At 62.9% G+C, this 57321-nt stretch carries 46 protein-coding genes and 2 tRNA genes; 19 read left to right on the plus strand and 29 right to left on the minus strand.

The window, feature by feature from the left end; genetic code table 11:
- The first annotated feature begins 21 nt into the window (after window positions 1–21).
- A complete protein-coding gene (locus AB5Y95_RS21140; RefSeq protein ID WP_368161995.1) occupies window positions 22–1647 on the plus strand; it encodes a methyl-accepting chemotaxis protein in 1626 nt (541 codons plus the stop codon).
- 97 nt (window positions 1648–1744) lie between these two features.
- On the opposite strand, the gene gshB is transcribed toward AB5Y95_RS21140, so the two are convergent.
- From gshB to metK, 5 genes are all read right to left on the minus strand, one after another.
- Window positions 1745–2698, minus strand: coding sequence for a glutathione synthase (gshB, locus tag AB5Y95_RS21145; protein WP_005303321.1), 954 nt, complete (start codon window positions 2696–2698; stop codon window positions 1745–1747).
- Window positions 2699–2744: 46 nt separating this feature from the next.
- Complete coding sequence (gene rsmE / locus AB5Y95_RS21150) at window positions 2745–3476, minus strand: 16S rRNA (uracil(1498)-N(3))-methyltransferase (protein ID WP_368161996.1); 732 nt, start codon at window positions 3474–3476, stop codon at window positions 2745–2747.
- Between the two features lie 130 nt (window positions 3477–3606).
- Entirely contained in the window at window positions 3607–4308 is a 702-nt protein-coding gene (locus tag AB5Y95_RS21155; protein ID WP_005303317.1) for an endonuclease, read from the minus strand.
- A 73-nt stretch (window positions 4309–4381) separates the two neighbouring features.
- Window positions 4382–4915, minus strand: a complete 534-nt coding sequence (locus AB5Y95_RS21160) for a SprT family zinc-dependent metalloprotease (protein WP_368161998.1) — start codon at window positions 4913–4915, stop codon at window positions 4382–4384.
- 69 nt (window positions 4916–4984) lie between these two features.
- Window positions 4985–6136, minus strand: a complete 1152-nt coding sequence (metK, locus tag AB5Y95_RS21165) for a methionine adenosyltransferase (protein WP_005303314.1) — start codon at window positions 6134–6136, stop codon at window positions 4985–4987.
- Window positions 6137–6478: 342 nt separating this feature from the next.
- Between metK and tkt the strand changes: the two genes are divergently transcribed.
- Together tkt and AB5Y95_RS21175 are read left to right on the plus strand one after the other, a co-directional pair.
- Window positions 6479–8470 (plus strand): transketolase, encoded by a 1992-nt coding sequence (gene tkt, locus AB5Y95_RS21170; protein ID WP_368162000.1) that lies wholly within the window; start codon window positions 6479–6481, stop codon window positions 8468–8470.
- A gap of 152 nt (window positions 8471–8622) precedes the next feature.
- Window positions 8623–9765, plus strand: a complete 1143-nt coding sequence (locus AB5Y95_RS21175; RefSeq protein WP_368162002.1) for a RelA/SpoT domain-containing protein — start codon at window positions 8623–8625, stop codon at window positions 9763–9765.
- A gap of 143 nt (window positions 9766–9908) precedes the next feature.
- On the opposite strand, the gene AB5Y95_RS21180 is transcribed toward AB5Y95_RS21175, so the two are convergent.
- The 3 genes from AB5Y95_RS21180 to AB5Y95_RS21190 all read right to left on the minus strand — a co-directional run bounded on the left by AB5Y95_RS21180 (window position 9909) and on the right by AB5Y95_RS21190 (window position 14922).
- Entirely contained in the window at window positions 9909–11174 is a 1266-nt protein-coding gene (locus AB5Y95_RS21180) for a RidA family protein (RefSeq protein ID WP_368162003.1), read from the minus strand.
- 1086 nt (window positions 11175–12260) lie between these two features.
- Complete coding sequence (locus tag AB5Y95_RS21185) at window positions 12261–13364, minus strand: anhydro-N-acetylmuramic acid kinase (protein ID WP_368162004.1); 1104 nt, start codon at window positions 13362–13364, stop codon at window positions 12261–12263.
- 247 nt (window positions 13365–13611) lie between these two features.
- Window positions 13612–14922 (minus strand): peptidoglycan DD-metalloendopeptidase family protein, encoded by a 1311-nt coding sequence (locus tag AB5Y95_RS21190; protein ID WP_368162005.1) that lies wholly within the window; start codon window positions 14920–14922, stop codon window positions 13612–13614.
- A gap of 114 nt (window positions 14923–15036) precedes the next feature.
- Between AB5Y95_RS21190 and tyrS the strand changes: the two genes are divergently transcribed.
- The gene (gene tyrS / locus AB5Y95_RS21195) at window positions 15037–16236 is read left to right on the plus strand and encodes a tyrosine--tRNA ligase (RefSeq protein WP_368162006.1); all 1200 of its coding nucleotides are present in this window, start codon (window positions 15037–15039) and stop codon (window positions 16234–16236) included.
- A 79-nt stretch (window positions 16237–16315) separates the two neighbouring features.
- Here tyrS and ygjK read toward each other — a convergent pair whose 3' ends face one another.
- From ygjK to AB5Y95_RS21215, 4 genes are all read right to left on the minus strand, one after another.
- A complete protein-coding gene (gene ygjK, locus AB5Y95_RS21200) occupies window positions 16316–18796 on the minus strand; it encodes an alpha-glucosidase (RefSeq protein WP_368162008.1) in 2481 nt (826 codons plus the stop codon).
- Between the two features lie 199 nt (window positions 18797–18995).
- The gene (locus tag AB5Y95_RS21205) at window positions 18996–19793 is read right to left on the minus strand and encodes a helix-turn-helix transcriptional regulator (RefSeq protein ID WP_026141200.1); all 798 of its coding nucleotides are present in this window, start codon (window positions 19791–19793) and stop codon (window positions 18996–18998) included.
- A gap of 11 nt (window positions 19794–19804) precedes the next feature.
- Window positions 19805–20341, minus strand: a complete 537-nt coding sequence (locus AB5Y95_RS21210; protein ID WP_017778449.1) for a YbhB/YbcL family Raf kinase inhibitor-like protein — start codon at window positions 20339–20341, stop codon at window positions 19805–19807.
- 214 nt (window positions 20342–20555) lie between these two features.
- Window positions 20556–21812 (minus strand): adenylosuccinate synthetase, encoded by a 1257-nt coding sequence (locus tag AB5Y95_RS21215; protein ID WP_005303296.1) that lies wholly within the window; start codon window positions 21810–21812, stop codon window positions 20556–20558.
- A 187-nt stretch (window positions 21813–21999) separates the two neighbouring features.
- Between AB5Y95_RS21215 and AB5Y95_RS21220 the strand changes: the two genes are divergently transcribed.
- Window positions 22000–22908: a LysR family transcriptional regulator gene (locus tag AB5Y95_RS21220; RefSeq protein WP_042049298.1), complete on the plus strand. Its 909-nt coding sequence runs from the start codon at window positions 22000–22002 to the stop codon at window positions 22906–22908.
- A 70-nt stretch (window positions 22909–22978) separates the two neighbouring features.
- On the opposite strand, the gene AB5Y95_RS21225 is transcribed toward AB5Y95_RS21220, so the two are convergent.
- Together AB5Y95_RS21225 and AB5Y95_RS21230 are read right to left on the minus strand one after the other, a co-directional pair.
- The gene (locus tag AB5Y95_RS21225; RefSeq protein WP_368162010.1) at window positions 22979–24361 is read right to left on the minus strand and encodes a TAXI family TRAP transporter solute-binding subunit; all 1383 of its coding nucleotides are present in this window, start codon (window positions 24359–24361) and stop codon (window positions 22979–22981) included.
- A gap of 221 nt (window positions 24362–24582) precedes the next feature.
- Complete coding sequence (locus AB5Y95_RS21230; RefSeq protein ID WP_005303292.1) at window positions 24583–25722, minus strand: MalY/PatB family protein; 1140 nt, start codon at window positions 25720–25722, stop codon at window positions 24583–24585.
- A 161-nt stretch (window positions 25723–25883) separates the two neighbouring features.
- Here AB5Y95_RS21230 and AB5Y95_RS21235 point away from each other — a divergent pair, with 161 nt between their 5' ends.
- Window positions 25884–27056, plus strand: a complete 1173-nt coding sequence (locus tag AB5Y95_RS21235) for an MFS transporter (RefSeq protein WP_010633254.1) — start codon at window positions 25884–25886, stop codon at window positions 27054–27056.
- 63 nt (window positions 27057–27119) lie between these two features.
- On the opposite strand, the gene AB5Y95_RS21240 is transcribed toward AB5Y95_RS21235, so the two are convergent.
- Together AB5Y95_RS21240 and AB5Y95_RS21245 are read right to left on the minus strand one after the other, a co-directional pair.
- Window positions 27120–28004 (minus strand): LysR family transcriptional regulator, encoded by an 885-nt coding sequence (locus tag AB5Y95_RS21240; RefSeq protein ID WP_368162012.1) that lies wholly within the window; start codon window positions 28002–28004, stop codon window positions 27120–27122.
- Between the two features lie 117 nt (window positions 28005–28121).
- Window positions 28122–28877: a YciK family oxidoreductase gene (locus tag AB5Y95_RS21245; protein ID WP_042007186.1), complete on the minus strand. Its 756-nt coding sequence runs from the start codon at window positions 28875–28877 to the stop codon at window positions 28122–28124.
- A gap of 233 nt (window positions 28878–29110) precedes the next feature.
- Here AB5Y95_RS21245 and sohB point away from each other — a divergent pair, with 233 nt between their 5' ends.
- Entirely contained in the window at window positions 29111–30118 is a 1008-nt protein-coding gene (gene sohB, locus AB5Y95_RS21250; protein WP_368162013.1) for a protease SohB, read from the plus strand.
- Between the two features lie 87 nt (window positions 30119–30205).
- On the opposite strand, the gene astB is transcribed toward sohB, so the two are convergent.
- On the minus strand, window positions 30206–31543 hold the full coding sequence (gene astB, locus AB5Y95_RS21255) for an N-succinylarginine dihydrolase (protein ID WP_368162015.1): 1338 nt from the start codon (window positions 31541–31543) through the stop codon (window positions 30206–30208).
- A gap of 361 nt (window positions 31544–31904) precedes the next feature.
- Here astB and topA point away from each other — a divergent pair, with 361 nt between their 5' ends.
- Window positions 31905–34526, plus strand: coding sequence for a type I DNA topoisomerase (gene topA, locus AB5Y95_RS21260; protein ID WP_368162017.1), 2622 nt, complete (start codon window positions 31905–31907; stop codon window positions 34524–34526).
- Between the two features lie 114 nt (window positions 34527–34640).
- Window positions 34641–34808, plus strand: coding sequence for a hypothetical protein (locus AB5Y95_RS21265; RefSeq protein WP_005303277.1), 168 nt, complete (start codon window positions 34641–34643; stop codon window positions 34806–34808).
- A gap of 15 nt (window positions 34809–34823) precedes the next feature.
- Here AB5Y95_RS21265 and AB5Y95_RS21270 read toward each other — a convergent pair whose 3' ends face one another.
- The 11 genes from AB5Y95_RS21270 to AB5Y95_RS21320 all read right to left on the minus strand — a co-directional run bounded on the left by AB5Y95_RS21270 (window position 34824) and on the right by AB5Y95_RS21320 (window position 51383).
- Complete coding sequence (locus AB5Y95_RS21270; RefSeq protein ID WP_054544345.1) at window positions 34824–35180, minus strand: MGMT family protein; 357 nt, start codon at window positions 35178–35180, stop codon at window positions 34824–34826.
- A gap of 67 nt (window positions 35181–35247) precedes the next feature.
- Window positions 35248–36801 (minus strand): methyl-accepting chemotaxis protein, encoded by a 1554-nt coding sequence (locus AB5Y95_RS21275; protein WP_368162018.1) that lies wholly within the window; start codon window positions 36799–36801, stop codon window positions 35248–35250.
- A gap of 215 nt (window positions 36802–37016) precedes the next feature.
- Entirely contained in the window at window positions 37017–38885 is a 1869-nt protein-coding gene (locus AB5Y95_RS21280) for a beta-N-acetylhexosaminidase (protein ID WP_368162019.1), read from the minus strand.
- Window positions 38886–38988: 103 nt separating this feature from the next.
- On the minus strand, window positions 38989–39861 hold the full coding sequence (locus AB5Y95_RS21285; protein ID WP_201877623.1) for a BadF/BadG/BcrA/BcrD ATPase family protein: 873 nt from the start codon (window positions 39859–39861) through the stop codon (window positions 38989–38991).
- A 104-nt stretch (window positions 39862–39965) separates the two neighbouring features.
- Window positions 39966–41681, minus strand: coding sequence for a glycoside hydrolase family 9 protein (locus AB5Y95_RS21290; RefSeq protein ID WP_368162020.1), 1716 nt, complete (start codon window positions 41679–41681; stop codon window positions 39966–39968).
- 114 nt (window positions 41682–41795) lie between these two features.
- Window positions 41796–42788, minus strand: coding sequence for an ABC transporter ATP-binding protein (locus tag AB5Y95_RS21295; RefSeq protein ID WP_010633266.1), 993 nt, complete (start codon window positions 42786–42788; stop codon window positions 41796–41798).
- An 11-nt stretch (window positions 42789–42799) separates the two neighbouring features.
- A complete protein-coding gene (locus tag AB5Y95_RS21300) occupies window positions 42800–43822 on the minus strand; it encodes an ABC transporter ATP-binding protein (RefSeq protein ID WP_011706885.1) in 1023 nt (340 codons plus the stop codon).
- Window positions 43819–44739 carry an ABC transporter permease gene (locus AB5Y95_RS21305; protein WP_368162023.1) on the minus strand — a complete coding sequence of 307 codons (921 nt, stop codon included), beginning with the start codon at window positions 44737–44739 and terminating at the stop codon, window positions 43819–43821. The genes AB5Y95_RS21300 and AB5Y95_RS21305 overlap by 4 nt, the downstream gene beginning before the upstream one ends.
- 1 nt (window position 44740) lies before the next feature.
- Window positions 44741–45724, minus strand: a complete 984-nt coding sequence (locus tag AB5Y95_RS21310; RefSeq protein ID WP_005303257.1) for an ABC transporter permease — start codon at window positions 45722–45724, stop codon at window positions 44741–44743.
- A gap of 119 nt (window positions 45725–45843) precedes the next feature.
- Window positions 45844–47529 (minus strand): ABC transporter substrate-binding protein, encoded by a 1686-nt coding sequence (locus AB5Y95_RS21315; RefSeq protein ID WP_368162024.1) that lies wholly within the window; start codon window positions 47527–47529, stop codon window positions 45844–45846.
- A 416-nt stretch (window positions 47530–47945) separates the two neighbouring features.
- Window positions 47946–51383: an ATP-binding protein gene (locus AB5Y95_RS21320; RefSeq protein ID WP_162518752.1), complete on the minus strand. Its 3438-nt coding sequence runs from the start codon at window positions 51381–51383 to the stop codon at window positions 47946–47948.
- Window positions 51384–51632: 249 nt separating this feature from the next.
- Here AB5Y95_RS21320 and AB5Y95_RS21325 point away from each other — a divergent pair.
- Both AB5Y95_RS21325 and AB5Y95_RS21330 read left to right on the plus strand, forming a co-directional pair.
- Window positions 51633–51708, plus strand: a tRNA-Gly gene (locus AB5Y95_RS21325).
- 55 nt (window positions 51709–51763) lie between these two features.
- Window positions 51764–51837, plus strand: a tRNA-Cys gene (locus AB5Y95_RS21330).
- Window positions 51838–51893: 56 nt separating this feature from the next.
- On the opposite strand, the gene AB5Y95_RS21335 is transcribed toward AB5Y95_RS21330, so the two are convergent.
- Complete coding sequence (locus AB5Y95_RS21335; RefSeq protein ID WP_124250740.1) at window positions 51894–52187, minus strand: hypothetical protein; 294 nt, start codon at window positions 52185–52187, stop codon at window positions 51894–51896.
- Between the two features lie 214 nt (window positions 52188–52401).
- On the opposite strand from AB5Y95_RS21335, the gene AB5Y95_RS21340 reads away from it, so the two are divergent.
- The 8 genes from AB5Y95_RS21340 (at window position 52402) to AB5Y95_RS21375 (ending at window position 57248) form a co-directional block, all read left to right on the plus strand.
- Window positions 52402–52602 carry a YbfA family protein gene (locus AB5Y95_RS21340; RefSeq protein WP_005303249.1) on the plus strand — a complete coding sequence of 67 codons (201 nt, stop codon included), beginning with the start codon at window positions 52402–52404 and terminating at the stop codon, window positions 52600–52602.
- A 219-nt stretch (window positions 52603–52821) separates the two neighbouring features.
- Window positions 52822–53154 (plus strand): DUF6506 family protein, encoded by a 333-nt coding sequence (locus tag AB5Y95_RS21345; RefSeq protein ID WP_010633271.1) that lies wholly within the window; start codon window positions 52822–52824, stop codon window positions 53152–53154.
- 18 nt (window positions 53155–53172) lie between these two features.
- Window positions 53173–53988 (plus strand): helix-turn-helix domain-containing protein, encoded by an 816-nt coding sequence (locus tag AB5Y95_RS21350; RefSeq protein WP_258120413.1) that lies wholly within the window; start codon window positions 53173–53175, stop codon window positions 53986–53988.
- A gap of 353 nt (window positions 53989–54341) precedes the next feature.
- Complete coding sequence (locus AB5Y95_RS21355; RefSeq protein WP_005303242.1) at window positions 54342–54605, plus strand: DUF2282 domain-containing protein; 264 nt, start codon at window positions 54342–54344, stop codon at window positions 54603–54605.
- A 63-nt stretch (window positions 54606–54668) separates the two neighbouring features.
- Window positions 54669–55517 carry a DUF692 domain-containing protein gene (locus AB5Y95_RS21360; RefSeq protein WP_258119579.1) on the plus strand — a complete coding sequence of 283 codons (849 nt, stop codon included), beginning with the start codon at window positions 54669–54671 and terminating at the stop codon, window positions 55515–55517.
- On the plus strand, window positions 55510–56265 hold the full coding sequence (locus AB5Y95_RS21365) for a DNA-binding domain-containing protein (RefSeq protein ID WP_258119576.1): 756 nt from the start codon (window positions 55510–55512) through the stop codon (window positions 56263–56265). Before AB5Y95_RS21360 ends, AB5Y95_RS21365 begins: the two co-directional genes overlap by 8 nt.
- A 5-nt stretch (window positions 56266–56270) precedes the next feature.
- Complete coding sequence (locus AB5Y95_RS21370; RefSeq protein ID WP_017778431.1) at window positions 56271–56714, plus strand: DoxX family protein; 444 nt, start codon at window positions 56271–56273, stop codon at window positions 56712–56714.
- 72 nt (window positions 56715–56786) lie between these two features.
- Window positions 56787–57248: a GNAT family N-acetyltransferase gene (locus AB5Y95_RS21375; protein ID WP_017778430.1), complete on the plus strand. Its 462-nt coding sequence runs from the start codon at window positions 56787–56789 to the stop codon at window positions 57246–57248.
- Window positions 57249–57321 lie beyond the last annotated feature (73 nt).

Here is a 57321-nt window from a genome sequence, read left to right on the forward strand (position 1 = left end):
TGTTTCAGTGGAGAGAAAGCCATGGAAGGTATTTCAATCAGGCAGAAGTTGATCCTGGGCTGTGTGGTTCCCCTGCTGGCGTTGTTGCTGCTGGTCATAGGAGCAACCCAGGCGATGTCCCGGCTGATGACCGGCATCAACGCCATGTATCAGGGTGAGGTGGTCCAGCTCAAGGAGCTCAAGCAGATCGCCGATCTCTATGCGGTCAAGGTGATCGATGCCGCCAACAAGGCCAACGTCGGGGGCTTCGAGCCGGCCCGCTCCAAGGCCGACATGAGCGCCGCCCAGCAGGAGATCGCTACCATTTGGCGCCAGTATCGCAGCCACGACATGAGTGACGAGGAGCGCAGACGGGCGGACAAGGTAGAGGCGCTGTTTGCCGCCGCCAACCGGGAGATAGAAAAGGTGATGGGGCTGCTGGAGGGCTCGCCGGGCGCACACAACCCGGCGCTCGCTGCCGCCATCATGCCGCTCTATCAGGTGATCGACCCGGTCAGCGACGCGGTGAGCGAGCAGGTGGCGTTCCAGCTGCAGGAGGCGGAGAAGAAGGTGATCGAGCTCAACCAGCTCAGGCAGCAGCTGACCCAGCTGTTTGTCGCGCTGTTTGTGGTGGTGGGGGGCTGCGTCCTGTTCATCGGGATCTGGGCCGGGCGCAGCGTCAGCCAGCCGCTGGCGGCCATGGGGCAGATCCTGCGCGGCATGCAGACGGATCTCGACTTGAGCCGGCTGGCTCCCGTGCTGCGCAAGGATGAGATGGGCAGTCTGGCGCACTCCCTCAACGAGGTGATCCGCCATTTCCGCGGCCTCATCGCCCAGATCAACGAGACTGCCGAGCAGCTTGCCAGGGCATCGGCCCAGCTGGCCCACATCGGGGTCGAGAGCCGCCAGCGGTTTGCCCAGCAGCAGGCGGAGACGGATCAGACCGCGACCGCCATGAACCAGATGAGCAGCACGGTAGCCGAGGTGGCCAACAGCTCCAACCAGGCGGCCGATGCGGCCCGTCATGCTGACGACAGCGCGCGGCACGGCCATCAGATAGTGGAGGATGCCATTGCGCGTATGTCACACCTCTCCTCCCAGATCCAGAACACGGCGGCCATGATCACCCAGCTGGCAGATGACAGCCGGGACATCGGCAGCGTGATGGACGCCATTCGCGGCATCGCCGAGCAGACCAACCTGCTGGCCCTCAACGCCGCCATCGAGGCGGCGCGGGCAGGGGATCAGGGGCGTGGCTTTGCGGTGGTGGCCGACGAGGTGCGCACCCTGGCCCAGCGTACCCAGCGCTCCACCGAAGAGATCGGCAAGACCATCGTCAAGTTGCAGCAGGGGGCCAATCAGGCGGCCAGCAGCATGGAGCAGGGGCTGGAGCAGGTGGAGGAGTCCAACCGTACCGTGCTGGCCTGTGGTCAGGCGCTCGGCGAGATCGTCAGCTCGGTCAACGTGATCAACGAGATGAATACCCAGATTGCCACTGCGGCGGAGGAGCAGAGCAAGGTGGCCGAGGAGATCACCCGCAACGTGGTCAACATCGCCCATATCGCGACCGAGTCGACCGGGGCGGCCACCCAGCTCAACCAGAACTGCCACGAGCTGGAGCAGCTGTCGGGGGATCTCAAGGAGAAGGTGGGGCAATTCCGCTGCTGAGGGGACTGACGCTGGATAGATGGATGGATAGAAAAGAGGCGGCCCAGGGGCCGCCTCTGTTGTTTATAGTCTGTCGTCACTGCTGGGCTGGGACGGCTTAAGCCTTGGCCAGCCGGCGCTCGATGGCATCCATCAACATGCCGGTGATGTGCACATCGAAGGCCGCTTCAATCTCGCGGATGCAGGTGGGGCTGGTGACGTTAATCTCGGTCAGCCGATCGCCGATGATGTCGAGGCCGACGAAGATGAGCCCCTTCTCTTTCAGCGTCGGGCCCACCGCGCGGGCGATGGCCCAGTCCGCCTCGCTCAGGGGACGCGCCTCGCCTCGGCCGCCGGCGGCCAGGTTGCCGCGGGTCTCCCCCTGGGCCGGGATGCGGGCCAGACAGTAGGGCACCGGCTCACCGTCCACCACCAGCACCCGCTTGTCGCCATCCTTGATGGCGGGCAGATAGGTTTGCGCCATGCAGTATTGGCTGCCGTGGGCGGTGAGGGTCTCGATGATGACGCCGACGTTGGCGTCATCTTCCTTCATGCGGAAGATGGAGGCGCCGCCCATGCCGTCCAGCGGCTTGAGGATCACGTCCTTGTGCTGGGCGTGGAAGGCGCGCAGCTTGTCGGCGCGGCGGGTCACCAGCGTGGTCGGGGTGTGCTCGGCAAACCAGGCGGTGTAGAGCTTCTCGTTGGCGTCGCGCAGGCTCTGGGGCTTGTTGACGATGAGGCAGCCCTCGTCCTCGGCCCGCTCCAGCATGTAGGTGGCGTAGATGAACTCGGTGTCGAAGGGGGGATCCTTGCGCATCAGGATCACGTCCAGGCTGGAGAGCGGCTGATCCACCACCTCGCCGAGGCTATACCAGTCGGCATAGTCATATTTGACGGTGAGCGGACGCATGGTGCCGAAGGCGCGACCGGCCTCCATATAGAGATCCTTCATCTCCAGATAGAACAGCTCGTAGCCGCGCTTTTGCGCCTCTTCGAGCATGGCGAAACTGGAGTCCTTCTTGATGTTGATGGCCGAGATGGGGTCCATCACGATGCCGAGTTTAATGGTCATCCGCTGTTCCTTCTGTAGAGGAGCCCGCCTTGGCAGGCTCCGGGAGTTAGGCCAGATCGCCGAAGCGACACTGCAGCGCAGTAATCGCGGTCAGGGCGGCGGTTTCGGTGCGCAGCACCCGCGGCCCCAGCAGCATCTCTTTGAAATCTTCCTGCACGGTACGGGCGATCTCATCGCTCGACAAGCCCCCTTCCGGGCCGATCAGCAGCCGCACGCCGTGCTCGGGAACCGGCAGGGTGTTGATGCTGTAAGGGGCGCGCGGGTGCAGGTTGAGCTTGAGCTCCTTGGTCTCTTCCGCCAGCCAGGCGTCCAGCTCCATCGGCATGCGCACCTCGGGCACGGTATTGCGGCCACACTGCTCGCAGGCGCTGATCACCACCTTCTGCCACTGTTCGCGTTTTTTCTCCAGCCGATCGGCCGGCAGCTTGACGCCGCAGCGCTCGGAGAAGAGCGGGGTGATGCAGGTGACGCCCAGCTCCACCGATTTCTGAATGGTGAAGTCCATCTTGTCGCCGCGGCTGATCACCTGACCCAGGTGGATGGCCAGCGGTGACTCGACCGAGCGCTGCTCGCAGCTGTCGATGGTCACCTCCACCGACTTCTTGCCGACGCTTGCGATGGTGGCGGGGTACTGGTTGCCGTCGCCGTTGAACAGCTCGAGCTGCTGACCCGGCTGCATGCGCAGCACCCGGCCGATGTGGTTGGCGCCGTCTTCCGACAGGGCGAGGGTCTGGCCCACCTGCAGGGCGGCCGGTTCATAGATACGTGGAATGCGCATGGCTGATAGTCAGTCTCTTGCTTGGAAACCCTTCAATATCCTACTGCACGGCGGTGAGCAAGGCTCACGCAGCAGAGGGTGAAGGGTTTCATGATAAGAGGGGGCGATCCCCCTCCCAGGTCAAATGGGGTTACTGGCACTGCTTTTCAATAAAGGGGTTGGTATTGCCCTGCAGCTTGCCGATGCGGCGATTGCGCTCGCACTCCCAGCCGTCGGCCGGGTACTGCCTGTCCCAGGCTTCGAACAGTTTACGCTGTTGCGCCGCCAGACGCAGCCCATACTGCTGGCTCATGTAGAGGTAGGCACGGGCAATCTGGCCCCGTACCGGCCCCTTGGGTGGCTGCACCCGGCGCTCCTTGAAATCCACCAGCATCCGGCACTGGCCGTACTGATCCGGGGTGCCGTTCCAGTCGGAGAAGCGGAAGTTGGCCCGATCGCCGTTCACCTCGCCAACGGCGGGGAAGAGGTTGTGCATATCCCCCTCCATCTGGTTGAACTCGTCGCTCTTGCCGCAGTTCTTGCGGCCCCCCTGCTGCCAACACTTGAGCTGGTGACCGAACTCCCAGGCCGGCACCACGTGTTCCCACTCGATGCGGGCGGCGCGCTTGGGCTGCTTGCGCGGCTCATAGCCGCAGCTGGCCAGATCCGGGCTCATTTTCTTGCCCTGATAGTCGATGTTGCAGCCGCAGTAGATGGTGGTGACAGCGGGCTGGCTCTGGTAGAGCTTGACCAGATCCTGCTTGGCTTCGCGAAAGGTCTGGGCATGCAGGGGCGCGCTGAGCAGCGGCAAACCGGCCAGCAGGGTCAGGGCGAGAGAAGAGAGGATACGCATGTGATTCCTTGCAAACGGGATGATTGACGAACGATGGCGGGCACCCTACCACAAGGGCGCGACACCAGCTGGCTTACTGCGACGTGACGAGCTGTTCCAGCGGCTGCCGGCAGCGACGGCAGTGATAGCGGGCCTCGCCGCGCACCACCTTGTTGTGGCGGCGAACCGACAGCTGATGCTGCTGGCAGAGGCAGCGATAGGGGATGGTCGGCTGCGCCAGTACCGCCAGATCGAAGCTGTGGGTGGTTCTGGGCTCAAGGCCGAACAGCTCCCGCATCACCGATTGCCACTGGCGGCCGTGAGGCAGCACCCGCGATTTGCCGCGTCCTTCACCCCACAGGGCATAAACCAGCAGGTGGGCCACCTCGTGGGGCACCACCTCGGCCAGAAACGCCTGCTGGTTGGCCTGATAGAGGGCCGGGTTGAAGCGCAGCTCCCAGGTTTGCAGCCGCGCCGATCCCGCCGCCCGACCGCGCATGTTGCAATGGACTTGTGGGCGGGGAAAGAGCCGGCCAAGGCGCGCTTCGGCCTGCACAAAACAGGCGTCGACGCGGGTGAGCAGCTGCTCGTGCAGGGCGGGATCGAGGCGGGTAGCTGTGGCGGACATCGGGTTCTCGGAAAATGGCGGACAAGCAAAAGGGGAGCCAGGCTCCCCTTTATACCACAAGCGCGACGCTTACAGGCCGGCGGCGGAACGCAGCAGTTCGGCCTTGTCGGTCTGCTCCCACGGGAACTCGTTGCGACCGAAGTGACCGTAGGCGGCGGTGGCCTGGTAGATCGGGCGCTTGAGATCCAGCATCTGGATCAGGCCGTACGGACGCAGTTCGAAGTGCTCGCGCACCAGCTTGACCAGCAGATCCTCGGCCACCTTGGCAGTGCCGAAGGTTTCGACGCTGATGGAGGTCGGCTCGGCCACGCCGATGGCGTAGGAGACCTGCACTTCACAGCGATCGGCCAGACCGGCGGCGACGATGTTCTTGGCCACGTAGCGGGCGGCGTAGGCAGCGGAGCGGTCAACCTTGGACGGATCCTTGCCGGAGAAGGCGCCACCACCGTGACGGGCCATGCCGCCGTAGGTGTCGACGATGATCTTGCGACCGGTCAGACCGCAGTCACCCATGGGGCCGCCGATGACGAAACGGCCGGTCGGGTTGATGAAGTATTTGGTGTCCTTGTTGATCCACTCGGCCGGCAGCACCGGCTTGATGATCTCTTCGCGCACCGCTTCAACCAGGTCTTTGTGGCTGATGGATTCGGCGTGCTGGGTAGAGAGCACCACGGCATCCACACCGATGATCTTGCCGGCGTCGTCGTAGGCGAAGGTCAGCTGGCTCTTGGCATCCGGACGCAGCCACGGCAGGGTGCCGTTCTTGCGCACTTCGGCCTGACGCTTCACCAGCAGGTGGGAGTAGGTGATGGGGGCCGGCATCAGCACGTCGGTTTCGTTGGTGGCGTAGCCGAACATCAGGCCCTGGTCGCCCGCGCCCTGCTCCAGCGGATCGCTGCGGTCAACGCCCTGGTTGATGTCCGGGGACTGCTTGCCGATGGCGTTCAGCACGGCGCAGGAGTCGGCGTCGAAGCCCATGTCGGAGTGGGTGTAGCCGATTTCGCGCACGGTGTCGCGTACGATCTGCTCGATGTCTACCCAAGCGGTGGTGGTTACTTCACCGGCCACCATGACCATGCCGGTCTTGACCAGGGTCTCGCAGGCGACGCGCGCCTTGGTGTCTTGCTTGAGGATGGCGTCCAGGACCGCATCGGAGATCTGATCCGCAATCTTGTCGGGATGGCCTTCGGAGACCGACTCGGAAGTAAACAGCTTTGCCATGATGGGATTCTCAGCTTGTCTGGGGTTATCGCCGCAGCAATAACCGGGTGATTATAGGATGATTGTAGAGGTATCTACATCTGGACGTCCATTTTAGTTAGCGACCCCCTCGATTGCCAGCACTATTTTGGTTTTGCCGCCCCCTGGCCGAACAAGATCCGTTCTTCACCCCATTTGGGGTAGATAGTGGTTACGACTCAATCGTTTGCCCCGTCAAGAAAAGCGATTGAGCTCCCAAAGCGGCTTTATTCGCCCAGATAATATTTGCACGCCGCGCCCCCTGCTGGGACAATGACGCGCCTTAATCTTGGCCATCAAATGAAGCAATCGCAGGAGATACAGATGCCTTCTCGTAAAGAGCTTGCCAATGCCATTCGCGCATTGAGTATGGATGCCGTTCAAAAAGCCAACTCCGGTCACCCGGGCGCCCCCATGGGAATGGCGGATATCGCCGAAGTATTGTGGCGCAGCCACCTGAAACATAACCCGAACAACCCCAAGTGGGCCGACCGCGACCGTTTCATCCTCTCCAACGGCCACGGCTCCATGCTGCTGTACTCCCTGCTGCACCTCTCCGGTTATGACCTCTCCATCGACGATCTGAAAAACTTCCGCCAGCTGCACTCTCGCACCCCGGGTCACCCGGAGTACGGTTACGCGCCGGGCGTTGAAACCACTACCGGTCCGCTGGGCCAGGGCATCACCAACGCCGTGGGCATGGCGATCGCCGAGAAGGCCATGGCCGAGCAGTTCAACCAGCCGGGTCACGACATCGTTGACCACTACACCTACGCCTTCATGGGCGACGGCTGCCTGATGGAAGGTATCTCCCACGAGGCTTGCTCCCTGGCCGGTACCCTGCAACTGGGCAAACTGATCGCGTTCTGGGATGACAACGGCATCTCCATCGACGGTCACGTGGAAGGCTGGTTCACCGACGACACCGTCAAGCGCTTCGAAGCCTACGGCTGGCACGTCATCTCGGCCGTTGACGGTCACAGCCCGGAAGCGATCAACGCTGCCATCGAAGCCGCCAAGGCCGAGACCGGCAAGCCGACCCTGATCTGCTGCCGCACCATCATCGGTTACGGTTCCCCGAACAAGTCCGGTTCTCACGACTGCCACGGCTCACCGCTGGGCAACGACGAGATCGCCGCCGCTCGTGCCTTCCTGAAGTGGGACCACGCACCGTTCGTTATCCCGGCCGACATCGCTGCCGAGTGGAACGGTCAGGAGAAGGGCGCCAAGCTGGAATCCGACTGGGCTGCCAAGTTCGCCGCCTATGAAGCCGCTCACCCGACGCTGGCTGCCGAGTTCAAGCGCCGCACCGCAGGCGAGCTGCCGGCCAACTGGGCTGCTGAATCCGCCAAGATCATCGAAACCCTGCAGGCCAACCCGGCCAAGATCGCAACCCGTAAAGCGTCCCAAAACGCACTGGAAGCGTTCGGCAAGCTGCTGCCGGAGTTCATGGGTGGCTCCGCTGACCTGGCTCCGTCCAACCTGACTATGTGGTCCGGTTCCAAGTCCCTGACCAACGACGATGCCTCCGGCAACTACATCCACTACGGTGTACGCGAGTTCGGCATGTCCGCCATCATGAACGGTATCGCCCTGCACGGTGGTTTCATCCCCTACGGCGCCACCTTCCTGATGTTCATGGAGTATGCCCGCAACGCCCTGCGCATGGCTGCCCTGATGAAGCAGCGTTCCATCTTCGTTTACACCCACGACTCCATCGGTCTGGGTGAAGATGGCCCGACTCATCAGCCGGTCGAGCAGATCGCCTCCCTGCGTCTGACCCCGAACATGAGCACCTGGCGCCCGTGTGACCAGGTTGAATCCGCCATCGCCTGGAAACACGCCATCGAGCGTACCGACGGCCCGACCTCTCTGATCTTCTCTCGTCAGAACCTGGCCCAGATGGACCGCACCGCCCAGCAGCTGGCCGACACCGCCAAGGGTGGCTACGTGCTGAAGGATTGCGCCGGTACGCCGGAGCTGATCCTGATCGCCACCGGTTCTGAAGTGGAACTGGCCGTGGCCGCCTATGAGCAGCTGACTGCCAAGGGCCGTGCCGTGCGCGTGGTCTCTCTGCCGTCTACCGACGTGTTCGACGCTCAATCTGCCGAGTACAAGGAGTCCGTGCTGCCGGCCTCCGTCACCAAGCGTGTGGCCATCGAAGCCGGCATCGCCGACTACTGGTACAAGTACGTGGGCTTTGGCGGCAAGATCATCGGCATGCGCTCCTTCGGTGAGTCCGCGCCGGCCGAGCTGCTGTTCAAGGAATTCGGCTTTACCGTGGAAAACGTGGTTGCGACCGCTGAGTCCCTGTAACAGCTGATTGCTTGGAACTGAATTGAAAAGCGCCTCCCTTGGGAGGCGCTTTTTTCTTGATGAATAAATATTTAAATGACATTATGGTTAGTCAAAAATTAAGTTCGATAATATTATTATTTATTTAAATTTTGTATAGGGATATGCATAAGATGGTCAACAAAGTATATGAAAACCAAAAAATCGCTCTGAGGTTTTCTAAAAAGGCTATCGATAAAGCAGCGAGAGATATCCGGCATAACTGCTCGATAGATGCAAGAAATGATGCTATTGAAAAGATCCAAAATTTTAGAGAGATACATTTATATCCTTTAATGCTTATTAAAAATCATCTAGCAAGGACTGCAAAGAAAATTGATGAAAAGATAATTATTGCTAGAAGATTAAAAAGACTCCCAACAATAATCGATAAACTTGAAAGGCCAAGTTTAGATGGTGAAAGCCAAAATGCAATTAAGTTGACGAGAATGCAAGATATAGGTGGGTGCCGTGCAATAGTAAAAAATATTGAACAGCTAGAAATACTAAAATCAAAGCTTGAGGCTAGTCGCTCAGTACACAAAATAATAAGTACATCTGATTATCTCACCCCAAAGGCCAGTGGATATAGTGGGGTACATTTAGTCTATAGCTGCTTTAATAATGTTGAGGAGGACAATAATTGGAAAAAAACGAAAATAGAGGTTCAGCTTAGGACTAATTTACAGCACGCATGGGCTACCAGCTTAGAGATAATTGATACATTAAAGCAGATAAATTTAAAGACCAGTCTATCTGGGCATACTTCATGGCGTAGTTTTTTTAGTATCGCAGGGAAATTAGTTGCGCATGATGAAGGTGCTGCATTATTAGAACCGCATATTGTTTTGTATTATGAAATAGAACTAGAGAAGCTAGAACGAGAACTTCGTGCACTAGGTAGCTTGACAAGTTTTGGTGTTGGTATTCAAGCAACAACAGAGCATTTAAAAAAATTGCCGAAGAAATATAAGTTAGGTATGTGCTTGGTTTCAATAAGCTTTGAGAGCCTCCTTAATCCTAAACTAGATCATGCAGGAAAAAAGAGAATAAACGTTGCAGTTGAGGCTTTTAAAAGTGAAGAATCCCAAGAAGCAATTCAGGCTCTAAATGAGCAAGAGGCTGACAATAACATAGCTATATCTGTTTTACTTTCAGCATCAGATGTTACGGCTTTGTATAAAGCATATCCAAACTATTTTGGTTCCACTTCTGATTTTGTGGATTTTATTCGTAAGCATATAAAAAAACATAGAGTCCGCACGAGAGTAATATAATTTATTGCAGCGTTCGTAGGTTCGATTAGCGCAGCGTAATCGGACGTTCGCGTTCTTTAAGACGATGCCATAAAAATAATGCCCCACATGTTACATAAAAAGAGACCAGCCATCAGCCGGTCTCTTTTTTATTTACCTCAACATTACACTTGCGGCGGGGTGCTTTCTGCGTTGGACATCACCGCATCAATCTGCACCAGGGCGCCGGTGGGCAGCTCGCTCACGCCAATCACGGTGCGGGCCGGCAGGTAGGCCGGGAAGTATTTGGTGTAGATGGCATCCACGTCCGCCAGATCCGCGATGTTCTTCAGCTGGATATTGACCTTGACGATATCGTCCATCACGTGGCCGATGCTCTCGACGATGGTCTTGATATGGCCGAGGCACTGGGCGGTCTGCTCTTTGATGCAACCGGTCAGGATCTTGCCGGTGGCCAGATCGAGCGGCAACTGGCCGGCGATATGGTTGTAGTGAGAGAAGGCGACAGTCTGGGTGTGCAGGGGGCTGCGCGGTGCCTTGTCGGTGTTGCGGGCGCGGATCACCAGATTGTGTCTGTCTTCCACCAGCTGTGGCGGGGTGCCGTCACCGTGGGAGATGACCGCATCCATCTGCACCCGGACGCCCAGCGGCAGGGCGGCGGCCACGATCACGCTGCGAGCCGGCAGGTAGGCGACGGCACGGGCAATGGCGGAGTCCGGGAAGAAGGTGGTGTAGACCTCGTTGACGGCGTCCAGATCGGCCAGGCTGGTCAGATAGACGGTGACCTTGACGATATCGTCAAACGGCACATCGATGCTCTCCAGCACGTGCTTGATGTTGCGCAGGCACTGCTCCGCCTGCTGCTGGATACCGCCGGCGACCAGCTGGCCCGACGCGGCATCGACCGGCAGCTGGGCACCGATATTGTTGTAGTGGGAGAAGGCGACGGTGTGGGTCGAGAGCGGATCCTGCGGCGCCTTGTCGCTGTTGCGAGAGAGCTTCAGCAGCGGGCAGGGGGCCTGCGGGAAGGTGCCTTCGCCGTTGGAGATGAGCGCGTCCATCTGCACGGCGGCGCCGAGCGGCAGACCGGCCACCGCCAGCACTGTGCGAGTCGGCAGCAGGTGGGGGAAGAACTCGCCATAGACGGCGTTGACCGCGTCGAGATCGGCAATCTCTTTGAGAAATACCGTGATCTTGACCACGTCATCCATCACATGATCGATGCTCTCGACGATGGCCTTGATATTGGTGAGGCACTGTCTGGCCTGCGCCTTGATATCCCCTGCGACCAGCGCGCCCGTTTTCGGGTCGACCGGCAGCTGGGCGGAGATATTGTTGTAGTGGGAGAACGCCACGCTCTGGGTGCTGGGGCTCAGATCCTGCGGTGCATTGGCGGTATTTCTGGCTGACTTGATGATGGTACCACTCATGGCGATACTCCTTTTTCAATCATTATTGGTGTAGGTACGGGTCACCCTCCCTCATCTTCTGATGGCCGCCTCGGCTCGCCAGCGAGCGGGCTCTCCTCTTTATTTCGGCAATAGCCGGCCATTCCCGCCAATTATGACGGGTGGCAAACATCGCCTCGCATATTGAGTCAAGGTCGCCTGTGCAGGCGATCGGATAACAGAGGTATGGATTGGGTTGGTTATCTCAGACGAGAGGATTCTATGAAGGGTATTCAGGGGATGCAAACCGGGATCGCATTTCTATGAGGTGGCTCAACGCTCTGAAATATAGCCAGAATGGCATTCAATGCACGATAAATGACGGGATAAATGGCTTCATATAGTGCGTTATGGTGGTGAAGGCCGAATGGCGTGGCTTCCCGCCATCATGCTCAGCGATCGATCCTGTGAATAAAGCGTTAATGATTGGCACTATTTCGCTGTTAATGCAAAAAACTATGCATGGCTATGCATTTCATTGTGTTGAAAGGGGCTGTCATATGCATGGAAAATATGCTAGCTGGGGGCGGTTATTGTGCCCATTCGTCGGCTCCTGACATATCATTCAGCGATCTTGCATGGTTGTCGGCTTATTTGCAGGCAAAGCTCGCCGCGGGCAGCCGTTATTTGCCAGATATTGGCTGCCGTTATTTTCCAGATGGCACCCGTCAGGTTTATGCAATGAAATTGCAGCGTGGGACAAGCGCCATCAGGGGCAAATATCAGGACGGATGTTCCAGCCCAGTCGATATCGAGCGAAGGGTGCAACAAGGGGGGTAGGCTGGTTCAGCGGGTGTGAACCTTGTGCCTGGAGCCCGGACAAGATAGCGCTGCCGCGTTGCCCTGTTCTGGCGGCAAAACCCGGTATCGCCTCATGGTCGGCGCGACTGGATCTGGTGTTTGAGAGGTCGGCCGCCTGGGTTGCAGGTGCCTTGTTCAGGCGGCGCCTTGGACCAGGTATGGCTCAGGTGGGATAGAGGGCACCCAGTATCGCGGGGCGGCTGGCACCGGCGTATGGGAGGGCAGGTTGCCCTCCTTGTTCAGGCGGCGCCTTGGGCTAGTCCTGGCTCAGGCGGGATAGAGAGCACCCAGCACGGCAGGGCGGCTGGCGCCGGTGACAGCCGGCAGGTTACCGGGTTGGCGGTGGATAAAGCGCTGTGCCAGCCAGGCAAACGCCGCGCCTTCCATCCAGTCGGGGGCGATCCCCAGCTCGGCCGTGTTGGCGATGCGCCAGCGGGGCAGCAGGCTGGCCAGCTCCGCCAGCAGCGGGGCGTTATGGGCGCCGCCGCCGCAGACATACAGCTCGGGTTGGCTCTGTGCATCAGCCAGTGCGGGCAGCTGGCGGGCGATGCTGTGGCAGGTGAGCGCCTGTAGGGTGCGCTGTACATCCGCCGGGGCATGGGCGTGGCCGGCCAGCTCGCCATCGAGCCAGTCGAGGGTAAACATCTCCCGTCCTGTGCTCTTGGGGTGAGGGGCGGCAAAGTAGGGGTGAGCCAGCAGCTGCTCCAGCAGTGCAGGGATAAGCTGGCCGCTGGCCGCCCACTGGCCGCCGGCATCGTAGCCTGCCCCCTGGGGGTGATGGCGGCGATACCAGCCGTCGAGCAGGGTGTTGGCCGGGCCGGTATCAAAGCCATAGACGCCGTCCGCCTGGCCCGGCAGCACCGAGATATTGGCGATGCCGCCGAGGTTGAGCACCACCCGCAATGCGCCGGGGTGGGCAAAGAAGGCCTGATGGAAGGCGGGCACCAGTGGCGCCCCCTGACCGCCGAGGGCCATGTCCATGGTGCGAAAATCGGCCACCACATCGATGCCGGTGAGCGCCGCCAGCAGGGCCGCGTTGCCGATCTGCAGGGTAAAGCCGAGCTGGGGGCGGTGGCGGATGGTCTGGCCGTGGCTGCCGATGGCGCGAATATCCTTGGGGGTCAGCCCTGCCTTGGCCAGCAGGGCGTGGGTGGCGGCGGCAAATTCGCGGGCGACCAGATTGTCGGCCACCCCCATGCGATCGATCTCGTTGTCGCCCGGGGTGCTGAGTGCGTGCAGCTCGTGGGCGGTGGGCCAGGGGTGGCTGACGGCCGCCTCGACCCGCAGTTGATCCCCCTCTATCAGCACCAGCACGGCGTCAATTCCATCCATGCTGGTACCGGACATCAAGCCTATATAGCGTTCAGTCATCAGGCTTCCTTACTTGCAGGTCGGGAAAAGTACGTGAGAGAGGAAGCGGCCTCGATCCCATGCCGAATTCTGGTACCGGACATCAAGCCTATATAGCGTTCAGTCATGGGGCTTCCTTACTTGCAGCGCGGGAAAAAGTACGTGAGAGAGGGAGCGGCCTCAATCCCATGCCAAATACCGGTACCGGACATCAAGCCGATATAACGCTCGCTCATGACTGCTCCTTGTGGCTCTCTGGCATGGTGGCTCAGTTGCCGCCGTTGGCCCGCTTGTTCTGGGCCAACTGCAGCTCCGGGCTGTCCAGCTTGGCCAGCTGGGGCATGGCTTGTGCCTTGAAGCTGGCCAGCGCCCGTCCGCTGAGAGACTCCGCCTGCGGCAGGTTGAGGGTGCGCGGGTTCTTGTGTACGCCGCCCACCACGAATTCATAGTGCAGGTGCGGCCCGGTGACCCGGCCGGTGCCACCGAGCAGGCCGATGGTCTGGCCCTGCTTCACCCGCTGCCCCTTGTTGACGGTGCGCTTGGAGAGGTGCAGGTACTTGGTCACGTAGTTGCCGGCGTGCTTGATGAAGACGTAGTTGCCGTTGAACTGGTTGTAGCCGGCGGCCACCACGCTGCCGCCACCGGCCGCCATGATGGGGGTGCCCACCGGCGCCACGTAGTCGATGCCGTTGTGGGGGCGTACCTTGCCGGTGACCGGGTGCAGACGGCGCGGATTGAAGTTGGAGCTGATGTATTTGAAGTTGACCGGCGCACGCAGGAAGCTCTTGCGCATCGCCTTGCCATCCGGGGTGTAGTAGTTGCCATCCTCGTTCAGCACGGCGCGGTAGATGGCGCCCTGGTTGACGAACTCGGCGGCCAGGATGTCGCCGGAAGCAACCCGCTCGTCATCCTGGAATTTCTCCTCGTAAACCACCCGGAAGCTGTCCCCCGGTTGCAGATCCTGGGCAAAGTCGATGTCCCAGCCGAAGATGGCGGCCAGGTCCATGATCTGATCCTCGGTCATGCCGGCGTCGACGGCGGCGCCCCAGAAGCTGGAGCGGATCTCACCCTTGGCCACCTGTTCGCGGGTGTCGAGCTCGAGCTTGACCGCCCGGGCGACAAACCCCTCATCCTTGCGGATCACCTTGAGCGCCTGCTCCAGGCTGTGGGGATAGTAGAGGCTGTGCAGCTCGCCACTCTTGGTGAGCTTGAAGGTGAGCTCCTGGCCTGGTTTGAGCAGGCGCAGGGTGTCGGTGCCGTTCAGCTGATCGATGAGGTGCAGAGCCGTGGTGCTCAGGCCAAGGCGCTGGAAGATGACCCCCATGTTGTCACCGCTGCGTACCTTCACCTGCTTGGTGATGTAGCTCGGCTTGGGCGGGGCGATGGGCTTGGCTTCGGCCAGCAGTGCCTCCTCGTCGACCTGCTGCTCGATGGCCAGCTCGTTGCCGTTGTCATCGACCCGGGTGGCGACCGCCTGTTCGCTGGGCCAGGCCGCCAGCATCATCACCATGATGCTCAGGATCAGCACCATCTTGCGGTGCCAGTGGGGGAGAGAGTTGAAGGCGTGCCAAATGACCATGAGAAGCAGACGAAGTTGAGCCGGGAAGAATGTCGGAGTTTACCGCCTTTCCAATTGGCCCGCCATTCCAGTAATATGTCTGGCCCTGTGGAATCGTGATTGGAGAGTCAAAAAATGTCCCAGCTCGAGGTGGCGCTAGCCGAGATCAAGCGCGGAGCGGAAGAAATTCTGGTGGAAGAAGAACTGGTCGCCAAGTTGAAGGAAGGGCGCCCGCTGCGCATCAAGTTGGGGATGGACCCGACGGCTCCCGACATTCATCTGGGTCATACCGTGATCCTCAACAAGCTGAAGACCTTCCAGGATCTGGGCCATGAAGTGATCCTGCTGATCGGTGACTTCACCGCCATGGTGGGTGACCCCTCCGGCAAGAACGCCACCCGTCCGCCGCTCTCCGAAGAGGCCATCAAGCACAACGCCCTCACCTATGCCGAGCAGGCGTTCAAGATCCTCGACCCGGCCAAGACCCGCATCGAGTACAACTCGACCTGGCTGAGCGAGCTGGGCGCGACCGGCATGATCAAGCTGGCGGCCAAGCAGACCGTGGCCCGCATGATGGAGCGCGATGACTTCAAGAAGCGCTACAGCAACGGCCAGTCCATCGCCATTCACGAATTCCTCTATCCGCTGCTGCAAGGCTATGACTCGGTCGCGCTGAAGGCGGACGTCGAGCTCGGCGGTACCGATCAGAAGTTCAACCTGCTGATGGGCCGCGAGCTGCAAAAAGATGCCGGCATGGCGACCCAGTGCGTGCTGATGATGCCGCTGCTGGTAGGCCTGGACGGTGTCAAGAAGATGTCCAAGTCCGCTGCCAACTACATCGGCGTGCACGACGCTCCGGGCGAGATGTTCGGCAAGATCATGTCCATCACCGACGATCTGATGTGGAACTACTACGAGCTGCTCTCCTTCCGTCCGCTGGCTGAAATTGAAGAGTTCAAGGCAGGCATCGCCGCCGGCACCCTCAACCCGCGTGACGTGAAGATCTGGCTGGCCAAAGAGATCATCGCCCGTTATCACGACGAAGCGGCAGCCGAAGCGGCCCACGAAGACTTCACCCAGCGCTTCTCCAAGAACGCCATTCCGGACGAAATGCCGGAAGTCGAGCTGGCACTGGAAGGCGAAGGGCTGGCCATCGCCAACCTGCTGAAAGATGCCGATCTGGTGGCCACTACCTCCGAAGCGCTGCGGATGATCAAGCAGGGCGCGGTGAAGGTTGATGGCGAGAAGCTGGAGGATGGCAAGGTTCTCATCGGTGCCGGTACCGCCGTCTACCAGGTCGGCAAGCGCAAGTTTGCCCGGGTGACCGTCAAGTAAGTCGCCTGTCCCTGGCGCTGCCATAAGAAAGGCCTCCCTTGCGGAGGCCTTTTTGTTGGCTCATTGCTGCGAAGAGGGATCAGCCCTCTGTTCTCAGGAAGTTGCGATAGAGCATGTAGAGGTGGGCCGAGCTCCAGCTGAAGTTGCTGGCCCCCTGCATGGCGCCGGTCTCCGGGTTGTAGTTCTCGCGGATGGGGCCGCTGCCCGCCAGCCCCTCGGCGTTGGCAAACAGCTTGTTGACGAGCTGTTGGGCATCGCTGCGATAGCCGTAGTTCTCCAGCCCCTTCACCCCGAAGTAGAACTGATCCAGCCAGACCCGGCCGCGCCAGTAGATGTCGGGGTCGTAGGCCGGGTTGGTCAGCGCCGCCGTGCCGAGCGGCACCCTGGTGTTGAACTCCTGGGCATTGAGCATCACCTCGCGTACCCGCGCCGCCTTCTCCTGGTCCGCCACCTCGGCCCAAAGCGGGCTCCACCCTTCCGGGCCGCGGCCGCGGGTGGTCAACAGCTTGCCGACGCAGCCGTTGGCGTCCGGCAGATCCCCCTGGGCTATCTGGCGGTCGTAATAGAAGCCGGAGGCCTCATCGAACAGGCAGCTGTTGATATAGCCGGCCAGCTGGGTCGCCCCTTCGCGATAGCGGCTCGCCTCGTCCGGCTTGCCGAGCAGCTCGGCCATGTCGGCCAGGATGCGCTTCTCCTTGGCGAGGAAGGCGTTGAGCTCCACCGACTCCTGATCGATGGAGAAGCCGATGAGGTTGCCGTCGTCCTGATGGTTTTCGAAGAAGAAGACGTTCCAGTCCTGGCGCGCCCTGGCCATGTCGCCGCCATAGGTCTTGTCGGCATAGCGCTTGAGCTGATCCGGCTCGATAAAGCCGAAGCGGGCGGCGTTGTCCATGCCGGACTCCCAGCCGGCCCCGTGCTGGGCGCCGATATCCATGTCGGCGTAGCCGCCAACGCTCAATACCTGCTGATAGAGCGCCATGCCGGCGCAGCCATACCAGCCATCTCCCTCATCGGTGCAGCTCGACAGATCCAGCCCGGCCGGTACCCCCGTCGGGTACTGCACCTTGAAGGTGATGTTGCCGAACTCGTCGTTGTGCTCGACGTGGCGGGTGGCGCCATATTCGATGATGCCGTTGCGGTTGTTGTCCCGCGCCCGATACCACCAGTCGTGATAGGCCTGGATCTTCGGATACATCTCGGCGATGAAGGCCTTGTCCTGGGTGGCGCTGTAGATCTCCCAGATGGCCCAGGCGGAGAGGGGCGGCTTGGTGTCGCGCTCGTTCCAGTTGCCGCCGTCGCCACCGCGATCGGCGAGCTTGTTGTAGAAGACGGCGTCGATCACCATGCCGGCATCCTGCGGCCGGACCGGGTCATCGGCCTGGATCTGGTAGTCATACATGGCGCGCACGTTGTTCTTGGCTACTTCCGGGTTGAAATGGGCCATGGCGTAGGCGTGCTTCCAGCTGTCCCAGGCCCAGACCCCGTCGAACCAGCGGGCGGTGTTGGAGGGGGTCACCCCGTCGTGCAGGATGGCGCCGGCTGGGGAACGCCAGTTGCCGTTGAGGGTCTCCATCGCCTTGACCGCGATGCGTCGCTCCGATTCCGGGATCCCCTGATTGGAGAGGCCGCGCGCCAGGTAATCCTCCCAGCGGCGGATGGAGTCGTCGAAATGGCTGGCGGGGTCGGCCAGCAGCGCCTGGCGGCTCTGCTCGAAGCGACTCGCTTCAGCACTGCTGTGGACATAGCTCTGCAGGGTGTAGATATCCTGCTGGCCCTTGGCGGCCAGGGTGAGGCTGGCCTCGCTCACGTAGCCGAGCCCCTGCTCATCGAGGGTGGTGCGGCTGGGCAGGGTGCGATCGATGCGGTAGCTGGCGCTGCCGCTTTGCATGATGTTCCAGGTGCTGCGCAGTTTGCCGAACTGGAATGCCACGCCGCGCTCGGTCTGGCTGATGGAGCGGGTCCAGGCGGGGTACTGCTCGGCGACCGTCTTGTTGGCATCCCACTGGTTGAGCAGCTCCCCCTGCCAGTTGAGCTTGAGGGTGAGGGGGGCGTCAGTGTGGTTGATGAGGCGGGTGCGAACCAGCGCAGTGCGGGCATCGCCATAGCGCAGCTCCAGCTCCAGGGTGAAGGGTTCGAACTCGAAGCGCTGCACCAGCGCCCCTGGGATGGCGTACAGCGCCTGCTTGCTGGCGCTGGTGAGCGGGAAGGCGCGGCCGCTCTCGTCGCTCAGGGTCAGCTTGTCCAATTCGCTTGCGAAGAACAGGCTGTACTCCTCGGCGATGACCATGGGGCCGGTAAAGCCGCCCCATTCGCTGTCGCTGGCGGGCAGCAGGAAGCCGTGCCAGGCGCCGAGATCGAGCAGCGGGTTGTATTTGAGGTTGGAGTAGCTGTCAAAGTCACGGAACTGGAGCGGGGTACCGCTGCGGTCGATCACGTTCTGATACTGGTTCGCCAGGGTGGCGCTGGGGGCGGCCGGGCTGCTGGAGTCATTGCCGTTGCAGGCAGTGAGGCCGAACAGGGCGACGCTCAGGGTGACGGATAGTAAACTTTTACGAAACATCTCTCGCTCCAATGACAGTTTTTGTAGGTTAAGGAAGGTGTTTTTTAGTGCTTGTTTTAGTGAAAGCGTTTGTGAGAGCCATTATAGGGCGATTTTGAGGGGATTATTGGCGCTGCGTCACAGTGCCGGAGGGGCTGGTGTGAGCCGGATCACCCGGTTACACGAGGTTACATAGCTTGATGTTTTAGTAACTATTTACTTATCTGGCGGCAGCCAGCGAGAGAGAGGAGGGGCAGGTGCGCAGGTATTGATAGGGGGTCAGGCCGAACTCCTGCTTGAAGCGGGCGGAGAAGCGGCTGGGGGAGTCGTAGCCACAGGCGAGGGCCGTCTCCAGCGGTGCCAGCCCCTGCTGCAACAGGGTGAGGGCGTGGCTCATGCGCACCTGGGTCAGCAGCTGGCGAAAGCTGCGCCCCTCGGCGGCCAGCTTGCGCGCCATGGAGGCGCGGCTCATGGCGAAGTGCGGTGCCACCCCCTCCAGGGTGTGGTCGGCGCCCGGCTCCACCCCGAGGTAGCGGGCCAGCCGCTCGCCGAGGGTCATGGTGTGGGCGGGAAACAGCAGGTCGAGCCCGCCGGCGGCCTGCAGCTCGGCATAGAAGCCCTGCAGCAGCTGGGCCTGGGTGGCCTCATTGAGCCGCCGATCCGCCATGGAGCAGACCAGCTCGAAACAGAAGGCCAGCGCCGGGCTGACCGCCAGGCGCGGCTCCCTGAGCGGGCCGGTCTGGGCGGCGCTGAGCCATTCGACGGGGGGCGGGGTCAGCAGGGTCAGCGCGCGGGAGCGAAACTTGCCCTGCTCCGGCTGGTTGACGAAGGTGAGCTGGTGGCCGGCCGGGATCAGCAGCCAGCTCGCCTGATCGAACGCCAGGCGCTTCTCCTGCCACCACAACTGCTTGTGACCCTGTTCCACCCAGATGATGGTGGGGGCGTAGATGAGCACCCGGTGCAGCGGCTGCTGGCGGATCCCGAGATAGTGGTGCAATTGCAGCAGCGGCGTGCTCATCCGGCGGATTCCTAGGGGGTGACGAAGGTGGCGGTCAGGGTGGCCTTGCCAAGGGCCATGCTGTTGAGCATGTAGCCTACCATGGCGGGCGGAGTGTCTGCCTTCACCTCCAGGGTCTGGGGCAGGGCCCAGGCGGTGAACTGGTAGCGGTGCATGCCGTGGCCGGCGGGCGGGCAGGGGCCGCCGTAACCCTGGCTGCCGAAGTCTGTTTTCAGCTCCAGCCCCTGCTTGAGCTTGCCCGAGGCGTTGCTCGGCAGCTCGCTCTGACTGGCCGGCAGGTTCACCACCAGCCAGTGCCACCAGCCGCTGCCGGTGGGGGCATCTGGATCATAGGCGGTGATGGCGACGCTCTTGGTGCCGGCGGGCAGGTCTTGCCAGCTCAGCTGGGGCGAGCGGTTGTCGCCGCTGCAGCCAAAGCCGTTGAAGCTGAAGGCCTTGTCCATCAGCTGGCCTTCGTGGATGTCGCTGCTCTTCAGGGTCATGGCACTGGCGGGCAGGGCCGCCACGCACAGCAGGGAGAGCAGGGTGGTACGCTTGGCAATTTTCATGGTGAGGCTCCTCGGTGGATGATGGGATCAGTCTAGCGAAGAGGGGGAGAAGGCGAGTAACCCAACCGCTCAAAGTGACCTGCTTACTGCCATGATATGAGTCGTTGTGTTGATTTCTGGTGAGCGCTGCGAAAGAGTGGTGGCACGTCCTGGCATAAAAAAACCGGCATCATGGATGCCGGTTTTTTACTGTGCTGACAGCTGATCGCGCGGCTTAGCGCAGGATCATCTCGTCACGGCCCGGGCCGACGGAGACCATCGGCACCGGTACGCCCAGCAGCTCTTCGATGCGCAGTACGTACTGCTGAGCCGCCTTGGGCAGCTCGGCGAAGGTGCGGCAGCCGGTGATGTCTTCGCTCCAGCTTTCCATCACTTCGTAAACCGGCTTCAGACCGGCAGTTTGCGGCCAGATCGGGTTCTCGGTGTGGGCACCTTCGTAGGCGACGCAGATCTTCAGATCCGGCAGACCGGTCAGGCAGTCCAGCTTGGTCAGCGCCACTTCGTTGGCAGCCTGCAGCTCGACACCGTTCTTGGTGGCAACGGCGTCGAAGTAGCCGACGTCACGGGGACGACCGGTGGTGGCGCCGAACTCGTTGGCGATCTTGCGGAACTCGTCCTGGTTCTCCATGGCGGTCAGCAGGGTGCCGGTACCGACGGAGGTGCTGAACGCCTTGGCGACGGCGATGACGCGCTCCGGACGCAGACCCGGCAGGCCGCCACCGATGCCGGCATAGGCGCCGGAAACGTGGGAGGAGGTCACCCAGGGGTATTCGCCGTAGATCAGGTCACGACCGGCACCCAGCTGGGCTTCGAACAGCAGGGTCTTGCCTTCGGCCTGCAGCGCTTTGAGCGGCATGCTGACGTTGCAGACGGAGTCGATCCAGGGTGCGGACACTTCCAGCAGCCAGTCGGCCATCTCCTGGGCGGTCTGGTTGAATTCGAAGGTCGGATAGAGGGCCTTGAGCTGCGGCAGTTTCCAGTCGAGGAAGAATTGAATGCGCTCGACCAGCACTTCCGGCTGTTTCAGCCAGCCCACCAGGATCGCTTTCTTCATGACGCGATCGCCATAGGCGGGAGCGATGCCCTGACGGGTGGAACCGTAGGCGCCGTCGCCCAGGCGCTGCTCTTCCAGGGTATCTTCCATGGCGTGCAGCGGCAGGCAGAGGGTGGCGCGATCAGAGATGGCCAGCTTGGGAGTGACGCCGGAGGCTTTCACTTCGTCCAGCTCGACGGTCAGTTTCTCGGGGCTGATCACCATGCCAGGGCCGAGCACGACCAGGCAATCCGGGTTGAACACACCGCTCGGAACCTGGTGCAGCTTGAAGGTGCCAAGGTCGTTGACGACGGTATGGCCGGCGTTGTTGCCGCCCTGGAAGCGAATGCTGGCGCCTGCTTGGCCTGCCAGATAATCCACGATGCGGCCTTTGCCTTCATCACCCCAGTTGGCACCTACGACTACGATAGACGACATGACTCTTTCTCCTAAGACGTTAGGCGATCATCCTAGGAGGCTCAGGAGGATTAGAAAAATTAATTATCTTTATAATTCCGATAAGAGAGTCATATAATTGCGGTGAATTTATCGGCAAACAGCCCCGCTGCCGTGCCGGCATCCCCGTCAGGGGCCCGTGCGGCCGTGGCGGCACAAGAGGATCCCCATGCTGGATATTCACTGGCTGCACACCTTCGTCACCCTGGCCCGGCTGCAGCACTTCGGCCAGACCGCCACCGAACTGCACATGACCCAGCCCAATGTGAGCCTGCACCTCAAGAATCTGGAGCAGGCCACCCGGGTCAAACTCATCGAGCGCAGCCCGTTTCGGCTGACCCAGGCTGGCGAGCGGCTGCTGCAAAGCGCCGAGCGCGCCATCGCCGAGCTGCAGCTCTGCCAGTCCGATCTCAACGCCCTCAACCAGCTGAGTCAGGGGACGCTGGCCATCGCCGCCAGCGACATCATCTCGCGCCTGCTGCTCATTCAGCCGTTCCAGCGCTTCAAGCAGGAGTTCCCCGGCATCGACCTCACCCTGTTCAATACCACTTCGGATCAGGCGGCGGAGCTAGTCAAGGCGGGCAAGGCGGATCTGGGTTTCGTGATGGCGCAAAAGCGCAGCGAGCCGCTGTTCTACACCGAGTTGCAGCAGGTGACCTGGTGCGCGCTGGGCCACGGTCTCGCCCGCTGGCAGGCGCGGGCGCAGGCGGGGGAGAGCGATCCCCTCGACGAGCCGACCCTGATCCTGCTGGGGCACGACACCCGTACCCGGGCGCTTATCGACCCCTCTTTGCCGCTGCTCGGTCTGCCCAGCTGTCGCATCATGGAAGTGGGCAGCGTGGACGCCCAGCTTGACTGGGCCGAGGCGGGCTTCGGGGTGGCCATAGTGCCGGACTTTTCCATTCACCCGCGGCTCAAGCTGACCGCCCCGGTGACCCGGCTCACCGATTTCCCCGGCACCAGCTTAGGGTATGTGGTGCGCCAGAACCAGGTGCTGTCGCGCGCCATCAAGCAGCTGCTGCACTGGGTGGAGCAGGAGATCCAGCGCCCGGCGCCGTTGCCGGACGCCGGGGCTTGAGCCTACCCAATATCGAAACAAAAAGAGGCCACCCTTGGGTGGCCTCTGTCGTTGTGGTTGTTTGGCGGTCTTACTGGGCAGGCGTGCCCTCTGCGGTCGGTGAGGCGCCGCTTGGTGCGGCCGGTGCCGGTGCTGTCGATGCCGGTTCGGCGGGGGCCGGTGAGGCAGGTTGTGCCCCGCTCACCACGGCAGAGGGGCTTGGCGCAGCCGTGCCGGTCAGCTTGCCGCCCTGCTCCACGGCGGCCCCTTCGAGCACGCTACTCGCACCCGGCTCGGTGGTTGTGGCTGCCGAGGGGGTCGGCAGCAGGGCACCAGGCGTCTGCCCGGAGGAGGTGGCGGGCGTGCCTTCCGGGGAGGGGGCGCCCGTCGCGCCGGCAGCTTGCTTCGCGTCCTCACCGGCGGGGTGCGCCACTTCGGTGGGCTGCGCCGCTGAAGTCGCCTGGGCCTCCGAGGTGGCCGGAGCCGGGCTCAGGTTCTCGGGCAGCAGGGTGGGCGGGGCATCCGCCATGCCGGCGTGGCGCGGCACTTCCGCCTCACCCAGCATCCCCTCCAGGGTGAGCTGGGTCAGTGCCGGGTGGAGGCGGGTGAACTGCTTGAGCCGGCCGCTCAGCACGTCGCGCACGGTGCGCACCTCGCTATCCGGCAGGCTGGCCAGTGCCACCAGCTCGGCGGTGACGGCGAAGGTGTTGATCCCGCTGGTCTGGCCCGGATAGAGGTTGGCGCCGATGCGGCCGCGCTGATAGTAGGGGTGCTGCTTGAGCAGCCTGTCTATCTGTTCCCCCTCGATGGGGATGAGGCGCGCCTTGCAGCGGCCGGTGAGATCGCCGATGGCCTGGTTGGGGTGGCCCGCCACCACGAAGGCGGCGTCCAGGGTACCGTCACAGAGCCCCTCCAGCCGGTTGTTGGCCGCGGCGGGGATGAGGGGGGCAAAGCTCTTGGCCTGCCAGCCCATGGCGTCGAGCAGCGCCTGGCTGGTGACCCGTTCCCCGGAGCCCGGGTTGCCAAGATCGACCCGCTTGCCTTCGATGTCGGCCAGGGTGTTGATGTTGCTGGTGGCGCTGGCAAGCAGGGTCAGCGACTCCTGATGGAGGCGGTATAGGCTGCGCAGCTGATCGGCGGGGGGTTGACCCTGAAAGGGGCCCGTGCCGTGAGCGGCGTGATGCAGCACGTCCGACTGCACCAGCGCCAGCTGGATGTTGCCCTGCGCCAGCGCTTTCAGGTTGGCGAGGGAACCCGAGGTACTCTGCACCGAGCAGTGCAGGCCGTGGCTGCCGCTCTCTTCATTGAGCAGCCGGCAGATGGCGCCGCCGGTCGGGTAGTAGACGCCGTTCAGCGGCCCCGTACCGATGGTGAGATAGGTGGCGGCCTGCAGGGGCAGGGCCAGGGTCGCTGCCAGCCAGGGCAGGGCTCGGCGAAGCCGGATGGGCAGAAGGTGCAAGACGCGTTGGAACATAGTGAACCGGATCATTGGCTGATAAAAAGGATGGGTCAGCCCCATCCCGGTTGGCATCGGGCCGTTGCCCGCAAGAGGGCGGCCGGTGCCGTGTTGGGTGGCCCCTGGCGCCCCGGGATGGCCGGGGTGGGGCGTCGCCAAAATATACCCTATTGCGTGCGGATACGGATCGGGTCGGACAGATTATATTGCGGGGTCGGCCGGCGCCGCCCCGCAGGGGCTCAGCGGCGAGCCAGGATGGCCTTCTCCATGCGGGCCAGTGCCTCGACGAGGCGGGCCCGGGTGCAGCCGAAGTTGAGCCGCACGAACTGGCCATCGCCAAACTGGGCACCGGGGGAGAGTCCCACCCCGGCCTGCTCGAAGAAGGCGATGGGATCGTCCAGCCCCAACGCGCTCACGTCGATCCAGGCGAGGTAGGTGGCCTGATGGCGCGCCAGCTTGATGCCGGGCCAGCGGGCGACCGCCTGCTCGATCAGCGCCAGGTTGGCGGCCAGGTAGTCGAGCTGTTCGCTGAGCCACTGTTCGCCCCCTTCATAGGCCGCCTCGGCGGCCACGAAGCCCAGCAGGTTGACGTCGGCACTGATGCCGCGCATCGCCTGCTGCAGCTTGAGGCGCAGACGGGCATTGGGCACCACTGCGAAGGCGCAGCAGAGCCCGGCGATGTTGAAGGTCTTGCTCGGGGCCATCATCACCGCCGAACGCTCGGCCGCCGCCGGGCTGATGGCGCCGTAGGGGATGTGGCGGGCGTCCTTGTCCAGCAACAGGTCGCAGTGAATTTCATCGGAGCAGATCACCAGGTTGTGGCGCTCGGCGATGGCGTCGATGGCCAGCAGCTCCTCGCGGGTGAAGACGGTGCCGCCCGGGTTTTGCGGGTTGCACAGCAGCAGCAGATCCGCCGCCGGCGCCTGGCGTTCCAGCTCCTCGATATCCAGCACCCAGCGGCCGGCCTCTTCCACCATGGGCACGGTGAGCAGCGGCCGGTCGTTGAAGCCCGGCGCCTGCAGGAAGGGGTAGTAGACCGGCTTGGGGGTGATGATGCCACGGCCGTGCTGGCTCCAGGCCTTGCAGGCCAGGTTGAGACCGGGTACCACCCCGGGCAGGAAGACGAGCCACTCGGGCTGGATGGTCCAGCTATAGCGGCTGGCCAGCCGCGTGATGATGAGTTCGATCAGCCGGGGAGAGGGGCGGGAGTAGCCGAAGATGCCGTGGGCGACCCGTGCCGTGAGGGCCTCGACGACGGCAGGGGGGGAGACGAAGTCGGTGTCGGCGACCCACATGGGCAGCACGTCCTGTCCCTTGTACTTGTCCCATTTCAGGCTCATGGTGCCGCTGCGATCTATTTCCCGGTCAAAATCAAACATGTGAAATCCTTATGCTGGCCAGTGGGCTTTCACTGTACGGGGTCGGGGACGGGGTCGCAAGCCTTGAGGTGGCTCTTGATAATGACATAAAATAAGCGGCGCCATTTCATGCACTTGCCGAATTTTGGCCAGTTTTCTTCCCTCCAATCAGTGGTAATTCTATGCGCTTGTTGACTGCTGCCCGCAACAGGACGGATCCCGTCTCTCTCTCTTTTCTGGCCGTGACCTTCATGACCGGGGTGGCGGTGGCGCTGCAGGTGCCCACCCTGAGCCTGTTCCTGGCCGAGGAGGTGCAGGTGCGCCCCTTCCTAGTGGGGCTCTTCTATACCGTCAACGCGGTGATCGGCATCCTCATCAGCCAATGGCTTGGCCATCGCTCCGACAACAAGGGGGATCGCAAGCGACTGATCCTGCGCTGCTGCTTCGCCGGCGTGGTGCTCTCCCTGCTGTTTGCCTGGAACCGTCAATACTGGCTGCTGGTGAGCCTGGGGGTGCTGCTGGCAAGCCTGGCCGCTACCGCCAGCCCCCAGCTGTTCGCGCTGGCGCGGGAATATGCCGACAGCCGCAACAAGCGGGCCGACATGTTCAGCTCGGTGCTGCGGGCCCAGTTCTCGCTGGCCTGGGTGATAGGACCACCCATCGCCTTCGCGCTGGCCATCGGCTACGGCTTCGAGGTGATGTACCTCGCCTCCGCGCTGGCCTATCTGCTCTGCGCCTTCGTGGTGTGGCGCTGGCTGCCCTCGTTGCCGCTGCCGGTGATGGACAGCGAGGTGGAGCGGGTCAGTAGCTGGCGGGATCCGTCGGTGCGGGCGCTCTTTATCGCCTCCACCCTGATGTGGACCTGCAACAGCATGTACCTCATCAACATGCCGCTCTACATCACCCGCGAGCTGGGGCTGGAGGAGAAGCTGGCCGGGGTGCTGATGGGCACGGCGGCGGCCCTCGAGATCCCCTTCATGTTGCTGGCGGGCCACTACACCCAGCGTTTTGGCAAGCGCCCCATGATGCTGCTGGCGGTGCTGGCCGGGGTGGGCTTCTACGTGGGGCTGGTGACCCTGTCAAGCCAGCATGCCCTCATTGCGCTGCAACTGCTCAACGCCATCTTCATCGGCATCGTCGCCGGCATCGGCATGTCCTACTTCCAGGATCTGATGCCGGGTCGCGCCGGGGTGGCGACCACCCTGTTCGCCAACAGCATCCGCACCGGCTCCATCATGGCGGGGGCGATAGCGGGGACTGTGGCGGAGATCTGGAGCTTTCACGGGGTCTTCATGGTGGCCATGGGACTGGCGCTGTTGGCACTGGCCGCCTGTTGGCGGGTGCCAAATGTCTGAGGTAGGAGCTGGAGCTGGCCTACCTCGATGGGTGAATGAATAGGTGAGTGGCGGGACCGGAGACTAGCGGTCGCTGTCGTCCTGATATTCGTTGCGCAGGCAGCGCAGCAGCAGCTCGGTGGCCGGGCCCAGGGCGTCGGCCGACGGCGTCAGCAGATAGGTATAGAGGTGGCGCTCGTTGCCACCTGCCAGCTCCAGCGCCACCAGCTCGCCGCTCGCCAGCTCTTCCTGCACCAAGTGGCGGGGCAGCCAGGCGTAGCCGAGGCCGAGCCTGAGCATGGCGATCACCTCGTGATAGTGGGTCGCCTTCCAGCCGGTGTCGTCCGCATCGTTCCAGTCCACCGAGCGGTGAATGGGAGGATGCAGGCTGATCTGGTTGTGGCCGGCCAGCGCCTCGGCAGCGATGGCGCCGCCCTGAGTGGCGAGCGGGTGATCGGCCGCGCAGAGCGGCTGCAGACACACCTCGTCCAGCGGCAGGCCGGTGCGATCGTGAGGCAGGTGCTCGGAGAGCATCAGATCCCCCACCTGCAGGGCGTTGAAGTGGCAGTGGATTCGCTCGTGCAGATTGACCCGGCAGCCCCGGCTGCGGGGGTAGAAGTGGGCCAGCGCCCGATAGAGCCGCTCGCGCGGCTGCATCACCGATACATAGAGGTTGATCTGCGGCTCCCACTGCCGCTCCAGGTTGTTGGCCAGGTTCTCCAGTTCTTCCACCTGCTGGCTGAGCTGACGGGCACGCTTGAGGAAGATCTCCCCCGCTGGCGTCAGCACCGCCTTGCGCCCTCTCACCTCCAGCAGGGCCACCCCCAGACTCTGCTGCAGCTTGGCTACCGCATGATTGAGGGAGGACTGGCTCTTGTTCAGCGCCTCGGCGGCCTGGGCGTAGCCGCCACAATCCACCACGGCCTGAAAGATCCGCCATTGCTCAAACGTGCTCTTGGGACGAAACATATCTCAACCTGATAAGGGACTGGATGGAACGGGCCTTGCCATATTCGCAACAGGGTGCCGACGGCACCCTATTGAATTTAACCCCATGCCGCGCAGGGTTGGGGTTATTTTGTTGATTTATTTGGGCTGGGCCACAAAGGTCTGGCCGGTTTTGCCCTTGCTGTCCACTCCCATCAGATAGAGATAGAGCGGCATCAGGTCGGCCGGAGTCTTGAGGGTCTGCGGATCTTCGGCCGGGAAGGCACTGGCCCGCATCTTGGTGCGGGTGCCACCCGGGTTGAGGGTGTTGACCCGCACCGCGGTGTTTTCCAGTTCGTCCGCCAGCACTTCCATCATGCCTTCGATGGCGAACTTGGAGATGGCATAGGTGCCCCAGTAGGCGCGGCCCTTGCGACCCACGCTGGAGGAGGTGTAGACGATGGAGGCATCGCCCTGCTCCTTGGCAGTCTGGCGAATGAGCGGCAGCAGCGCCTGGGTCAGCAGGAATTCGGATTTGACGTTGACCTGCATCACTTCGTCCCACTCCTGCTCCTGGATGTGTTCGAACGGTGACAGGGTGCCGAGCAGGCCGGCGTTGAACAGCACGCCGTCGAGGCGGCCGAACTGCTGGGCGAAGGTCTCGGCCATGCCGCGATAGTGGGCGGCGGTCGCCCCCTTCAGATCCACCGGCACGATGGCGGGCAGCGGGTGGCCGGCCGCCTCGATCTGGTCGTAGACCGCCTCCAGCTTGGCGCTGGTGCGTCCGAGCAGGATCACGGTGGCGCCGTGGGCCGCATAGGTGAGCGCCGCTTCGCGGCCGATGCCGTCACCGGCACCCGTGACCAGAATGACCTTGTCCTTGAGCAGATCCTGGGGGGCCTGATAATCGAACATGACAACTCCTGTTAACAATTCGTGGCTGATGCGCCCGGCAATAGAGGGGCAAGTGTACTGATCCCGCACGGCGTTTGACCAGTATGAGATGGCAAAAATGTGAATAAATCAGAGGGGTTGTGATTGTCGATTGGCATTTCTGACGGGTTGACGCAGAGTTTTTGCGCGCACCGGGCAAACTCCCTAGAATGTGAAAAAATCGTCCCCCCGGGGGCACACCAGTGGAGCATCAAGTGGCATTTTTGACCGAATACGGCCTGTTCCTGGCCAAGACCATTACCCTACTGCTCGCCATCGGCGCCGTCATCCTGATGGTGGTAAGCAGCCGTCAGCCCAAATCCCGCAAGGGGGAGCTGGTGGTGACCGATCTCTCCAGCGAGCTGGAGCAGGGGCGTCACCAGTTGCAGGCTGCATTGGCCGGCAAGGCGGAGCGCAAGCAGCTGGAGAAGGCGCGCAAGGCCGAGCACAAGGCCCGGGCCAAGAGCGAAGATGCCCGCAGCCGGCTGTTCGTCATCGATTTTCACGGCAGCATGGATGCCAAGGAGGTAGCCTCCCTGCGCGAAGAGGTGAGCGCCGTGATAGGCGTAGCCCAGCCGGGGGACGAAGTGCTGCTGCGGCTCGAATCCGGCGGCGGCGTGGTGCACGGTTACGGTCTGGCGGCCTCCCAGCTGCAGCGGCTGCGGGATCGTGACATCAAGCTGACCGTGGCCATCGACAAGGTGGCGGCAAGCGGCGGCTACATGATGGCCTGCGTGGCCGATCAGATCCTGGCGGCACCGTTCGCCATCGTCGGCTCCATCGGGGTGATCGCCCAGCTGCCGAACTTCAACAAGCTGCTGAAAAAGCACGACATCGAGTTCGAGATGCACACCGCCGGCCAGTACAAGCGCACCATCACCATGTTCGGCGAGAACGACGACCTGGGGCGCGAGAAGTTTCGCGAGGAGCTGGGCGCCATCCACGAGCGCTTCAAGGCATTCGTGGCCGAGCACAGACCCAACCTCGACATCGACAAGGTCACCACAGGCGAGCACTGGCTGGCGAGCCAGGCCAAGCAGCTCGGGTTGGTGGACAGCCTCTGCACCAGCGATGACTATCTGCTGGCCCAGGCCAGCCAGCACAAGGTGGTCGGCATTCGCTACAGCAAGCCAAAGAGTCTGACCCAGAAGCTCGGTCAGCAGGCCGCCGTGGCGCTGGAGTCCAGTCTTGGTCGCCTGTGGCAGCAGAGCCCCTGGCGCTGAGTCAGGGCAACGTAAAATCAAATAAAAAAAGCCGGGCACTTGCCCGGCTTTTTTGATGGCGTCGGCGCTGCAGGCCGATGGCGCGTCTCAGCGCTGGAACGGGTAGACGGAGCCGAGTTTGAGGATCTGGGTCAGCTCGTCCAGCGCGGTGCGGGACTCCATGACCAGCGCCGGATCCCGCAGGTCGTCCAGTGCCAGGCTGTCGCGGTAGTGGCGATCGACCCAGCCATCGAGGCGGGCAAACTGGCTGTCGGTGATGAGACAGGCCGGGTTGACGGCGGCCAGCTCGGTGTCGTTCATCGCCACCCGCAGCCGCAGGCAGGCGGGGCCGCCGCCGTTGCGCATGCTCTGTTTCACGTCCATGTAGTGCACCCCCTTGATCGGGGTCCCCAGGGTCACCAGCTTGGCCAGATAGGCCGATACCGCCGGGTTGTCGCGACATTCGGTGGGGGCGATGATCGCCATCTCGCCGGAAGGCAGGGTGAGGATCTGGGTGTTGAACAGATAGGACTTCACCGCATCCTGCACCGACACCTCGGCAGTGGGCACCTCGATAAAGTGCAGCTCGCTGTCACCGAACTTGGTGCGCACCTCGGCCAGCGCCGAGGCGGTGTTGAGGAACGCCTGCTGGTGGAAGAACAGCACGTTCTGGTTGCCCACCGCGATCACGTCGTTGTGGAAGACCCCCTGATCGATCACGTCCGGGTTCTGCTGGATGAAGACGGCGCTCTCGTCCCCCAGGCCGTGCAGGCGAGCGATGGCCTGGCTCGCTTCCAGAGTCTGGCGGGCCGGGTAGCGTTTGGGGGCGGGTTGGGAGACGTCGAAGGCGCTGCGGCCATAGACGAACAGCTCGACCCCGGACTCGCCATAGGCGCGGCACAGCCGGGTGTGGTTGGCGGCCCCCTCGTCGCCGAAGTGGTCGTTCTCCGGCAGGTGCTGATGGTGATAGAAGTGGCGGTCGTTGTTGAACACGGCGCGCAGGATGCGGCCGGTTACCTCGGGTTCGAGGGAGCGGTGAAACTTGTTGGTCAGGTTGGCGGGGGTGAAGTGGATGCGGCCATCCTGGGTATCGGCACTCGGGGAGACGGTGGCAGCGTTGGCGGTCCACATGCTGGAGGCCGAATAGCAGGCGGCCAGCACGGCGGGAGCCTGTTTGGCGGCCTGGGCCAGCACGCTGGCATCGTTGCCGGTGAAGCCGAGGCGGCGCAGGGTGGCGAGATCCGGCCGCTCCTGCGGGGCCAGTACCCCCTGCACCATGCCGAGGTCGGTCAAGGCCTTCATCTTGCGCAGACCCTGCTTGGCGGCCTCCTTCGGATTGGACGCTTCCTTGGCATTGTTCTGGGAGGCGACGTTGCCATAGGACAAGCCGGCATAGTTGTGGGTCGGGCCGACCAGGCCGTCGAAGTTGACCTCGAAGTGCTTCATTGAGTACATCCTTTCGATTTTTATATGGGTAGCGGTTCCTTCCGCGCACAATGCTGCGGGATGCAGCCATTATAAGGAGATTTTGTCTTTTGTAACAAGCTGATAACGAAACTGGTTTGTTATGTTACAAGAGCGGTTGGTTATGTCGTTTCCAATATAAAAAGAGGGTGGATATAGCATAAAAATAAAAAAGCGGTTGCTTCCCGCGGCTCGGCTTCGCATTAATAAATAAAGAAGCAAGGTGGTTCGGGCTGCTGGGCAAATTTGCTCACAAGATTGCTTTTTCCCGTCAAATCTCTTATACAGCCCCACAAAACCGCACACCAACCCCGTCGGGTGCAATGAGGATAATAGTTACAGCATGGGCAAATCACTGGTCATAGTGGAGTCTCCGGCCAAGGCCAAGACCATCAACAAATATTTGGGCAAGGACTACGTGGTGAAATCCAGCGTTGGTCACGTGCGCGATCTGCCGACCAGCGGCAGCGCCAGCAACGAGCCCAAAAAACCTGTCATTCGCGGCATCAAGCTGAGCGAATCAGAAAAGGCTGCCAAGGAGCGCAATGCCCTGTTCTCACGGATGGGGATCAATCCGACCGCAGGCTGGCAGGCCAACTACCAGATTTTGCCCGGCAAGGAAAAAGTGGTCAGCGAGTTGCAGAGTCTGGCCGAGAAGGCCGACACCATCTATCTCGCAACCGACTTGGATAGAGAGGGGGAAGCGATCGCCTGGCACTTGCGCGAGATCATCGGCGGCGACGACAGCCGCTACAAGCGCGTGGTGTTCAACGAGATCACCAAGACCGCCATCCAGGAGGCGTTCGCCCAGCCGTCCGAGCTGAACATTCACCGCGTCAATGCCCAGCAGGCCCGTCGTTTCCTCGACCGGGTGGTGGGTTACATGGTCTCCCCGCTGCTCTGGAAGAAGCTGGCCCGCGGCCTCTCCGCCGGCCGGGTACAGTCTGTCGCGGTGCGCCTCATCGTCGACAAAGAGCGTGAAATCAAGGCGTTCGTGCCGGTGGAGTTCTGGGATCTCAACGCCGACCTGCTGACCGGTGATAACGCCGATCTGCGGATGGAAGTGGTCAGCCGCAATGGCGCCGACTTCAAGCCGGTGACCCAGGCCGAGACCTTCGCCGTCGTGGCCGCCCTGGAAGGGGTCGACTACAAGGTGGTGAACCGCGAAGACAAGCCGACCGGCTCCAAACCGTCTGCCCCCTTCATCACCTCCACCCTGCAGCAGGCGGCCTCCACCCGGCTGAGCTTCGGGGTCAAGAAGACCATGATGATGGCCCAGCGCCTCTATGAAGCGGGTTACATCACCTATATGCGTACCGACTCCACCAACCTCAGCAAAGAGGCGGTCGAGGCGGTGCGGGAATACATCGGCGAGCAGTATGGCGCCGCTTACCTGCCGAGCGATCCGAACCTGTACGGCGCCAAGGCCAATGCCCAGGAGGCCCACGAGGCGATCCGCCCCTCCAGCGTGCTGGTGACGGCCGAGATGCTGGAAGGGATGGAGCCGGACGCCATGCGGCTCTATGACCTCATCTGGCGTCAGTTTGTCGCCTGTCAGATGACCCCGGCCCAGTACGACTCCTCCACCCTGACCGTCAAGGCGGGCGAGTTCGAGCTCAAGGCGCGCGGTCGCACCCTGCGCTTCGCCGGTTGGACCAAGGCGCTGCCGCCCATGGGCCGCAAGGGCGAAGACAGCCAGCTGCCGGCGGTGACCGTCGGCGAGGTGCTGAAACTGGTCAAGCTGGATCCGCGCCAGCACTTCACCAAGCCGCCCGCGCGCTTCACCGAAGCGGCGCTGGTGCGCGAGCTGGAGAAGCGCGGCATCGGCCGCCCGTCCACCTACGCCTCCATCATCTCCACCATCGTCGACCGTGGTTATGTGCGGGTCGAGAGCCGCCGTTTCTTCGCCGAGAAGATGGGGGAGATCGTCACCGACCGGCTGGTGGAGAACTTCGTCGAGCTGATGAACTACGAGTTCACCGCCAAGATGGAAGACAAGCTCGATGGCATCGCCGAGGGGAGCCTGGAGTGGAAGAAGGTGCTGGACGCCTTCTACGCCGAGTTCACCCAGGAGCTGGAAAAAGCGGATCTGCCGGTGGAAGAGGGGGGCATGCGTGCCAACCAGATGGTGCTGACCGACATCGACTGCCCGGATTGCGGCCGCAAGATGGGCATTCGCACCGCCACCACCGGGGTCTTCCTCGGCTGTTCCGGCTACGCATTGCCACCCAAAGAGCGCTGCAAGAAGACCATCAACCTGGTCTCCGCCGACGAGTTCGTCTCCGCCACCGACGGTGACGAGGCGGAAACCGAGGCCCTGCGTGCCAAGCACCGCTGCGGCGTGTGCGGCACCGCCATGGATGCCTACATCATCGACGACAGCCGCAAGCTGCACGTCTGCGGCCGCAACCCGGATTGCGACGGCTACGAAATTGAAAAAGGCCAGTTCAAGCTCAAGGGCTACGAAGGGCCGAGCATCGAGTGTGACCGCTGTGGATCCGAGATGCAGCTCAAGAACGGCCGCTTCGGCAAGTACATGGGTTGCACCAACGACACCTGCAAGAACACCCGCAAGATCTTGAAAAACGGTGATATCGCGCCGCCGAAGGAAGATCCGGTACCGCTGCCGGAGCTGAAATGCACCCAGTCCGACGCCCACTTCGTGCTGCGTGACGGGGCCGCCGGTCTGTTCCTGGCTGCCAGCAACTTCCCCAAATCCCGCGAGACTCGTGCGCCGCTGGTGGAAGAGCTCAAGCGCTTCAAGGAGCGCCTGTCGCCCAAGCACCAGTACCTGGCTGATGCCCCGGCGTCAGATCCTGACGGTAACGCCTCCATCGTGCGCTTCAGTCGCAAGACCAAGGAGCAGTACGTGATGACCGAGGTCAACGGCAAGGCGACCGGCTGGACGGCGCACTACGACAACGGCAAGTGGCAGGAGAGCCTGGCCAAGTCGAAGAAGGCGTGATTGCGCGCAGTTCACACTCTGATGAAAGAGGCCCCTCGCAGGGGCCTTTTTGTTTTCAGATGGCGGTATACTGAAACCGCTGCAAGGATGGCAGCGCTGGACACGGAGGTTGTGATGGAGATTAACGAGATCCGGCCGGGAATGACCTGTCTGACCCGGGAAGGAACCGCCTATGTGCTGGAAGTGGACAAGCAGAGTCTGCTGGTGCTGCTGCAACGGGAGTACGAAACCATCCCGGTGCAGGTGCGCAGTGACGAGATCCTGGCCCCCATCACCCGGTGAGGTGGGTCGCCATCGTCAGAAGGGTAGAAGAAACAGCAGCTCGGCGAGGTCGGGCTGCCACTGCCACTCCTTCATCCTGACCCGCCCGCCAATCACGGGCACCCCCTCTTCCTGCAGCAATCCCGCCTGTTTGTCAAAGCCTGTCGACCCCTTGGGCAGCGATATGGTGCCCGCTGCGCCCAGCACCCTGTGCCATGGCAACACCTTGTCGGTCTCCCTCAGCACCTTGCCCACCAGCCTGGCCCGGCCGGGCAGCCCCGCCAGATCCGCCACCTGGCCATAGCTCACCACGCGGCCGGCCGGGATCAGGGCGAGGATTGCCTCGATGCGGGCAACCTTGTTCAGCGGGGTGGGGGTCGATTCCGTTCTCATGAAGTTGACTCGTCAAAAACAACAGAAGCGCCATTGTGGCGCTTCTGTCGGGTGACTGGCAAATGTGTCAGCCGAAGGTCTGGCTGAGCCCCTTGAGCTGCCTGGCCCGCTCCAGCAGCTCCTGACTGGAGTCGTCGACCTCCTGCATCTTCTGGCTGTTGGCGTGGGAGTACTCGGAGATCTGGTGGATGCTGCGGCTGATATCCTCCACCACCGTCTGCTGCTGCTCGGCGGCGGCGGCGATCTGGGTGGAGAACTCGGTCACCAGCTCGATCTCCTGCAGCACGGTATGCAGGCTGCTGGAGCCCTGACGGGTCATCTCGGCGCACTCGCGGGTCTGCTGCAGGTTCTCCTGCATCATCCCCTTCCAGCGGCCCAGGGTGTGCTGGATCTGCTGGATGCTGCCCTGGATCTGCTCGGTCGCCTTGTGGGTGCGGGTCGACAGGGTGCGCACCTCGTCGGCCACCACCGCAAAGCCGCGCCCCTGTTCACCAGCTCGGGCCGCCTCGATGGCGGCGTTCAGCGCCAGCAGGTTGGTCTGGTCGGCGATGCCCTGGATCTCTCCCATCACGCTGCCGATCCGCTCCGACTCGCTGGCGAGCTCCACCGCCGAGTTGAAGGCGAGCTCCGCCTGTCTGGCGAGCTGCTCGATGCGCTGCTCGGTCTGGGCCAACTGCTTGTCCGTGTGTTGGCAGCGGCTGCGGGCCTCGCTCACCTGACCGTTGGAGTCCTGGATGTTGCGGGCAATCTCGTGGGCCGTGCTGGCCATCTGGGTCATGGCGGCGGCCATCTGCTGGGTCTGGGCATCCTGCTCGTTGATGTCGAGGCAGGCCTGATGGGAGGCCTGTTTCAGGTTGCTGGCCAGGGCCTGCAGCGGGTTGGTCGCATCGTTGACCCGGCCCAGCACGGTGCGGATGCGGGCCTGCAGCATCTTGATGTGAAAATCGGCGATGGCGCCGGGGCCGTCACCTGAGTAGACCAGCCGGGTCAGGCTGTCATATTCGCGGCCCAGCTGCTGCAGATAGAGCGGCAGGGCGAAGAGCTCGTGCCAGTAGGCGCCGCCGATGAGCAGCAGGGGCAGCAGCATCAGCAGGGCTGTCGTCGGACCCTGGCTGCTGGCGGCCCAGCCCACCAGGCCGAGCAGCAGCAGGGCGATGGCCGGTGCGCGCACCCGGGCAAGAGAGGGGAGGCGGCTGCCGGTACCGCGCTCGGCCTTGAGCAGGGCCTGGTAGGCCTGGCCGGCGATGCGCTTGAGCTGGGGATCCGGCTTGCAGCGCACCGACTGGTAGCCGCTGATCCGGTTGCCCTCGTAGATGGGGGTCACATAGGCGTCGACCCAGTAGTAGCGGCCATCCTTGCAGCGGTTCTTCACCATGCCACGCCAGGGCTTGCCCTCCTTGAGGCGGGCCCAGAGATCGGCGAAGGCCGCCTTGGGCATGTCTGGGTGGCGCACCAGGTTGTGGTTGTGGCCGACCAGCTCGTCGACCGAGTAGCCGGCGATGCGGCAGAAGGCGGGGTTGGCGTAGGTGATCACCCCGCGCAGATCCGTGGTGGAGACCAGTTGTTCGTCGGCAGGAAACTCCACTTCGCTGTCCAGGGTATGGACGTCTCTGCGGGCCATAGGAATACGCTCCGATGTTCTTGTTGATAACTTTGTCGTTGTTATTGTGGCAGATCTGGAGATGGCCGCAGGCTCGCGCCAGCAGGCGGCAGACCGGCTTCATAGGGGGCTGAATTTTGCCAACAATGGCGGATGAATGGTAGGGGCAAGTTGATGTTTTGTTGGTTAATCGTAAAAAAAGGCGGCCATCAGGCCGCCAAGGAAAAAAGATAACACTACCTCTGCGGTACCCGGTAACGCACCTGGAGCTGGTCGAGGATCTGCAGCTGGCCCGGCAGACGGGCGGCGAAGTGCTCCCACCCCTTGCGGGCGGAGGCACTCCAGGCCACCTCGGCGGTCGCCAGCATGCGCGGGAACAACATATAGTCGAGACGATCGCGAGAGGTGATCAGTTCCGACCATAAGGGGCTCAGCACCCCCAGGATGTTATCGTTGGCATGGAAATCGGCTGGGGCCGGGTCGCACGCGTAGACCTGCGCCAGATTGAGGGTGCCCGCCCAGTAGAGGCCGGGTTCATGGATGTCCTGACTCCAGGCAAGGTCCAGATAGAGGTGCTGGGCCGGTGCCATCACCACCGGATAACCCGCAGTGGCCGCCTCGAGCCCGGCCTGGAAGCTGGTCCAGGCGAAGATGGTGGCGTCCCGGCTCACCTTGTCGCCGTGCAAAATCTCCTCCCAGCCCAGCATCCGCTTGCCCTTGCCGGCCAGGTAGTGCTGGCAGTGGCGCAGCAGGTGGCCCTGCAGCTCGCGGCAATCCTGATAGCCCTGCTGCTTCATCAGTTGCTGGCAGGCGGGGCTGTCGGTCCAGACCCCGCTGGGCACCTCGTCTCCCCCCATGTGCACCAGTGGCCCCGGGAACAGCTCGCACACCTCGTCCATCACGGCTTCCAGGAATTGATAGGTGCCGGGCAGGGCCGGGTTGAGCACGTTGTCGTCAAAATATTGCACCGACAGGTAGCGGGAGCGGTCGGCCTCCTCCACCAGCAGCTCGGGCAGCGCCTTGATGGCGGCGTGGCAGTGACCCGGGATGTCAATTTCCGGAATGATGGTGATGCCAAGTCCGGCAGCATAGGCCACCAGTTCGCGCACCTCGCTCTGGGTGTAGTAGCCGCCATAGGGCTCGGGGCCGCCGCTCAGCTGGGGCCCGACGGCCAGGCCGTGGCCGCGCCAGGCGGCCAGTTCGGTCAGCTGGGGGAAGGCCTTGATCTCGAGGCGCCACCCCTCGTCATCGGTCAGGTGCCAGTGGAAGCGATTGAACTTGTAGAGGCTCATCAGCTTGAGCAGGCGCTTGAGGGTGGCGAGGGAGTGAAAGTGGCGGGCACAGTCGAGAAAGATGCCGCGAAAGCCAAAGCGCGGCGCGTCGCTGAGCTCGATGCAGGGCAGGCTCTCGCCGTGCTGCAGATACCACTGGGCCAGGCTGACGAGGCCATGGCGCCAACCTGCCTCGCCGCCGGCGGCAATCACTATCTCCTCCGGGGTGATGGTGAGCCGGTAGGCCTCCGGGCCCAGGCCGCTTTCAACCAGCCGGATCTCGGCGTCGTGATCCTGCGCCAGCGCGAGCCCGGTCAGCTCGTTGAAGTGGGCCAGCAGCGGGCCGAGCAGGGGGCTCGGGCCGCTGACGTGGGCGCGCTCCGCCAGCCGGAAGTTGCCCTCCAGCAGCAACAAGCGATCTGGCTGTGGCACTATGCCGGCGAGGGGCTCCACCTCGGGCAGATCTGGCGCCGCAGTGGCGGATTGTGGCAGGCCCAGCTCCTCGCCGGTCAGCTCCACCGGCATCAGCTGGGGGCCGCTGCTGGCCCGGGGCAGGCTCAGGAAGAAGCCGCGCGGCATGTCGGAGAGGCGCTTGATGGGGGTGCTACGACAGCAGAAGCGCAGCTCGCTGGCCCCCGTTTGCGGGAGCAAGACCTTGTAGCTGCCGCTCTGGCGCTCCAGCTCCCCGCCCTCTACCGAGCCGGGGTCGATGTGACGTGCCAGGCAGAAGTGGAGCTTCCAGGGGGCATCTGGCAGCTGGCTCAGGCTGAAACGAAACCAGACGTCGTCACCATCGCGTCGGTCGACCTGGGTGTGGATCAGGGGTGCGGACATGAAAACTCCTTCGGTTGCACGAGCAGGGGGCCGGCCGCCCTGGTGAAGGCAGCTGGCGATGGTTGAGGGGAGGGCGTGCCGGTGCTGGCCCGGTACGCCCGGTTCAGGAGTGCAGGCATGGCAGCGCCTCCGTCTTGGCAAACAGGATGGCCCCTTCCAGCGCGTCGGCAGCGGGGCTGACCAGCGGCAGGTGCGCCAGACGGGGGGCTAGGCGCATGCCGATGCCGCCGAGCAGGGCAATCCGGTCGGCGCCCAGCTGGCGCATCCCCTCCAGCAGGGTGGCCAGCTGCTGGCAGGTCTCCTCCAGCAACTGGCAGGCGAGCTCGTCGCCGTCGCTGGCGGCATCGAACACCCAGGGGGCGAAGCGGCCGTAGTCGGCGGGGATGGCGCGGGCGGCCCAGCGCACCACCTCGGCCTGATCCCGCTTGAAGTGATCGAGCAAGCGGATGGCCAGGGTGCTGGGGGGCAGGATGCCGTCGTGGCAGAGCAGGGATTGCTGGATGGCGCGCAGCCCCAGCCAGGCGCCACTGCCCAGATCCGAGATGGGAAAGCCGCGGCCGGAGCAGGTGTGCAGCTGGCCGTGGCGATAGATGAGCCCGGCCGAGCCGGTGCCGGCGATCAGAATGGCCCCCTCCTCGCCGCCAAAGGCGCCCAGACAGGCACCGAAGGCGTCGGAGGTGAGCCGCACGCTCGCAAAGGGGAAGGGCATGGTCAGCATGGCGTGATAGCAGTCGGCCAGCTCGGCGGAGGCGAGCGCCAGCCCGACCCCCATCCGTTGCTGGGCATCCTCCGTCAGTCCGGCCTCGAGACGGGCCTGCTCGATGGCGGCCAGCACGTTGCCATGGGCGATCTCGATGCCGAGCTCCAAGTTGGAGCCGGCGGCGCGTCCCTCGCCGAGCAGCTTGCCGGCCCGATCCCGAATGCGGGCGCGGGTGTGGGTGCCGCCGCCATCCACCCCGACCCAGTACTCAATCATGACGGCCTCCCTGCGCGCTCTGCCAGGTGATGGCCAGGGCGAACCTGGCTGGCTGTATGGAGGATCCACGGCTCTCCCCGGTGCCAGTGATGTTCGGGCCGTTCTCAATCATGGTGACCTCTCTGCGCGCTTTGCCAAGTGATGGCCAGGGCAAACCAGGCGGCGTGCGGGATCCACTGCTCCCCCCAGCGCCAGTTCTGATCCAGCCGATCCTTGTACGCCTCTGGAATGAATGCGATCTCCGCCTGGTCATCGAAGCCGGCGGTGATGCCGTTGCAGATCCCCCCGAGCGCATTGGGATAGCCGGCGGTGTAGGCGGGATTGTTGCTGCCATGACCCGCCAGCATGCAGGCGTTGAAGGGGTTTTGCCCCAGGATCCAGTCGAGCTGGTGTTGGCCGAAGGTGCGCAGCAAGTGGCTCTGGTGCGGCAGCTGGGCCGCGGCGGCAAACGCCATGGCCGCCAGCGACGCCAGCCGTGCGTTCTCCCCCTGCCACCAGTAGCCCGACTCGTTGTGATGGGGCATAAAGAAGCTGACGCGGGGCGCTTCGCCAACCCCTTTCACATACTGGCGGGCGAGGGCAAACGGGTTGCCGGGCCTGGCGCAAAGCGCCAGCTCGGCGGCCAGCGCCTGCTCGATGACGCGCTGGGCTGCCCCCTGGCGCGCCGGATCCGGCTCGATGGCGAGATACTCCAGCAGGGCCAGCACCGGCAGGCCCGCCTCGGCGGCGTGGTAGTAGGGGCGCGCGCCATCGTCGTTGGCTGACCAGTAGTGGCCGAGCTCAGGGTGAGGGCGCTGGCGGGCACAGAGCTTGCCGGCCCGCACTCTGGCCTCTGTCAGCCACTCGGGGCCCAGGGTGCGGGTCAGCTCGACCGCCGCCAGCAGGGCGCAGTAGTCGTCGATGATGTTCTCGACCCCGTCATCCAGATAGGCAAGGTTGTGCTCACGCAGGTGCAGGTAGCCATGGCGGGCCGCCTCGGCGTAACGGCTGGCATCAAAGTCGCCGCTGACGCTCTCGCGGGCGGCGCGGGCGAGCGCCGCGATGGCCATGCCGCCCCCTTGTCGAAAACCTGCCTGCCAGTGGGCGGACTTGAGCCCCTGCTGGGTGGCGTAGGCGCACAGCTCGCGCTGCTCGGGATCCTTGCTCCACTTGTCGAACAGGGTCATGTAGAAGAAGCCCGACTCATCCTGCATCCGGCAGAGAAAATCCGCGCCGTGCAGCGCCTCGTCGTTGAGCCGCTTGCAGAGGTTCACCCCGTCGATGTCGCGGCGCGGGGCCAAGAGCTCGCGGCATTTGAGCAGGGCCCAGACCACCATGGGGGTCTGCTGGGGGTTGAGGTAGTTGGCGTAGGAGAGGTGGCTCAGGTATTTGCTCATGTCGCCGCTGGCATCGAACCAGCCGCCGTGCACGTCCCGGCGCCGGTCGGTGCCAAACAGACGGGCGCTGCGGTCGGCCCGATCGAAGGCGCCGCTGGCGCGCTGTCCCTTGAAATAGTGGATGACGTCGGAGAGGCAGCGGCTGGCCAGCAGATCGGGGCCGATGGCAAAGCGGGTAGAGCGGACAATGCCTTGGGCGGTGATCGCCTCCAGCCGATAGTGGCCTGGCTCTTGGAATGCCGAGAAGTCGGCGCGCCAGTAAGCACGGCCCTGCCAGCCGGGGACGCTGCCGGCCGGTTGCAGCGGAGTTTCAAACAGGATCTGGCCATCACCCTGGCGTTGCAGCCTGACATAGCCGCCGAGATCATGGGCGGGGGTGGCTTGCAGCAGGGCGATCTTTTCCCCGTCGCACGGGTAACCCACCTGATTGATCAAGAGTTCCATCGAGGTATTACTCCTGTGGTTCACCGACATACGGTGAGGCACATCACGGGGCTGTGGCCGCCCCGTATCGAGGCATGGCCGGACACTGCTGTCCGGCCGGTTCAAGGCTCACCCTCACTCGTAGAGGTAGCAGCGCACGAAGTGGTTGTCGGCAAGCTTGCTGACGGGGGGCAGGGTCTCCTTGCAGCGCGGCATCGCCTGATTGCAGCGCCCGGCGAAGGGGCAACCGCAGGATTCCGGTGTCCAGAGCGGGATCTCCCCCTTGCGGCCGCCTTCCAGTTCGGCGTGGATGCTCTTCTCGGGGTCGGGCACCGCCGAGATGAGCAGCTGGGTGTAGGGGTGCTGGGGGTGATGCAGGATCTCGTCCACCTCGCCCCACTCCACCATGTGCCCGACGTACATCACCGCCAGATCCTCGGCCACGTAGCGGGCGGTGGCGATATCGTGGGTGATGTAGAGCATGGAGACCCCGAGCTCATCCTTCATCTGCTCCATCAGGTTGAGGATGCCGATGCGAATGGAGACGTCGAGCATGGAGGTGGGCTCGTCCGCCAGCACCACTTCGGCCTCCACCGCCAGGTTGCGGGCGATGTTGACCCGCTGGCGCTGGCCGCCGGAGAGCTGGTGCGGGTACTTGGCCGCGGTGGCCTTGGCAGGGGTCAGCCCCACCTTCTCCAGCAGGCCATAGACCATGTCGGGCAGGTCACGCTTGTCGATCACCTTGCTGTGCAGCAGCAGGGGGCGGGCGATGTGGTGGTAGATGGTGTGGGTCGGGTTCAGCGAACCGAACGGATCTTGCCACACCATCTGCACGCTCTGACGGTAGTCGAGCAGGGCGGTGCCCTTGTTGAACTCCTCCAGATCGCGGCCGCGATAGAGGATGCGGCCGCCGGAGAGCTTGTACATCTTGGCGATGATCTTGGCGATGGTGCTCTTGCCGGAGCCGGACTCCCCCACCACCGCCAGGGCACGGCCCCGGTGCAGGTTGAAGGTGATGTCCGAGAGGGCCCGCATCTTGCCGCTCTTGATGGCGTTGGAGTTGACGGGGAAGTCCTTGTAGAGGTGCTGGACTTCGATGATGGGGGCGTCGGTTTGGGCGATTTGCATGACAGACATCCTTAACAGCCAGCGGCCTTGTCCAGATAGATCAGGGGATCTTGTTGCTCATCCTGCGCCTCATAGAGGTGGCAGGCGGTTTGTTGGCCGGGGCGGATCTCGGCGAGCTTGGTGTACTGCTGGCGGCAGCGCTCGTGCACCCTGGCGCAGCGGGCCTGAAAGCGGCAGCCCACCGGCACCTCCAGCAGGTTGAGCGGGGTGCCCGGGATCCCTTCCAGCACCGTCTTGGGCCCGTGCAGGGGCGGGAAGGAGTTGCCGAGCCCCTTGGTATAGGGGTGCAGCGGCGCGGTCAGGATCGCCTTGGCCGGCGCCACCTCCACCAGTTCACCGGCATACATGATGCCGATGCGATCGCAGAACTCGACCATCAAGGAGAGGTCGTGGGTGATGAACAGGATGGAGAAGTTGAACTTCTCTTTGAGCGCATAAACCTTCTGCAGGATCTCCCGCTGCACCACCACGTCGAGTGCCGTGGTCGGTTCGTCCATGATGAGCAGCTCGGGGTTGAGCGCCATGGCGATGGCGATCACCAGCCGCTGGCGCATGCCGCCGGAGAACTGGTGCGGGTAGTCCTTGAGCCGGCTCGGGTGGATGTCGACGATGGCGAGCAGCTCCTGGGCGCGCTTGATTGCCTCATAGCGGGTGAGCCCCGGGTTGTGGGCCAGCAGCACGTCGCAGAACTGCTCCTCCATGCGCAGCACCGGGTTGAGCGCATTCATGGCGGACTGGAACACCACCGACACCTGCTGCCAGCGGTAGGATCGCAGCCGCTCGTCACCGTAGTGGAGGATGTTCTCCCCCTTGAACAGGATCTCGCCGCCGCTGATGTAGGCGGGCGGCTTGTGCAGCCGCGCCACCGAGAAGGCGACGGTGGACTTGCCGCAGCCCGACTCGCCGGCCAGGCCGAACACTTCACCGGGGGCGATGTCGAAGCTGACCGAGTTGACGGCGCGCACGTCGCCGTTCTCGGTGATGTAGTCGACGCAGAGGTTGCGTACCGACAGCAGGGGTTGTTGCGATCTCATGCTGTCTTCTCCTGTACGGCCGGTACCTGCGTGGTGACGGGGGCGGCGAGTTTCTTCCAGCGATTGAGCCCCTTGTGGGAGCGCAGCTGCGGGTTGGCGATTTCGTCGATGGCAAAGTTGAGCAGGGCCAGGCCGGCACCGAGCGTTGCGATGGCGAAGCAGGGGGCCAGGATCTCCCACCAGGCGCCGACCAGAATGGCGCTCGAGGTCTGGGCGTTGTAGAGCATGATGCCCCAGCTCACGACTGTGGGGTCGCCAAGGCCCAGGAACTCCAGGGTCGCCTCGGTGACGATGGCGTAGATGATGGAGCCGATGAAGCTCACCCCGATGATGGAGATGAGGTTCGGCAATATCTCCACCAGGATGATGCGCCAGGCCGGCTCCCCCAGCACCTCGGCGGCGATGACGAACTCTTTCTCGCGCAGGGCCAGGGTCTGGGCGCGGATGACCCGCGCACCATAGGCCCAGGAGGTAAAGCCTATGATGAGGGCGATCACCGCCGGTGACGCCTCCCCGATGAAGCTGGCCAGCACCAGCAATAGAGGGAGGTTGGGGATCACCAGCACCACGTTCATCAGGAAGGTGAGGCACTCGTCCACCAGGCCACCGAAGTAGCCGGCGGTGATGCCGATGGCGACGGCGAGGGCGCACACCAGCAGGCCCGCGCTGAAGCCCACCATCAGGGAGATGCGGGCGCCGTTGGTGAACTGGGCCCAGATGTCGTGGCCCATGCGGGTGGTGCCCATCACGAACTCGGTGCTGGGGGGCTGATGGGGGCGGGCCACCCGTTTGGTCGGTTCGTTGCTGGCCAGAATGGGGGCGAACAGGGCCATCAGCACGAAGCTGACCACGATGAAGAGGCCGCAGGCGGCCTTCTTGTTGCCCAGCAGGATTTTCAGAATAGTCGGCATGCGCATCTTATTTGCCTCCGGTACGCAGACGGGGATCCAGGAAGACGTAGAGCACGTCGGCCAGGAAGTTGAAGCTGAGCATGGTGATGGTCATGATGAGCAGCTGCCCCTGAATGAGCGGGTAGTCGCGGGCCAGAATGCCCTGATAGAGGGTCAGGCCCAGGCCGGGATAGTTGAAGATCACCTCGGTGATGAGGGATCCGCCGATGACGAAACCGAGCGCCATGGAGAGGGCGGTGACACTCGGCAGGATGGCGTTGCGGGCGCCGTAGTTGAAGATCACCCGGTTGCTGGAGAGCCCCTTGGCCTTGGCCATGGTGATGTAGTCCTCGCCCAGCAGGTTGATCATGTTGTTGCGCATGGTGATGAGAAAGCCCCCCACCTGCACCATGGCCAGGGTGCCCACCGGCATGATGGCGTGGGTCAGGATGCTCTTGATGTGCTCCCAGCCCCAGTCGGGGGTGATCTCCGGGCTGTAGGCGTAGCCGATGGGCAGCCACTCCAGGCTCACCCCGAACAGGAAGAGCGCCAGCAGCGAGATGACCACAGGCGGAATGGCCTGCATCACCAGGGTGAGCGGGGAGAGGATGCTGTCGAGGCGACCGCCCCGGTGCCAGGCGGCGAAGATGCCGACGATGGAACCGATGGAGAAGCTCAGAATGGTGGAAGTGCCCACCAGGAACAGGGTCCAGCCGATGGCGCGGCCGAGCACGTCGGCGACCGGTTGGGGGTAGTAGCGCACCGAGGTGCCGAGATCCCAGGTGAAGACGCTCTTCACATAGGTGAGAAACTGGGTGCCGATGGGGCCGTCCACGAAACCGAAGGTGGCCTTGAGGGCCTCCAGCGCGGCGGGTTCCATCATGGCGCCGGCCCGGGCAAACATGACGGAGACGGGGTCCCCCGGCATGGCTCTGGGCAGCAGGAAGTTGATGGTGGCGGCCACCAGAAAGGCGACCAGATAGAAGGAAAAGCGTCTCAGTATGAATCCCATGATGATACCTTTTACTGCTGGTCCGCCCCGCGCCGGGCATAGTTACCCCAACCCCGGCAGAGCCGGGAGATAAGGGGGATGGGCGGGGAAGAGGGCCCCCCGCAGGGGGCCGGGATTGATTAGCTGTTCGGCTTGAGTGACAACACGTGCAGCAGACGCTCCGGGGTGTCCGGGTGAACCTGCGGCTTGGCGACCGGGTTGTCGGCACTGAACCAGCCGTGGAAACGCTTGGTGCTGTATTCGTACCAGGTCGGGTTGTTGAATACCGGGATGATGGTCTGGTTGGCACCGACCCTATCCTGGATCTCGAACATGATCTCCTTCTGCTTGGCGGCATCGGCGGTCTGGGTAAAGTCGTCGATCAGCTTGTCCAGCGCCGGATCCTTGTAGCGGGGCGCCGCAAAGCGGTTACCGCGCTCACCCATGTTGCGGGAGTGGAAGGCGGTCTCGAAGTACTTGTGCGGGTTGGCACCGGCAAAGTAGCCCTGCAGGGCGACGTCGAAGTCACCGGTGATCAGGTTTTCTGTCCAGACGGTGGCTTCCGGGGTGGCGGTCTTGGCGTTCAGGCCCAGAGCCTGCAACCCTTCCACGCCGATCTGGGCGGTGTTGACCCAATCGGTCCAGCCGTTCGGTACCAGCACCTTGAACTCGATCTTCTGGCAGGTGGGGGTGTCGAGGAATTTGTCGCCGTCACAATCCTTGTAGCCGGCCTGTTTCAGCAGGGCCTTGGCCCCTTCCAGATCGAACTTGTTGTACTTGCCGTACTTCTTGTCCACTTCCGGGTTGTTCCAGGAGTCGAACGCCTTGCCCAGACCTGACGGGTACTCGTTGACGGTCGGGTAGCCGTAGCCCGCGATGTCCACCATGGACTGGCGATCCATGGCCATGGAGAAGGCGCGGCGGAAGTTGACGTCGTTGAAGGCTTCGTGGTTGCCCGGTTTCTTGGCCTGGAAGTTGACGTTGAACGCCACCGTGCCGGAGGCCGGGAACCAGTATTTGTTGTTCTTCGGATCGTTGCCGACGTAGAGGCGCTCGATGTCCGGCACGAAGGAGCCGAACCAGTCCACGTCACCCTTCATCACCGCGGCCAATACCTGGTCGTTGGTGGCCATCTGCGGCATGCGCAGGCAGTCGATGGCGAGGTTGGCGTTGTCCCAGTAGTGCGGGTTGCGGCACTGGGTGTAGAGCTGGGCGGAGAAGTTGTCCACTTCGGTGAAGGGACCGGTGCCGACCGGCTTGTCGTTGGTGAAGGCGACCGGGTCTTTCACCGATTTCCACTGATGCTCCGGCACGATGGGCACCAGCACCAGGTCGTTCACCACGTTGGTGTTGACGTCGGTCAGGTCGAACTTGATCTTGTTGGGAGCCAGCTTCTCGACGCTCTTGATCTGGGTCCAGATTGAGCGCTCGTCCAGCGCCTTGTTGGCCTTGACCAGGTTGAAGGAGAAGAGGACGTCATCGGCGGTAAAGGGCTGACCGTCCGACCACTTCACTCCGTCACGCAGATCGAAGGTGACGGACTTGAGGTCCTTGCTGAACTCGAAGTGGGTGGCCAGACGATAGACGGGCTTGCCGCCCTGCATATCGTTGAAGATCACCAGGGGTTCATAGATGAAGTGACGGGTGGTGTGCAGCAGGCCCGCCTGCAGGAAGGGGTTGAAGTTCTTGACCCACGCGGTTTCCTGTTGTGCGACCAGGGTCAGCACCGTCTTGTTGTCGGCCGCCATGGCGTTGCCGGCAGCGCCGGCAAGCATCATGGTGCCCAGCATTACAGCAGTAGAGATTTTGGATACTTTGGCAAGCATATTATTTCCTTTCTTATTTATATTCCTTGTTTGGATTTGAGCACCGACTTCGCATGCTGGGGAGGTCGGCCCTCAATGTTGGTCAGGTTTTTCACCCTTGTAGTTGTGTCATCCAACGTCCCTAGCAAAGCAGAGTTAACAGGAAAACAACAACTGTTCAGATCGTCGATATCGTAAAAATCGGCGCCATCACGTCAATTTCGTCAAAATGGCTTTTAACTCGATTTAAATCATGGAGTTATGTTAATTGCTCTGACGTAATAAGTCCCCGTCAATCTGCCCCTCATGACAATTGTGTGAATTGGATCGGCTCTCGCTTTGACGTGGTGAACGGGCTTAATTTTGCACAAAAAAAAACCGCCCCGCCAAGTGTGAGCCAGGGCTCAGATTGGAGATGGGGGCGGGGAGGGGATGCGCTAGCTCTTGCGGGTGGCGAGCTGGCGCAGGGTCTGGGCGCTGTGGTGCAGCTGCTGGCGCTGGGCCTCGTTGAGCGGGCCGTGGCTGAGCACGTATTCGGCAGTGGCGACTACCGTCTTCCAGCGCGGCGCCTTGGGCAGGGTATCCAGGCTCAGGTACTTGTCGAGGGTGCGGGTCTGCGGGCTGGAGCGGTCCATGTAGACCCGCCACAGCTTGCTCTTCTCGGCCAGCACTATCTTGCCCTTGCCGGTGCTCTGCTGCCAGGCATCCAGGGTAAGCCGCATGGTGTCCACCAGGGCGCGGCGCAATGGCTCGTCATCCTGCTGGCGGATGAGGTCGTCGGCGAGCGAGCGGAACTCCCCGCCCAGCCGGCTCAGCTCGCCCAGCAGCTGGCCATCCTCGATGATGGCCTGGCGCGACAGGCTCTTGAGGGCATTCTCCAGCGCCATCACCCGGTTTTCGTCGGGCCGCGACTCGGTACTGAGGGCCAGCGCATAGGCGGCCTGCCCCCCCAGACTGATGGGCAGGGCGCGGGCGTTGAGCTCGTCCCGCTGGCCCGCCACCAGAAACGCCAGCGACTGCTCCTGGCCGGCCTGCAGCCCGGGCCACTGGCTGGCCAGCGGGCTGGCCAGCCAGTCGTCCAGCGGCTGTCCCTCCATGGCTTCCGGCTCCTGGCCCAGCAGGCGGGCCAGCACCCGGGAGGCGAACAGCACCGTGCCCTGACCATCGATGAACACCATGGGGTCGGCCCCTTCGCCGAGCAGGGCCAGCAGCCGCTGCTGATCCTGATGCAACTGCTCCTGCAGCACCAGCCGGTGCTCTATCTCCTGCTTGAGCAAGCGGTTCTCCACCAGAGAGGCGCGCCCGGCGCTCGCCTCCAGCAGGGCCCTGACCCGGGCGAACAGCTCCTCCTTGCAGAAGGGTTTCACCAGATAGTCGTTGGCGCCGGCGTTGAAACCCTCCTCGATATCCTTGGGCTGGTTGAGGGCGGTGAGCAGCAGCACCGGCAGCTTCTCCTTGGGATGCTGTTCCCGCAGCCGGCGACAGACGTCGAAGCCGGAGAGGGTGGGCATCATCACGTCCAGCAGGATGAGGTCGACCGGCTCCTGGGCCAGCTTGGCCAGCGCGTCATGGCCGTCGCTGCTGGGCAGGATGCGATAACCGCAGGGCTGAAGCAGGTGGCGCAGTATGTGCAAATTGATGGGCTCGTCGTCCACCACCAGGATGAGGGGCGCATCCTCGGGCGGTGGGGGGAGGTCATCGCTCTCCCACTCCGGCAGGGCGAGCGGCTGCTGGCGCACCAGCTGATGCTCTATCTGGCGGCTGTCTAGGGTCAGACTGCCGGCCTTGCCGCTGGCGAGCGGCAGGGTGAAGGCGAAGGTGGAGCCGACGCTCGGCTCGCTCTCCACGAACAGCTCGCCCCCCATCAGGTGCACCAGCTGGCGGGTGATGGAGAGGCCGAGGCCGGCCCCCTGCTTGCTCACCTCCGGGCTCATCTGAACCAGCGGCTCGAAGATGTGCTCCAGGTGATCCCTGGCGATGCCGATGCCGGTGTCGGTCACCCGGATGTGCAGGAAGTTGCCCTCCACCAGGGCGCTTAGCACCACCTTGCCCTGTGGCGTGTACTTGATGGCGTTGCCCACCAGGTTGTAGAGCACCTGTTCGAGCCGCTGCTCGTCCGCCAGCACAGGCGGCAGCTCGGCCGGGGTTTTGTCCACCAGGGTGAGGGGTTTGGCCTGCACCAGGTGCTGGCAGAGATCCAGCACCAGCCGGATGACCCCCTTGGAGGAGACCGGCTGGGGGTGGATCTCCAGCTGGCCGTAGCGCATCTGGTGGTAGTCGAGCAGATCGTCCACCAGCCGCGCCAGGCCGTCGGCACTCTTGATGATGAGCCCCAGCTGTTTCTGCTGCCCTTCGGTCAAGTCCTGCTGGCTGGCGAGCATCGACTCGGCCATCCCCTTGATGCCGTGGATGGGGGTGCGCAGCTCGTGGGAGGTGTTGGCCAGCAGTTCATCCTTGAGCTTGTCCGCCTGCTGCAGGCTGAGGTTCTGCTTGTGGGTCAGCTTGACCTGCTGCTGCAGCTCCTGGGTCTGGCGCTCGATGAGTTCGATCTTGTCCTTCACCGAGCGCTGCATGTGGCGAAACGCCTGGGCGAGCCGGTCGATGTCGTCATCGGTGCGGGCGATGGCGATGGGGTGATCGAGGGCGCCATCGGCCACCTGCTCGGCGGCGGCGGTGAGAGAGCGCAGCGGCGCCGTGATGGAGTGGGAGAGCCAGCGGGAGAAGAGGATCAGCAGCAGCAATGAGCCGGCCCCCAGCAGGATCACCAGGGTTTCCAGCTGGCGGATGGGGCGATAGGCCTCGCTGGTGGAGATCTCGGCGATGAAGGCCCACTCGGTGTCGAACACCTTCACCTGGGTGTAGGCGGCCAGCACCTCGTCCTCGTGGTAGGAGCGAAACAGCCCGACCCCCTGCTCGCCGGAGAGCGCCTTGACCACCAGCGGCGTCTGCAGTGGCCGGAAGTTGGGGCTGAAGCTGTTCTCCACGCTGAACTCGGGGGCCAGCCAGGCGTTGGCGCGCATCCGCTTGTCCGGGCCGATGAGGATGGTCTCGCCGGTTGCACCAAGCCCCTCCCGCTCCGCCATGATCTGGTTGAGCTTGTCCGGCAGCAGCTCGAAGATCACCACGCCGCGCACATAGTCGTACTGCATCACGGGGGCGGCCATGTAAGCGACCACCTGGCCGGTCAGCTCGTTGCGGCCAAAATCGGTGAACTCGAAGATCTGTTGCGGCTTCTGGCCGCCGTCGAGGCGCCGCTTGATCTTGGCGAAGGTCTGGCCCAGACCACTCGATTGGTAGGGACCGGAGAGCAGGTTGGTGGCGAAGTTGGCGCGCTTGGTGACCGAATAGACCACGTCGCCGTTGAGGTCGATCAGGAAGATGTCGCTGTAGTTGGACTTGCGCACCATGTCGGCGTAGCCGCGGTGAAAGCGCTGATGCACCCGGCCATACATCTCGTCCGCCAGGATCAGGGCACTGATGGAGGGTTCGATGTCGGGGGTGTTGTCAGGCTTTTGCAACTGATCCCAAGAGCCCGGCACATAGCGGGCCTGGGCGCGGGCGCGGGCCTCCTGCGGCGTGGTGCCGAGTTTCTCGAAGGCGCCGGTGAAGCCGTAGAAGCGACCGATACTGTTGCCGGCAAAATCCTGCTGGGAAAAGTTGATGATCTGCTGTTTGAGGTTGCCGAAGTAATCTTCCAGCTGGCTCTTCTTGATGTTGCGAACGGAAACCAGATGGTTGGAGGTCTGGGTGGTGAGATCCTTGCCGTGGCTATAGAGGAAAAACAGGGTGACAACCAGGAAGGGCACCATGGCCAGCATAAAAAATGCCAGCATCAGCTGCGGCCTGAGTCCACGAGGCTTGAAGATCCATTTCATCGGGAGATTTTCAATTGAGAATCCGGTTACTAACCGCCGCAAGTCTCTGATTAAAGGCTAATCATTTCAATGACTTTATCTTGAATTCGCCTGCTGGGTCACAGCCTGGCGCGTTTTTTTTGGGCAAGCCGTCTAAACCCTGAGCAAACAGCACGAGAAAGGGCTAAAAGTGAGAAAAAAGGGTTGTGCCTCTGCTCGGGGTACGTATAATGCGCCTCGTTGTCAGGCAACTGGCACACAAGCAGTAATGCGGGAATAGCTCAGTTGGTAGAGCACGACCTTGCCAAGGTCGGGGTCGCGAGTTCGAGTCTCGTTTCCCGCTCCAATTTTCCATGGCACCAATCATGGATATCACTTTCAAGGCAATGCCTTGTCAGCATGGCGCGTTAGCAAAGCGGTTATGCAGCGGATTGCAAATCCGTTTAGTCCGGTTCGACTCCGGAACGTGCCTCCATCTTCTCCCTGTCTGAATTTTCCGATATCGACCGTTTCGTGCGGCGCTTTGTCGTATCAGTATCCCTGCTGCAGCAACAGCTGTTCGCAACCCTGCTGTTGCCACTCCCGCTCCAGATAGCGGTTTACCTGTGTCAGGTCCTGTCCCCGGGACTGAAACTGCACTTCGGCCGAGTGTTCGGTCACATCCATCATCTTCTGTTTCAACTGACCGCACTGCCACAGGCTGACGGTGGGGGCCCCCTTGTAGGCCAGGGTGATGCTGTCGTCCCGGTTGAGCTGCCAGTCCTGCCATTCTGACCAGATCAGCAGGCCCAGGATCCCTATGATCGCCATTTCTGCGGGTTTCATCGCCTTGACTCCATGTTGACTGCCAACTCATTAAATCTGGTCAAACGCGGCCGCTTTGCCAGCTTTTGTTGCCTGTAAGTTAATGGATGTAACCCAATTTCACTTTGTGGCTTTTCAGGGCGTTTTTTGCGAAAAAATGGGATTCCTGGTGTAGTAATCCTACAAATTGTGGAGTAATCTTTGCTCAGTGGTCTTACCAGTGAGGAGTGCTATCATGTTTCATCCCTATTCCCTTACTCAGATAATTCTTCGTCGCCTCTATGTGCTGCTGGTGGGTATGCTGGCCTTCCCCGTGATGCTGTTTCGCAGCGACCGGGCCCGTTTCTACAGCTATCTGCACCGGATCTGGAGCAAAACCAGCACCAAACCGGTATGGCTCAAGATGAGCGAGCGCGGCGAGCGGATCTTCTACTGAGGTCCCGGCTTGATGACAAAAGAGACAGCTTCGGCTGTCTCTTTTGCATTTATGGCCCCTGGCCGCGCAAATTGCATTCAACAGGGAGAAATGAGGTCTGTATGGCGCCCTTTGCGCCAGACTTTGTCGTGCACGGTGAAGGCGGGTGGCGCCGCGGTACAATCCGGCCCGCGGGATCCCGGGTAGAGTGGCGACTCATTGATCCGAGGAGCTTTTTACATGTCCGATATTTTCAAGGCCGCCTTCATCTTCGTCGCACCGGGGGCGGATCCCGCCAGCCACGCCAGCTGGGTCAAGACGGAGAAAGTCCATGTGAAGACGATCGCCGTGCCCGACTACCAGGGAGGCCGTGAACTGCTCGACGAGCTATATCGGGAGGGGATCCGGGCGGTGGAGCTGTGTGCCGGGTTCGGTCACCTGGGGGTCGCTGCCATGGTGGAGGCGGCTGCAGGGCGTATGGAGATAGGCGTGGTGCGCTTCGATCGCCATCCCTGTCTCGACCATGTCAGCGGTGATACCCTCTTCCTGTCCGCCTCCGAACCGAGCCAGTGAGCAATATCGCAGCCCATCATGATGCAGTGCCGTAAATTTCAGCCCACTCCCGATCTGGCGCCCTGGCTGGCGCAAGGTTGGGAGTGGCGCCTTGGCCACCCCCAGCCGATGCCTGAGATCTTCCCCGGCACCGGGGCCGAGATCCTGTTCAATCTGGGGGATCCCCTCACCATCACGATCCTCTCGTCAGCAGACGCGCCCCGCAGCGTCACCGTGGCCACGGGGGTGGTCGTGTTGCTCTGCCCGCGCCATGCCCGCCTGCGCTTTGCCGCCCATGGCCAGACTCATCTGCTGGGGCTGCGGCTGCGCTCTTCGGCCTGTTTCGATCTGTTTGGCGTGCCGCTCGAGCAGTTGAGCGATCGGGTGCTGCCCCTCGATGAGCTGGGGATTGTCTGCCCCGACCCGCAGTGGTTGATGCAGGAAGGGGCAGGGGCGCTGGGCGCCTGGTTGCGCCGGCAGGTGGCGAGTCGTCCGCCGCGGGATCTTGCGCTGGTGCGGGCGATAGAGCGGCTCTATTACGGCACACCGGCGATTGAGTTGCAGCTGCAACTGGGGATGAGCGCACGCACCTTTCAGCGGCGATTGCGCAGCCATCTCGGGGTAGATGCCCGCTATTTTCTGCGTACCGCCCGCTTTCAAAGGGCGCTGCGCCAGCTGCTGTCGGGCGCCCCGTCGCTCGATGCCCTGCTGGAACAGGGCTATTGCGATCAGCCCCATTTCATCAAGAGCTGCCACTTCTTTACCGGGCGCTCGCCCGGGCAACTGCTCACCCCTGAGCACCAGCGCCTCAATCACTACAGCCCGCAGATAAACCGGCCGGCCGGATCGCTCTGACGGCTCAGCCCGCTCGGCGCTTTCCATTCATCTTGTCTTGCGACTAGCTCGCCTCTCGCCGCAGCGCGCTGGTGAAAATGTGCCAGCAGACCCGCGTCGGGATGGTAGGGGAGGCGAACCTGTGCTCCTCTTCATCGTCATGCCATCGTCTCTGTCGCTGTATTGATGTCAATGGCAAGTGGCTGAGAACATTCTAAAAACTCCTTTTAAAACAGCATTATACTAATTGTGTTTTTTATAGATGTGCCGATTTTGCATTTTTTTTGAAATCATTTCGTCGCAGCGCCGGTTCTATGGAAGGCATCCGGTCGCGAATGATCGGGCACACCACACACAATCAGAAGGAACAGAGAATGAACGTTAAAAAGAGCACTGCCATCGCCTCCGCCATGACCGGTCTGCTGGCCCTCGGCGCCCAGTTCATTGCCGCCCCGGCCATGGCTGCCGACGAGAAGGAGAAGTGCTACGGCGTGGTGAAGGCGAGCAAGAACGACTGTGCGACCAAGACCAACTCCTGCGCCGGCACCGCCAAGATGGATGCCCAGGGCGACGCCTTCGTGGTGGTGCCCAAGGGGCTGTGCGAGAAGCTGGCCGGTGGTTCGCTGCAACCCAAGTAAGGCTGGGTGCCACGGTGTTGTGCACCGTGGCCCTCTTTTGATGGCCAACCGCGAGTCTTTGCGATGAACCCCTTGATTGGTATTGGATTGCGAACCCCCCATTACGACGAGATGCTGCGTACCCTGCCGGCCGTCGGCTGGCTGGAGGTGCACAGCGAGAATTACTTCGAACGGCACAGCCGGGGTTTTCAGGTATTGAGCGAGCTGGCCCGGCACTATCCGGTCAGCCTGCACGGGGTCGGCATGTCCCTGGGGTCGGCCGATGGACTCGACCTTGCTCACCTTGCCAGCCTCTCGGCCCTGGCCGGCGCCATCAAGCCGGTGCGTATCTCGGAGCACCTCAGCTGGGGCAGCATCGAGGGGCGTCACTTCAACGATCTGCTGCCGGTCCCCTATACCCGGGAGGCCCTGCTCACCATGAGCGACAAGATCATGCAGGTGCAGGATGTACTCGGTTGCCAGCTGCTGATCGAGAACCCCTCTTCTTACCTGCAACTGGCGGGAGAGATGCCGGAGTGGGAGTTTCTGGCCGAGCTGCAACGGCGCAGCGAGTGCGGCATCCTGCTCGATCTCAACAACCTCTACGTCAGTGCCTTCAACCACGGCTTTGCGTGCCGTGACTATCTGGCTGCCATCGACATCGCCACCGTGGGTGAAATCCACCTGGCCGGTTTTACTGACAAGTCCCTGCCGCAGGGGCACCTCTATATCGATACCCACAGCGCGCCGGTGAGCGAGCCGGTCTGGGCCCTCTATGCCGAGATCTGCCGCCAGCGCGCCATCCCCACCCTGATCGAGTGGGATCTCGAGATACCGCCGCTCCCCGTGCTGTTGGCTGAGGCCGAGCGTGCGAGCACCCTGCTGGATGCCGCCATGGCCGCCCATCTTGCGTCGGAGGCCGCCCATGTCTGAGCTGGCCCACCGGCAGCAGCAGTTTGCCGAGGGGCTGCTTGGCCAGAGCGAGGCCATTCTGCCCCACGTCCATTCCCGCCTCTTCCCGGCCGATGCCGTGCTGCAGGTCTATCGCAACCACTTCATCCTGAGCCTTGGCGAGGTGCTGGCGGGCAGTTACCCGGCGGTCAAGGCCATGGTGGGGGAGGCGTTTTTCGACGCCGCGGCGCGCGGCTTCGTACTGGCGGAGCCCCTCTGCGAAGGGAGCGTGATGCACTACGGCGCCGGCTTTGGCGACTGGCTTGCAGGGCTGCCCACCACCGCCGAACTGCCCTGGCTGGGGGAGCTTGCCCGTTTCGAGTGGGCACTGGAGCGCACCAGTCTGTTGGCCCCCGAGGCACGCCACTGGCCGGCCGAGCGGGTGGCGGCCCTGCCGCCAGCGGCCTGGCAGACGCTGGTGCTGATCCCGGCCTGTGATCTGCTTCTGTTTGACAGCCTTCGCCCGGTGGATGCCCTCTGGCAGATGGCTCTGCATCAGGGGGAGGCGGTGCACGATCTGGCGGCCCCCGCCTGGCTTGCCCTCAAGAAGCAACCCGATTGCCGGGTATTGCCGCTGCGCCTGAGCGAGGGAGAGTGGCGCCTGCTGGATGGCTGCCGCCAGGGCATCGCACTGTCGACCCTGCTGGCGCAAGATGCGCAGGCTGCAGAGTATCTGACCCGCCTCGTCACCCTGGGCCTGCTGGTCGATGTGACCTCAACGCTGGAGTAAATTCGATGACAAACCACAAGTTCCCCCTGATGCAGCATCGGGGGCCGGCCGCCCCCTGGTGGCTGAGCGGCGCCCTCTTGCTGCTGGCCAGATGCTGGGTGGCGGCGGTCTTCTTGCGCTCCGGCTGGCTCAAGCTGAGCGCCTGGGACAGCACCCTCTACCTGTTCGAGTTCGAGTATCGGGTGCCCCTGCTGCCCTGGCAGTGGGCAGCCTGGCTGGGGACGGCCACCGAGTTGCTGCTGCCGGTGCTGCTGCTGCTTGGGCTCTTCACCCGGCCGGTCGCCGCCCTGTTGTTTGCCTTCAACATCATGGCGGTGCTCTCCTATCCCGCCCTCTGGGCCGGCGGCTTTTACGATCACCAGTTGTGGGGCTGGATGTTGCTGACCCTGGCGGTGTGGGGGGCGGGGCCGCTGGCCCTGGATCAGTGGCGCCTTGTCAGACGGGCATGAAGCCGCCACACTGGCACTCTCATCAGGCACCCTGCGGGGTGCCTGTTCATTTCATCACAAGGAGGAGAGGCGATGATCATCCGGCAGGCAACACAGGCAGACATTCCCGCGCTGGTGACCCTGCGCATGGCGCTGTTTTGCGAGGTGGGGGAGCTGAGCGAGCCGTTGGCCGATCTGCCGCTGTGGCAGGCCACCACCGCCTATTTCAGCACGGCGCAGGCCGAGGAGCGTGCCCGCTCCTGGGTGGCGGAGGTGGATGGCGAGGTGGTGGCGAGCGCAACCCTGGCGCTCTTCGTGCGCCCGCCCTATCCCGGCAATCTGACGGGGAGGGAGGGCTATCTGCTCAACATGTATACCCTGCCTGCCCATCGCCGGCAGGGACTGGCCGGTGCCCTGCTGGACCAGATGGCGGACTATGCGAGGGGGCAGCAGTTGGGCCGGGTCTGGCTCCATGCCAGCGAAGAGGGGCGGCCCCTCTACGAACGGATGGGATTTGTGAGCAACCCCGCCTATCTGGAGTGGCAACCCGGGTGATCCCGCTTGCCGCCCTGCCCGTATCACGCCTGCCAACGGGATACGGGCGCTGCGAACCTCTCCCTTGCTGTGG

This window comes from Aeromonas sp. R5-3 (genome assembly GCF_040908225.1).
Taxonomy (GTDB): domain Bacteria; phylum Pseudomonadota; class Gammaproteobacteria; order Enterobacterales; family Aeromonadaceae; genus Aeromonas; species Aeromonas dhakensis.

Coding starts and splice junctions, on each gene's coding strand:
- AB5Y95_RS21140 (WP_368161995.1), top strand. CDS start 22: ATGGAAGGTATTTCAATCAGGCAGAAGTTGATCCTGGGCTGTGTGGTT.
- gshB (WP_005303321.1), bottom strand. CDS start 2,698: ATGACCATTAAACTCGGCATCGTGATGGACCCCATCTCGGCCATCAAC.
- rsmE (WP_368161996.1), bottom strand. CDS start 3,476: ATGCGCATTCCACGTATCTATGAACCGGCCGCCCTGCAGGTGGGCCAG.
- AB5Y95_RS21155 (WP_005303317.1), bottom strand. CDS start 4,308: ATGCGTATCCTCTCTTCTCTCGCCCTGACCCTGCTGGCCGGTTTGCCG.
- AB5Y95_RS21160 (WP_368161998.1), bottom strand. CDS start 4,915: ATGTCCGCCACAGCTACCCGCCTCGATCCCGCCCTGCACGAGCAGCTG.
- metK (WP_005303314.1), bottom strand. CDS start 6,136: ATGGCAAAGCTGTTTACTTCCGAGTCGGTCTCCGAAGGCCATCCCGAC.
- tkt (WP_368162000.1), top strand. CDS start 6,479: ATGCCTTCTCGTAAAGAGCTTGCCAATGCCATTCGCGCATTGAGTATG.
- AB5Y95_RS21175 (WP_368162002.1), top strand. CDS start 8,623: ATGGTCAACAAAGTATATGAAAACCAAAAAATCGCTCTGAGGTTTTCT.
- AB5Y95_RS21180 (WP_368162003.1), bottom strand. CDS start 11,174: ATGAGTGGTACCATCATCAAGTCAGCCAGAAATACCGCCAATGCACCG.
- AB5Y95_RS21185 (WP_368162004.1), bottom strand. CDS start 13,364: ATGACTGAACGCTATATAGGCTTGATGTCCGGTACCAGCATGGATGGA.
- AB5Y95_RS21190 (WP_368162005.1), bottom strand. CDS start 14,922: ATGGTCATTTGGCACGCCTTCAACTCTCTCCCCCACTGGCACCGCAAG.
- tyrS (WP_368162006.1), top strand. CDS start 15,037: ATGTCCCAGCTCGAGGTGGCGCTAGCCGAGATCAAGCGCGGAGCGGAA.
- ygjK (WP_368162008.1), bottom strand. CDS start 18,796: ATGTTTCGTAAAAGTTTACTATCCGTCACCCTGAGCGTCGCCCTGTTC.
- AB5Y95_RS21205 (WP_026141200.1), bottom strand. CDS start 19,793: ATGAGCACGCCGCTGCTGCAATTGCACCACTATCTCGGGATCCGCCAG.
- AB5Y95_RS21210 (WP_017778449.1), bottom strand. CDS start 20,341: ATGAAAATTGCCAAGCGTACCACCCTGCTCTCCCTGCTGTGCGTGGCG.
- AB5Y95_RS21215 (WP_005303296.1), bottom strand. CDS start 21,812: ATGTCGTCTATCGTAGTCGTAGGTGCCAACTGGGGTGATGAAGGCAAA.
- AB5Y95_RS21220 (WP_042049298.1), top strand. CDS start 22,000: ATGCTGGATATTCACTGGCTGCACACCTTCGTCACCCTGGCCCGGCTG.
- AB5Y95_RS21225 (WP_368162010.1), bottom strand. CDS start 24,361: ATGTTCCAACGCGTCTTGCACCTTCTGCCCATCCGGCTTCGCCGAGCC.
- AB5Y95_RS21230 (WP_005303292.1), bottom strand. CDS start 25,722: ATGTTTGATTTTGACCGGGAAATAGATCGCAGCGGCACCATGAGCCTG.
- AB5Y95_RS21235 (WP_010633254.1), top strand. CDS start 25,884: ATGCGCTTGTTGACTGCTGCCCGCAACAGGACGGATCCCGTCTCTCTC.
- AB5Y95_RS21240 (WP_368162012.1), bottom strand. CDS start 28,004: ATGTTTCGTCCCAAGAGCACGTTTGAGCAATGGCGGATCTTTCAGGCC.
- AB5Y95_RS21245 (WP_042007186.1), bottom strand. CDS start 28,877: ATGTTCGATTATCAGGCCCCCCAGGATCTGCTCAAGGACAAGGTCATT.
- astB (WP_368162015.1), bottom strand. CDS start 31,543: ATGAAGCACTTCGAGGTCAACTTCGACGGCCTGGTCGGCCCGACCCAC.
- topA (WP_368162017.1), top strand. CDS start 31,905: ATGGGCAAATCACTGGTCATAGTGGAGTCTCCGGCCAAGGCCAAGACC.
- AB5Y95_RS21265 (WP_005303277.1), top strand. CDS start 34,641: ATGGAGATTAACGAGATCCGGCCGGGAATGACCTGTCTGACCCGGGAA.
- AB5Y95_RS21270 (WP_054544345.1), bottom strand. CDS start 35,180: ATGAGAACGGAATCGACCCCCACCCCGCTGAACAAGGTTGCCCGCATC.
- AB5Y95_RS21275 (WP_368162018.1), bottom strand. CDS start 36,801: ATGGCCCGCAGAGACGTCCATACCCTGGACAGCGAAGTGGAGTTTCCT.
- AB5Y95_RS21280 (WP_368162019.1), bottom strand. CDS start 38,885: ATGTCCGCACCCCTGATCCACACCCAGGTCGACCGACGCGATGGTGAC.
- AB5Y95_RS21285 (WP_201877623.1), bottom strand. CDS start 39,861: ATGATTGAGTACTGGGTCGGGGTGGATGGCGGCGGCACCCACACCCGC.
- AB5Y95_RS21290 (WP_368162020.1), bottom strand. CDS start 41,681: ATGGAACTCTTGATCAATCAGGTGGGTTACCCGTGCGACGGGGAAAAG.
- AB5Y95_RS21295 (WP_010633266.1), bottom strand. CDS start 42,788: ATGCAAATCGCCCAAACCGACGCCCCCATCATCGAAGTCCAGCACCTC.
- AB5Y95_RS21300 (WP_011706885.1), bottom strand. CDS start 43,822: ATGAGATCGCAACAACCCCTGCTGTCGGTACGCAACCTCTGCGTCGAC.
- AB5Y95_RS21305 (WP_368162023.1), bottom strand. CDS start 44,739: ATGCGCATGCCGACTATTCTGAAAATCCTGCTGGGCAACAAGAAGGCC.
- AB5Y95_RS21310 (WP_005303257.1), bottom strand. CDS start 45,724: ATGGGATTCATACTGAGACGCTTTTCCTTCTATCTGGTCGCCTTTCTG.
- AB5Y95_RS21315 (WP_368162024.1), bottom strand. CDS start 47,529: ATGCTTGCCAAAGTATCCAAAATCTCTACTGCTGTAATGCTGGGCACC.
- AB5Y95_RS21320 (WP_162518752.1), bottom strand. CDS start 51,383: ATGAAATGGATCTTCAAGCCTCGTGGACTCAGGCCGCAGCTGATGCTG.
- AB5Y95_RS21335 (WP_124250740.1), bottom strand. CDS start 52,187: ATGAAACCCGCAGAAATGGCGATCATAGGGATCCTGGGCCTGCTGATC.
- AB5Y95_RS21340 (WP_005303249.1), top strand. CDS start 52,402: ATGTTTCATCCCTATTCCCTTACTCAGATAATTCTTCGTCGCCTCTAT.
- AB5Y95_RS21345 (WP_010633271.1), top strand. CDS start 52,822: ATGTCCGATATTTTCAAGGCCGCCTTCATCTTCGTCGCACCGGGGGCG.
- AB5Y95_RS21350 (WP_258120413.1), top strand. CDS start 53,173: ATGATGCAGTGCCGTAAATTTCAGCCCACTCCCGATCTGGCGCCCTGG.
- AB5Y95_RS21355 (WP_005303242.1), top strand. CDS start 54,342: ATGAACGTTAAAAAGAGCACTGCCATCGCCTCCGCCATGACCGGTCTG.
- AB5Y95_RS21360 (WP_258119579.1), top strand. CDS start 54,669: ATGAACCCCTTGATTGGTATTGGATTGCGAACCCCCCATTACGACGAG.
- AB5Y95_RS21365 (WP_258119576.1), top strand. CDS start 55,510: ATGTCTGAGCTGGCCCACCGGCAGCAGCAGTTTGCCGAGGGGCTGCTT.
- AB5Y95_RS21370 (WP_017778431.1), top strand. CDS start 56,271: ATGACAAACCACAAGTTCCCCCTGATGCAGCATCGGGGGCCGGCCGCC.
- AB5Y95_RS21375 (WP_017778430.1), top strand. CDS start 56,787: ATGATCATCCGGCAGGCAACACAGGCAGACATTCCCGCGCTGGTGACC.